At 64.4% G+C, this 55,699-nt stretch carries 55 protein-coding genes and 1 tRNA gene (2 of these 56 cut by a window edge); 33 read left to right on the top strand and 23 right to left on the bottom strand.

Annotated elements, in window-relative coordinates; all coding sequences use genetic code 11:
• From JOD97_RS18090 to JOD97_RS18045, 10 genes are all read left to right on the top strand, one after another.
• A protein-coding gene (locus JOD97_RS18090) for a prepilin peptidase (RefSeq protein ID WP_209721057.1) crosses the window boundary here: on the top strand, window positions 1–290 show its 3' portion. 241 nt of this gene lie to the left of the window's left edge; the window shows 290 of its 531 coding nt (coding positions 242–531); the start codon falls outside the window, past its left edge; the stop codon is at window positions 288–290.
• Window positions 291–389: 99 nt separating this feature from the next.
• Window positions 390–1,778 carry an ATP-binding protein gene (locus tag JOD97_RS18085; protein ID WP_209721054.1) on the top strand — a complete coding sequence of 463 codons (1,389 nt, stop codon included), beginning with the start codon at window positions 390–392 and terminating at the stop codon, window positions 1,776–1,778.
• A complete protein-coding gene (gene cpaB / locus JOD97_RS18080; protein WP_209721051.1) occupies window positions 1,775–2,608 on the top strand; it encodes a Flp pilus assembly protein CpaB in 834 nt (277 codons plus the stop codon). The genes JOD97_RS18085 and cpaB overlap by 4 nt, the downstream gene beginning before the upstream one ends.
• A gap of 7 nt (window positions 2,609–2,615) precedes the next feature.
• Window positions 2,616–4,157 (top strand): type II and III secretion system protein family protein, encoded by a 1,542-nt coding sequence (locus tag JOD97_RS18075; RefSeq protein ID WP_229264549.1) that lies wholly within the window; start codon window positions 2,616–2,618, stop codon window positions 4,155–4,157.
• Window positions 4,158–4,173: 16 nt separating this feature from the next.
• Window positions 4,174–4,449 (top strand): hypothetical protein, encoded by a 276-nt coding sequence (locus JOD97_RS18070; RefSeq protein ID WP_209721049.1) that lies wholly within the window; start codon window positions 4,174–4,176, stop codon window positions 4,447–4,449.
• Window positions 4,450–4,458: 9 nt separating this feature from the next.
• Window positions 4,459–5,631 (top strand): AAA family ATPase, encoded by a 1,173-nt coding sequence (locus JOD97_RS18065; protein ID WP_209721046.1) that lies wholly within the window; start codon window positions 4,459–4,461, stop codon window positions 5,629–5,631.
• A gap of 13 nt (window positions 5,632–5,644) precedes the next feature.
• Window positions 5,645–6,991: a CpaF family protein gene (locus JOD97_RS18060; protein WP_209721043.1), complete on the top strand. Its 1,347-nt coding sequence runs from the start codon at window positions 5,645–5,647 to the stop codon at window positions 6,989–6,991.
• A 5-nt stretch (window positions 6,992–6,996) separates the two neighbouring features.
• Window positions 6,997–7,974: a type II secretion system F family protein gene (locus JOD97_RS18055; RefSeq protein WP_209721040.1), complete on the top strand. Its 978-nt coding sequence runs from the start codon at window positions 6,997–6,999 to the stop codon at window positions 7,972–7,974.
• An 11-nt stretch (window positions 7,975–7,985) separates the two neighbouring features.
• A complete protein-coding gene (locus JOD97_RS18050; RefSeq protein ID WP_209721036.1) occupies window positions 7,986–8,921 on the top strand; it encodes a type II secretion system F family protein in 936 nt (311 codons plus the stop codon).
• 13 nt (window positions 8,922–8,934) lie between these two features.
• A complete protein-coding gene (locus JOD97_RS18045; protein WP_209721033.1) occupies window positions 8,935–9,684 on the top strand; it encodes a LytR C-terminal domain-containing protein in 750 nt (249 codons plus the stop codon).
• 105 nt (window positions 9,685–9,789) lie between these two features.
• On the opposite strand, the gene JOD97_RS18040 is transcribed toward JOD97_RS18045, so the two are convergent.
• The 4 genes from JOD97_RS18040 to JOD97_RS18025 form a co-directional block, all read right to left on the bottom strand.
• On the bottom strand, window positions 9,790–10,557 hold the full coding sequence (locus JOD97_RS18040) for a GIN domain-containing protein (RefSeq protein ID WP_209721031.1): 768 nt from the start codon (window positions 10,555–10,557) through the stop codon (window positions 9,790–9,792).
• A gap of 24 nt (window positions 10,558–10,581) precedes the next feature.
• Window positions 10,582–10,782, bottom strand: coding sequence for a hypothetical protein (locus JOD97_RS18035; protein WP_209721028.1), 201 nt, complete (start codon window positions 10,780–10,782; stop codon window positions 10,582–10,584).
• Window positions 10,783–10,912: 130 nt separating this feature from the next.
• Entirely contained in the window at window positions 10,913–11,830 is a 918-nt protein-coding gene (locus tag JOD97_RS18030; RefSeq protein ID WP_209721026.1) for a LysR family transcriptional regulator, read from the bottom strand.
• A 150-nt stretch (window positions 11,831–11,980) separates the two neighbouring features.
• Entirely contained in the window at window positions 11,981–12,490 is a 510-nt protein-coding gene (locus JOD97_RS18025) for a hypothetical protein (RefSeq protein ID WP_209721023.1), read from the bottom strand.
• 347 nt (window positions 12,491–12,837) lie between these two features.
• Between JOD97_RS18025 and JOD97_RS18020 the strand changes: the two genes are divergently transcribed.
• Complete coding sequence (locus JOD97_RS18020) at window positions 12,838–13,833, top strand: alpha/beta fold hydrolase (protein ID WP_209721020.1); 996 nt, start codon at window positions 12,838–12,840, stop codon at window positions 13,831–13,833.
• Between the two features lie 32 nt (window positions 13,834–13,865).
• Here the strand turns inward: JOD97_RS18020 and JOD97_RS18015 are convergent, their stop codons facing one another.
• Entirely contained in the window at window positions 13,866–14,792 is a 927-nt protein-coding gene (locus tag JOD97_RS18015) for an AraC family transcriptional regulator (RefSeq protein WP_209721015.1), read from the bottom strand.
• A gap of 120 nt (window positions 14,793–14,912) precedes the next feature.
• On the opposite strand from JOD97_RS18015, the gene JOD97_RS18010 reads away from it, so the two are divergent.
• Window positions 14,913–15,650 carry an SDR family oxidoreductase gene (locus tag JOD97_RS18010; RefSeq protein WP_209721012.1) on the top strand — a complete coding sequence of 246 codons (738 nt, stop codon included), beginning with the start codon at window positions 14,913–14,915 and terminating at the stop codon, window positions 15,648–15,650.
• Here the strand turns inward: JOD97_RS18010 and JOD97_RS18005 are convergent.
• On the bottom strand, window positions 15,647–16,543 hold the full coding sequence (locus tag JOD97_RS18005) for a LysR family transcriptional regulator (RefSeq protein WP_209721009.1): 897 nt from the start codon (window positions 16,541–16,543) through the stop codon (window positions 15,647–15,649). The two genes, JOD97_RS18010 and JOD97_RS18005, sit on opposite strands and share 4 nt — an antisense overlap.
• A 102-nt stretch (window positions 16,544–16,645) precedes the next feature.
• On the opposite strand from JOD97_RS18005, the gene JOD97_RS18000 reads away from it, so the two are divergent.
• The 5 genes from JOD97_RS18000 (at window position 16,646) to JOD97_RS17980 (ending at window position 20,776) form a co-directional block, all read left to right on the top strand.
• Window positions 16,646–17,467 (top strand): pirin family protein, encoded by an 822-nt coding sequence (locus JOD97_RS18000; protein WP_209721006.1) that lies wholly within the window; start codon window positions 16,646–16,648, stop codon window positions 17,465–17,467.
• 61 nt (window positions 17,468–17,528) lie between these two features.
• The gene (locus JOD97_RS17995) at window positions 17,529–17,942 is read left to right on the top strand and encodes a DoxX family protein (RefSeq protein ID WP_209721003.1); all 414 of its coding nucleotides are present in this window, start codon (window positions 17,529–17,531) and stop codon (window positions 17,940–17,942) included.
• A 58-nt stretch (window positions 17,943–18,000) separates the two neighbouring features.
• Window positions 18,001–18,855, top strand: coding sequence for a helix-turn-helix domain-containing protein (locus JOD97_RS17990; RefSeq protein ID WP_209721000.1), 855 nt, complete (start codon window positions 18,001–18,003; stop codon window positions 18,853–18,855).
• Window positions 18,856–18,988: 133 nt separating this feature from the next.
• On the top strand, window positions 18,989–19,735 hold the full coding sequence (locus JOD97_RS17985; protein ID WP_209720997.1) for an SDR family oxidoreductase: 747 nt from the start codon (window positions 18,989–18,991) through the stop codon (window positions 19,733–19,735).
• Between the two features lie 84 nt (window positions 19,736–19,819).
• The gene (locus JOD97_RS17980) at window positions 19,820–20,776 is read left to right on the top strand and encodes a LysR family transcriptional regulator (RefSeq protein WP_209720994.1); all 957 of its coding nucleotides are present in this window, start codon (window positions 19,820–19,822) and stop codon (window positions 20,774–20,776) included.
• Here JOD97_RS17980 and wrbA read toward each other — a convergent pair.
• From wrbA to JOD97_RS17960, 4 genes are read right to left on the bottom strand one after another with little or no spacing between them, the layout of a single operon-like run.
• Window positions 20,773–21,372 carry an NAD(P)H:quinone oxidoreductase gene (gene wrbA, locus JOD97_RS17975; RefSeq protein ID WP_209720991.1) on the bottom strand — a complete coding sequence of 200 codons (600 nt, stop codon included), beginning with the start codon at window positions 21,370–21,372 and terminating at the stop codon, window positions 20,773–20,775. The two genes, JOD97_RS17980 and wrbA, sit on opposite strands and share 4 nt — an antisense overlap.
• Before the next feature lie 36 nt (window positions 21,373–21,408).
• Complete coding sequence (locus JOD97_RS17970; RefSeq protein ID WP_229264548.1) at window positions 21,409–22,179, bottom strand: SDR family oxidoreductase; 771 nt, start codon at window positions 22,177–22,179, stop codon at window positions 21,409–21,411.
• 24 nt (window positions 22,180–22,203) lie between these two features.
• Window positions 22,204–22,974: an SDR family NAD(P)-dependent oxidoreductase gene (locus JOD97_RS17965; protein WP_209720988.1), complete on the bottom strand. Its 771-nt coding sequence runs from the start codon at window positions 22,972–22,974 to the stop codon at window positions 22,204–22,206.
• Window positions 22,975–22,987: 13 nt separating this feature from the next.
• Complete coding sequence (locus JOD97_RS17960) at window positions 22,988–24,379, bottom strand: ester cyclase (protein ID WP_209720986.1); 1,392 nt, start codon at window positions 24,377–24,379, stop codon at window positions 22,988–22,990.
• A 144-nt stretch (window positions 24,380–24,523) separates the two neighbouring features.
• Between JOD97_RS17960 and JOD97_RS17955 the strand changes: the two genes are divergently transcribed.
• Window positions 24,524–25,159, top strand: coding sequence for a response regulator transcription factor (locus JOD97_RS17955; protein ID WP_209720984.1), 636 nt, complete (start codon window positions 24,524–24,526; stop codon window positions 25,157–25,159).
• A 52-nt stretch (window positions 25,160–25,211) separates the two neighbouring features.
• On the opposite strand, the gene JOD97_RS17950 is transcribed toward JOD97_RS17955, so the two are convergent.
• Window positions 25,212–28,208: a sensor histidine kinase gene (locus JOD97_RS17950; protein WP_209720982.1), complete on the bottom strand. Its 2,997-nt coding sequence runs from the start codon at window positions 28,206–28,208 to the stop codon at window positions 25,212–25,214.
• Between the two features lie 296 nt (window positions 28,209–28,504).
• On the opposite strand from JOD97_RS17950, the gene JOD97_RS17945 reads away from it, so the two are divergent.
• Together JOD97_RS17945 and JOD97_RS17940 are read left to right on the top strand one after the other, a co-directional pair.
• Complete coding sequence (locus JOD97_RS17945) at window positions 28,505–29,500, top strand: alpha/beta fold hydrolase (protein ID WP_209720980.1); 996 nt, start codon at window positions 28,505–28,507, stop codon at window positions 29,498–29,500.
• 86 nt (window positions 29,501–29,586) lie between these two features.
• Window positions 29,587–30,372 carry a hypothetical protein gene (locus tag JOD97_RS17940; protein ID WP_209720978.1) on the top strand — a complete coding sequence of 262 codons (786 nt, stop codon included), beginning with the start codon at window positions 29,587–29,589 and terminating at the stop codon, window positions 30,370–30,372.
• A 33-nt stretch (window positions 30,373–30,405) separates the two neighbouring features.
• On the opposite strand, the gene JOD97_RS17935 is transcribed toward JOD97_RS17940, so the two are convergent.
• The 3 genes from JOD97_RS17935 to JOD97_RS17925 form a co-directional block, all read right to left on the bottom strand.
• Entirely contained in the window at window positions 30,406–30,780 is a 375-nt protein-coding gene (locus JOD97_RS17935; protein WP_209720976.1) for a DUF4902 domain-containing protein, read from the bottom strand.
• Between the two features lie 77 nt (window positions 30,781–30,857).
• Window positions 30,858–31,235, bottom strand: coding sequence for a DUF4902 domain-containing protein (locus JOD97_RS17930; RefSeq protein ID WP_255585612.1), 378 nt, complete (start codon window positions 31,233–31,235; stop codon window positions 30,858–30,860).
• A 56-nt stretch (window positions 31,236–31,291) separates the two neighbouring features.
• The gene (locus tag JOD97_RS17925) at window positions 31,292–31,858 is read right to left on the bottom strand and encodes an acyl-homoserine-lactone synthase (RefSeq protein WP_209720972.1); all 567 of its coding nucleotides are present in this window, start codon (window positions 31,856–31,858) and stop codon (window positions 31,292–31,294) included.
• Between the two features lie 378 nt (window positions 31,859–32,236).
• Here JOD97_RS17925 and JOD97_RS17920 point away from each other — a divergent pair, with 378 nt between their 5' ends.
• From JOD97_RS17920 to JOD97_RS17900, 5 genes are all read left to right on the top strand, one after another.
• Window positions 32,237–32,971, top strand: coding sequence for an autoinducer binding domain-containing protein (locus tag JOD97_RS17920; RefSeq protein WP_209720970.1), 735 nt, complete (start codon window positions 32,237–32,239; stop codon window positions 32,969–32,971).
• Window positions 32,972–33,023: 52 nt separating this feature from the next.
• Complete coding sequence (locus tag JOD97_RS17915) at window positions 33,024–33,614, top strand: DUF4337 domain-containing protein (RefSeq protein WP_209720968.1); 591 nt, start codon at window positions 33,024–33,026, stop codon at window positions 33,612–33,614.
• A gap of 149 nt (window positions 33,615–33,763) precedes the next feature.
• Window positions 33,764–36,646: a non-ribosomal peptide synthetase gene (locus tag JOD97_RS17910; RefSeq protein ID WP_209720966.1), complete on the top strand. Its 2,883-nt coding sequence runs from the start codon at window positions 33,764–33,766 to the stop codon at window positions 36,644–36,646.
• A 187-nt stretch (window positions 36,647–36,833) separates the two neighbouring features.
• A complete protein-coding gene (locus JOD97_RS17905; RefSeq protein WP_209720964.1) occupies window positions 36,834–39,890 on the top strand; it encodes a sensor histidine kinase in 3,057 nt (1,018 codons plus the stop codon).
• Window positions 39,891–40,006: 116 nt separating this feature from the next.
• On the top strand, window positions 40,007–40,957 hold the full coding sequence (locus tag JOD97_RS17900) for an alpha/beta fold hydrolase (RefSeq protein ID WP_209720962.1): 951 nt from the start codon (window positions 40,007–40,009) through the stop codon (window positions 40,955–40,957).
• A 1-nt stretch (window position 40,958) separates the two neighbouring features.
• Here JOD97_RS17900 and JOD97_RS33270 read toward each other — a convergent pair whose 3' ends face one another.
• The gene (locus tag JOD97_RS33270) at window positions 40,959–41,609 is read right to left on the bottom strand and encodes a response regulator (protein WP_373999888.1); all 651 of its coding nucleotides are present in this window, start codon (window positions 41,607–41,609) and stop codon (window positions 40,959–40,961) included.
• A gap of 139 nt (window positions 41,610–41,748) precedes the next feature.
• Here JOD97_RS33270 and JOD97_RS17890 point away from each other — a divergent pair, with 139 nt between their 5' ends.
• The gene (locus JOD97_RS17890; protein ID WP_209720960.1) at window positions 41,749–42,177 is read left to right on the top strand and encodes a cupin domain-containing protein; all 429 of its coding nucleotides are present in this window, start codon (window positions 41,749–41,751) and stop codon (window positions 42,175–42,177) included.
• A gap of 98 nt (window positions 42,178–42,275) precedes the next feature.
• Complete coding sequence (locus JOD97_RS17885; RefSeq protein WP_209720958.1) at window positions 42,276–44,573, top strand: ATP-binding protein; 2,298 nt, start codon at window positions 42,276–42,278, stop codon at window positions 44,571–44,573.
• A gap of 14 nt (window positions 44,574–44,587) precedes the next feature.
• On the opposite strand, the gene JOD97_RS17880 is transcribed toward JOD97_RS17885, so the two are convergent.
• On the bottom strand, window positions 44,588–44,818 hold the full coding sequence (locus JOD97_RS17880) for a hypothetical protein (RefSeq protein WP_209720956.1): 231 nt from the start codon (window positions 44,816–44,818) through the stop codon (window positions 44,588–44,590).
• Between the two features lie 240 nt (window positions 44,819–45,058).
• Here JOD97_RS17880 and JOD97_RS17875 point away from each other — a divergent pair, with 240 nt between their 5' ends.
• From JOD97_RS17875 to JOD97_RS17860, 4 genes are all read left to right on the top strand, one after another.
• The gene (locus JOD97_RS17875) at window positions 45,059–45,712 is read left to right on the top strand and encodes an NUDIX domain-containing protein (protein WP_209720953.1); all 654 of its coding nucleotides are present in this window, start codon (window positions 45,059–45,061) and stop codon (window positions 45,710–45,712) included.
• A 149-nt stretch (window positions 45,713–45,861) separates the two neighbouring features.
• Window positions 45,862–46,719, top strand: a complete 858-nt coding sequence (gene prs, locus JOD97_RS17870) for a ribose-phosphate diphosphokinase (protein ID WP_209720950.1) — start codon at window positions 45,862–45,864, stop codon at window positions 46,717–46,719.
• Window positions 46,716–48,413, top strand: coding sequence for a nicotinate phosphoribosyltransferase (locus JOD97_RS17865; protein ID WP_209720947.1), 1,698 nt, complete (start codon window positions 46,716–46,718; stop codon window positions 48,411–48,413). Before prs ends, JOD97_RS17865 begins: the two co-directional genes overlap by 4 nt.
• A gap of 66 nt (window positions 48,414–48,479) precedes the next feature.
• Window positions 48,480–48,671 (top strand): hypothetical protein, encoded by a 192-nt coding sequence (locus JOD97_RS17860; protein WP_209720944.1) that lies wholly within the window; start codon window positions 48,480–48,482, stop codon window positions 48,669–48,671.
• Between the two features lie 20 nt (window positions 48,672–48,691).
• On the opposite strand, the gene JOD97_RS17855 is transcribed toward JOD97_RS17860, so the two are convergent.
• Window positions 48,692–50,602 (bottom strand): carotenoid 1,2-hydratase, encoded by a 1,911-nt coding sequence (locus JOD97_RS17855; RefSeq protein WP_209720941.1) that lies wholly within the window; start codon window positions 50,600–50,602, stop codon window positions 48,692–48,694.
• A 27-nt stretch (window positions 50,603–50,629) separates the two neighbouring features.
• On the opposite strand from JOD97_RS17855, the gene JOD97_RS17850 reads away from it, so the two are divergent.
• Window positions 50,630–50,998: a hypothetical protein gene (locus JOD97_RS17850; protein ID WP_209720938.1), complete on the top strand. Its 369-nt coding sequence runs from the start codon at window positions 50,630–50,632 to the stop codon at window positions 50,996–50,998.
• A 26-nt stretch (window positions 50,999–51,024) separates the two neighbouring features.
• Here JOD97_RS17850 and JOD97_RS17845 read toward each other — a convergent pair whose 3' ends face one another.
• The 4 genes from JOD97_RS17845 to JOD97_RS17830 all read right to left on the bottom strand — a co-directional run bounded on the left by JOD97_RS17845 (window position 51,025) and on the right by JOD97_RS17830 (window position 54,658).
• Window positions 51,025–52,371 carry a type II toxin-antitoxin system HipA family toxin gene (locus JOD97_RS17845; RefSeq protein ID WP_209720936.1) on the bottom strand — a complete coding sequence of 449 codons (1,347 nt, stop codon included), beginning with the start codon at window positions 52,369–52,371 and terminating at the stop codon, window positions 51,025–51,027.
• Window positions 52,372–52,373: 2 nt separating this feature from the next.
• A complete protein-coding gene (locus JOD97_RS17840) occupies window positions 52,374–52,637 on the bottom strand; it encodes a helix-turn-helix domain-containing protein (RefSeq protein WP_209720933.1) in 264 nt (87 codons plus the stop codon).
• Between the two features lie 463 nt (window positions 52,638–53,100).
• Complete coding sequence (locus JOD97_RS17835) at window positions 53,101–53,979, bottom strand: alpha/beta fold hydrolase (protein WP_209722626.1); 879 nt, start codon at window positions 53,977–53,979, stop codon at window positions 53,101–53,103.
• A 382-nt stretch (window positions 53,980–54,361) separates the two neighbouring features.
• A complete protein-coding gene (locus JOD97_RS17830) occupies window positions 54,362–54,658 on the bottom strand; it encodes a hypothetical protein (RefSeq protein ID WP_209720930.1) in 297 nt (98 codons plus the stop codon).
• 103 nt (window positions 54,659–54,761) lie between these two features.
• Between JOD97_RS17830 and JOD97_RS17825 the strand changes: the two genes are divergently transcribed.
• Complete coding sequence (locus JOD97_RS17825) at window positions 54,762–54,941, top strand: hypothetical protein (protein ID WP_209720927.1); 180 nt, start codon at window positions 54,762–54,764, stop codon at window positions 54,939–54,941.
• Window positions 54,942–55,121: 180 nt separating this feature from the next.
• On the opposite strand, the gene JOD97_RS17820 is transcribed toward JOD97_RS17825, so the two are convergent.
• Window positions 55,122–55,197, bottom strand: a tRNA-Thr gene (locus JOD97_RS17820).
• A 26-nt stretch (window positions 55,198–55,223) separates the two neighbouring features.
• Window positions 55,224–55,699 carry the 3' portion of a ClpXP protease specificity-enhancing factor gene (locus JOD97_RS17815; protein WP_209720923.1) on the bottom strand. 7 nt of this gene lie beyond the right edge of the window, so the window shows 476 of its 483 coding nt (coding positions 8–483); its start codon lies off the right edge, out of view; its stop codon occupies window positions 55,224–55,226.

Below are 55,699 nucleotides of genomic sequence, written 5' to 3'. Positions count from 1 at the left end.
AGCTCATGGCCATGGTCGGCGCCTTCGTCGGCCCGCTGGCGGCGCTGCAGATCGGCGTGCTGGCCTACCTGATCGGCGGCGTCATGGCGGTGCTGATGCTGCTCTGCAGCGGCCGCTGGCGCGAGAGCTGGCGCAATGTCGTGCTGATCTGCAAACCGCTGATGTGGCGCCTGCTCGGCCTGCCGCTGGCGCCGGTGCCGCTGACCTCCATCGCCAGCGTCGGCGGCATCCCCTACGGCGTGGCCATCGCGCTGGGCACGGGCGGCTTTGTGGCGTGGGCGCATCGCTGAACGCAGGGTCCGTCCCCCGTTTGCTGCGCGTCAATGCCCGCCGGGCACCGCCCGATAAAATAAATTCCTGAATGAAACAACCCTGCCGCGGAGACGTCCATGCTCAGCCTCGACCCCTCACCCTATGCATCCACCGCGGAGACGGAGCCGGGCGGCGCGCTGCCGCCGCAGCCCAAGACCTTGCGCGACACCGGCCTGCCGCAGCAGTTGATCGTCGAGCTGATCGCCAAGGTCTTGTACGTCGGCGGCAGGACCCATCTGCCGCTGCTCACCACCAAGCTGCACCTGTCGATCAACGTGCTGCGCGAGGCGCTCGACTTCCTGGTGGCCGAGCATGTGGCCGAGGTGGCGTGGCGCGGCGAGTCCGACATCGACGTCCAGTACCAGCTGACGGCCGCCGGCAAGCAGCGCGCCAGCGGGTGGATGGAGCGCTGCCGCTATGTCGGCCCGGCGCCGGTGACGCTGGACGCGTACCGGGCGATGGTCGAGCGCCAGGCCGGCCAGGCGCCGCAACTGTGCGCCGACGATCTGGCGGCCGAATTCGCCGACGATTTCTTCCCGCGCGCGGTGCAGCAGATGCTCGGCGCGGCCATGTACTCGGGCCGCTCGATGCTGCTGTACGGCCCTTCCGGCGGCGGCAAGTCGACCTTGGCGCGGCGCCTCGGCGCCATGCAGCAGGGACTGGTCGCGGTGCCGCACGCGCTGATGGTGGGGCAGGACATCATCCAGCTCTACGATCCGGCGCTGCACCGCGCGCCGTTGCCGCGCCAGGTGCGCCAGGCGGCGGAGCGGCGCAGCGCCGATCCGCGCTGGGTGCTGTGCCAGCGGCCCGTGGTGGCGCTCGACGGCGACTTGAGCGAGGACATGCTCGACCCGCGGCCGGACACGCCCAACGGCTGCTACCGCGCGCCGCCGCAGCTGATGGCCAACAACGGCCTGCTGATCGTCGACGACCTGGGACGCCAGCGCATGTCGGCCACCGATTTGTTCAACCGCTTCTCGCAGGCGCAGGAGCTGCAGCGCAGCCATTTGTCGCTGGCCGGCGGCTACCATTTCAGCGCGCCGTGCCGCATGCGGCTGCTGTTCGCCACCAGCCAGGCGCCCGAGGCGCTGCTCGACACGTCGGCGTTGCGGCGGGTCGGCTACAAGATCGGCATCGGCGCGCTGAGCGCGGCCAACTACCGCACGCTGTTCCGCCAGCAGTGCCTGGGCGCCGGCGTGCTGTATGACGAGCCGTCGCTGCGCTACCTGATCGACGAGCTGCACGCGGGCAGCGGCCTGCCGCTGCTGGCCAGCTGCCCGCGCGAGATCATCAGCCGCATCGCCGATTTCGCCGGCTTCAACGGCGAGCCGCCGCGGCTGACCATCGCCACGCTGGACCAGGCCTGGTCGAGCATGTTCGCCGGCGGCGCGCCGCCGGCCGCCGCCGCCCGGACAGACCACGACCATGACCACACGCTCGATCAACCGGCCCAGCACATCCTATGAAGAACCGCCGCGCATTATTGATGATGGCGTTGGCCGTCATATTCGGACTGGGGGCGGTGCTGATGGCGTCGCGCTGGCTGCTGCGGCAAACGCCGACGACGGCCAACCGCATCGTGGTGGCCGCCGTCGACGTCAGCCTCGGCCAGCGCCTGACGCCGGAGATGATGAAATCGCTGGACTGGCCGGCCGACAACCTGCCCAACGGCGCGCTGCGCGACCCCTCCAAGCTGGTCGGGCGGGTGCTGAAGACGAGCGTGCTGCGCGACGAGCCCCTGAGCGAATTGAAGCTGGCGCCGGCCGGCACCGTCGGCGGCCTGTCGGCGCTGATCACCGAGGGCAAGCGCGCCATCACGGTGCGCGTCAACGACGTCGTGGGCGTCGCCGGCTTCGCGTTGCCGGGCAATTTCGTCGACATCCTGGTCAACACGCAGTCGGCCGGCAACGGCCATGAGAACGCCATCTCCAAGATCGTGCTGGAACGGATACTGGTGCTGGCCGTCGCGCAGGAGGTGGGGCGCGACGAGACCAAGCCGCGCGTGGTCAACGCCGTCACGCTGGAGGTGACGCCGTCGCAGGCCGAGAACCTCGATCTGGCGCGCAGCGTCGGCACGCTGTCGCTGGTGCTGCGCAACCAGGTCGATCCACGTCCGGGCGTGACCGGCGGCGCCACCAAGTCGTCGCTGCTCGGCGTGGCCGACAAGCCGGCCGAGGCGGCGTCCGAGGCGCCGCCGCCCGCGGCCAAGCCGCGCGTCCAGGTGGCGGCCGCGCCGCGCGCGCGTCCATGCGTCGGTGTCATCGTCGGCTTGCAGCGCACGCAGGAATGTCTTTGAGGACGCCATGAAAAATTCAACCCGCATCTCCACGCTGCTGATCCTGGCGGCGGCCACCGTGCCGGCCGGCGCGGTGACGCCGGCCTCCTTCGCGCCGCCGCCGGCGAATCCGCCCGCGAGCCAGCCGGCGGCCGCGCTGAAAGCCGCCGGCGCTGGTGCCGTCGCCAAGCCGGCCCAGGACCCGGCCGGCGATGGCAAGGGGCTGCGCTGCGCCGGCCAGGCGGCCGCGCCGGGCAGCATGACGCTGCAGTTGGGGAAGTCGACCTTGATGCGCATGCCCGAGGCGGTGCAGGCGCGCAGCGTCGGCAACCCGGCCGTGCTGCAGGCGATGCTGGTGGCGCCGGACACCTTGTACGTGGTCGGCGTCGACATCGGCACCAGCAATATGATCGTGCAGGGCCGCAGCGGCGTGTGCAACGTGGTCGAGGTGGTGGTCGGCATCGATCCGTCGGCGTTGCAAGCGTCGCTCGCCGCGCTGATGCCCGAGCAGAAGGACATCCATATCAGCGCCGCCGGCGACACGCTGGTCATCAGCGGCATGGTCGACGACGCGCAGACCGCCGCGCGCGTGCTGGACCTGGCGGCGGCGTTCGTGCGGCGGCCGGTCCATTCGCTGTCGAGCGCGCCCGCCACCGGCGACAAGGCGGCGGCCGCGCCGGCGTCGTCGCATTCGACCACCGCCGCCCCCACCGTGGCGGGCAACACGCGCATCGTCAACTTCCTCAACATCAGCGCGCCGCAGCAGGTGATGTTGGAGGTGAAGATCGCCGAGGTGTCGAAGACGCTGCTCGACAAGCTGGAGGCCGGACTGCTGGTGAGCATGGGCGGCGGCAGCTGGCAGACCACGCTGGCGTCGAGCTTCATCACCGGCACGCTGAAAGGGATGCTGGGCATCGGCCGCCAGGACGGCAACCACGCGGGCATCGAAGCGGACAAGAAGGAGGGCATGATACGCATCCTGGCCGAGCCGACCGTGATGGCCATCAGCGGCCAGGAAGGCAGTTTTCTGGCCGGCGGCAAGATCTTCGTCCCGGTCGCGCAGGACAACAACAAGGTGACCCTGGAGGAGAAGGAGTTCGGCGTCGGCCTGCGCTTCACGCCGACCGTGCTGGCCGGCGGCCGCATCAACCTGCGCGTGGCGCCGGAGGTGTCGGAGATATCGCGCGAGGGCATCGGCATCACGGCCTCCGGTTTCAACGGCGCCGCCATCCTGCCGCTGATCACCACGCGGCGCGCCGCCACCACGGTGGAACTGTTCGACGGCCAGAGCTTCGCCATCGGTGGCCTGATCAAGAACAACCGCACCACCAACATCCACGGCCTGCCGGTGCTGGGCGAGCTGCCGGTGCTCGGCGCGCTGTTCCGCAGCACCGACTTCCAGCAGGACCGCACCGAATTGCTGTTCGTGGTCACCCCGCACCTGGTCAAGCCGCTGCCGGCCGATTACAAGCTGCCGACCGACGGCGTGACGGCGCCGAGCCGCGCCCAGCTTTTCCTCGGGGGCCAAATGGAAGGCACGCCGCCGATGGATACGGAAAAACGTCAATAACCACTTGGGGATCATTATGCGACTTCTTCTCGGCATGCTGGCGGCGTGCACGCTGGCCGCCTGCGCCAACATCAACCCGGTGTCGACCACGCCGCGCTGGGACAACCAGTTCGGCAGCAACGCCCGCGCCACGCTGGCGCGGCAGGTCATCGATCCGCAGGCGGGGCGCAACCCCGATTCCGTCGCCGGCATGGACGGCCGGGCCGCGCACGCCGGCTACGAGCGCTATCAGCGCACCTTCAGCGGCGCCACCCCGGCGCCTACCTTCATGATCAGCGGCGACGCTAAATAAGGGCCGACGATGAAAGCATTGATGATCAGCAGGGACAGCCTGCTACACGCGGAAATCGCCGCGCAAGGGTCGGCGCGCATGCCGGCGGTGCAGCTGGTGGCGTCGCGCAACGGTCTGCGCGACGCCGTCGAACGCCCGTTGCCGGACGCGCCGGAGCTGGTGATCTTCGACGCCAGCGACGTCGAGCCGGCCGAGGCGGACCTGGTCGAACGCCTGGGCAAAACCTATCCGACGGCGTCGTTCATGCTGCTCACGCGCGAGCCGCAGCAGGATTTGCTGATCCGCGCGATGCGGGCCGGCATGCGCGAGGTGCTGCAGCTGCCGCTGGTGCACAAGGCCTTCCACGAGGCGATGGACCGGATCGAGGTGTCGGCCGGCGTCAGCCAGAATCGCGACGGCAAGGTGCTGGCCTTCATCTCCTGCAAGGGCGGCAGCGGCGCCACGTTCTTGTCGACCAATTTCGGCTACGCGCTGGCCGCGCTGGCCGACAAGAAGGTGCTGCTGATCGACCTGCACGGCCAGTTCGGCGACGCCACGCTGTACGTGTCGGACCAGAAGCCGGCGATGACGCTGTCCGACATCTGCGGGCAGATCAGCCGCATGGACGGCTCCTTCCTCGATTCCTGCCTGGTGCACGTGGCGTCGAACTTCGGCGTGCTGGCGGCGGCCGACGATCCCAACCACCTGGTCGACATGAAGCCGGAGCACATGGACGCCATCCTGCGCGTGGCGCGCCAGCACTACGACTACATCGTGCTCGACGTCGGCCGGCAGATCGACGCCATCTCGCTGCGCGCGCTCGACCAGGCCGACGCCATCTACCCGGTGCTGCAACTGGCGCTGCCGGACATCCGCGACGGCCGCCGCCTGCTCGACATCTTCCGCTCGCTGGGCTATCCGAGCGACCGTACGCGCCTGATCGTCAACCGCTACGAAAAGGGCGGCAAGCTGCGCCTGATGGACCTGGAGCAGGCGCTGGGCGCGGACGTGATGCACACGGTGCCGAACGACTACATGTCGGCCACCGACTCGGTCAACCAGGGCATCCCGGTGCTGCAGCTGTCGCGCAGCAGCGCGGTGGCGCGCAGCCTGGCCGACCTGGTCGAGCTGGTGACGGCGCGCCGGGTTTCCGAGAGCAAGGGCCTGTTCGACCGCCTGTTCGGGCGCGCCGACAACGATTAGACTGGAGCGGCACATGAGCTTACGCGAGCGTTTGGCCAGCGGCGACGACGGCCGGCAGGGCAGCAGCGGTCCCCCGGGACTGGCGGCGGCGGCCTATCAGGAGCTGAAAAAGAGCATGCACCAGACGATCATGGACCGCATCGATCTGGAGCGGCTGCAGCGGCTCACGCCGGAGCAGTTCAAGCACGAGCTGGCGCTGCTGGTCCAGCGCATCATCGAGGAGGAGCGCATCGTGCTGAACCAGCACGAGCGCCACAACCTGGTGCTCGACATCCAGCACGAGATGCTCGGCTTCGGCCCGCTCGAGCCGCTGCTGGCCGATCCCGGCGTGTCCGACATCCTGGTCAACACCCATTCGATGGTGTACGTCGAGCGCGCCGGCCGGCTGGAACTGACCAGCGTCACCTTCAACGACAACGCCCACCTGATGAAGATCATCGAGAAGATCGTCTCGCGCGTGGGCCGGCGGGTCGACGAATCGAGCCCGATGGTCGACGCCCGCCTGCCGGACGGCTCGCGCGTGAACGCCATCATTCCGCCGCTGGCGATCGACGGTCCGATTCTGTCGATCCGGCGCTTCTCGGTCAATCCGCTGACGATCGAGAACCTGCTCGACAACCGCAGCCTGACGCCGCCGATGGTGCAGGTGCTCAAGGCGCTCGGCCACGCCAAGGTCAACATCCTGATCTCGGGCGGCACCGGCAGCGGCAAGACCACCTTGCTCAACGTGCTGTCCGGGTTCATTCCCGCGAGCGAGCGCATCGTCACCATCGAGGACGCCGCCGAGCTGCAGATGCGCCAGCCGCACGTGGTCCGGCTCGAGACGCGCCCGCCCAACATCGAAGGCAAGGGCGAGGTCAATCAGCGCTCGCTGGTGCGCAACGCGCTGCGGATGCGGCCCGACCGCATCATCCTCGGCGAGGTGCGCGGCGCCGAGGCGCTGGACATGCTGCAGGCGATGAACACCGGCCACGAGGGCTCGCTCGCCACGGTCCACTCGAACACCCCGCGCGACGCCCTGGCGCGGCTGGAGAACATGGTCAGCATGGCCGGCGTGAACCTGACCTCGCGCGCCACGCGCCAGCAGATCTGCGCCGCCGTCACGGTGGTGATGCAGGTCTCGCGCCTGACCGACGGCACGCGCAAGCTGGTCAGCCTGCAGGAGGTGACCGGCATGGAGGGCGAGGTGATCGCCATGCACGAGATCTTCCGCTACGAGCAAAAGGGCGTGGACGCCAACGGCAAGGTGCAGGGCGCCTTTTCCGCCACCGGCGTGCGGCCGCGCTTCGCCGAACGCCTGCGCATGTTCGGCATGCCGGTGCCCGATTCGGTGTTCGACCCCGACCGCATTTACGAGTAGCCGCCATGGACGCCGTCTTCTCCACCTTCGTGGTGCTGCTGTTCGCGGCCGTGATCCTGATGATCGAGGGCGCCTGGCTGTGGTGGTCCGGCGCCCACGGCGGCGGCGCGCGGCGCATCGCCAAACGTCTGCGCCTGATGGCCGAACGCGGCGAGGGCGGCGTCGAACGGGTCGACATCCTCAAGCGGCGCACCTACAGCCGCTCGCCGGCGCTGGAAAAGCTGCTGCGCCGCGTCGCCCGCCTGGCGGTGCTCGACAACCTGCTGCTGCAGGCCGGCGTGCAGTGGTCGGTGTCGCAGTTCCTCGGCTTCTCGCTGGCGATGCTGACGGCGGGCCTGGCGTTGGTGTGCATGGTGAGGATGCCGGCGCTGCCGGCGTGCGCGCTGCTGGCGTTGGCGCTGGCGGTGCCGTGGATATTGTTGATGCGCACCCGGCGCGCGCGCCTGTCCAAGCTGGAGGAGCAATTGCCGGAGGCGGCCGACTTCCTCGGCCGCGCGCTGCGGGCGGGCCACTCCTTCGCCAACGTGATGCAGATGGTGGGCGAGGAAATGCCCGAGCCGATCGCCGGCGAGTTCAAGTTCGCCTACGAGGAGATCAACTACGGCGTGCCGATGAACGAGGCGCTGCACAACCTGGCGCTGCGCGTGCCGTTGACCGACTTGCGCTATCTGATCATCGCGGTGCTGATACAGCGCGAATCGGGTGGCAACCTGGCCGAGGTGCTGGGCAACATCAGCCGCCTGATACGCGCCCGCCTGAAGCTGTTGGGGCAAGTGCGCGTGATGTCCGCCGAGGGGCGGATGTCGGCCTGGATCCTGGGCATTTTGCCGGTGGTGGTGCTGTTGCTGATGTCGATATCGAATCCGGCCTACATCCGGATTCTCTGGACCGATCCGATCGGCGTGCGGTTGATGTGGTACTCGGGCGCGGTGGCGGTGGGCGGTGTCTTCTGGATGCGCAAGCTGATACGCATCCGGATCTGAAGGAGCGCGGCATGGACGGACAGCAGTTACTCTTCCTGGCGATAGTGTTCATCGTCGTCGTCGGCCTGGCGCTGCTGGCGATGAAGATCTTCTCGCCGGTGCAGGTGCGCGAGCGTCTGAACGACGTCGTCGAGCCGGAACTGGCCATGCCGGAGGTGAACGGCGGCTGGGTCGAGCGGGTCGCGCATGTGGCGCAGCCGTTTTCGCGCCTGTCGTTGCCGGAGGAGGGGTGGGAGCGTTCGCCGCTGCGCACCCGCTTCATGAACGCCGGCTGGCGCAGCGCGTCGGCGCCGTCGTTGTACTTCGCCGCCAAGACGGTGCTGGCGCTGGGATTGCCCGGCCTGACCGCGCTGCTGACGATCACCATGATGAGCGCCGTGCCGCAAAAGAGCTTCCTGTTCCTGCTCCTGCTGGCGGCCAGCATCGGCTACTACCTGCCGAACGCGGTGTTGTCGCGCAAGGCGTCCGACCGCCGCCGCGAGATCTTCGAGACCTTCCCCGACGCGCTGGACCTGCTGACGGTGTGCGTCGAGGCGGGCCTGAGCCTGGAGCGCGCGCTGGCCAAGGTGGCCGGCGAGATCCACATCAAGAGCGTGTCGCTGGCGCAGGAGCTGCAACTGGTGCTGATGGAGATGCGGGCCGGCTTCAGCAAGGAGAGGGCGCTGCGCAACCTGGCCCTGCGCAGCGGCGTCGAGGACGTCGACACGCTGGTGGCGATGCTGATCCAGTCGGAGCGCTTCGGCACCAGCATGGGCGATTCGCTGCGCGTGCACTCGGACAACCTGCGCGGCAAGCGCAGCGTGCAGGCCGAGGAGGCGGCCGCGAAGATCGCGTTGAAGTTGTTGTTCCCTCTGATCTTCTGCATCTTCCCGACGTTGATGCTGGTGTTGATCGGCCCCGCGGGGATACAGATTTATCGTTCGGTGTTGCCAGGCATGGCGCATTAATGGGAGGTCCGAGATGAAGAACCCACTGCTGGCGACAGCCGCCGGCCTGTTGCTGCTGGCCTGCGGCGGCATGCAGAAGCCGGCGCCGTCGATCCAACCGGCTCCGGCGCAGGCCCCGCCCGGCCAGTTCATCACGTCGTTGGAGCGGGCCTGCCTGTCCGATCCGATGGACGCGGCCAAATGGGAGGCGCTGGCCGCCGCGCTGGAGGAGGACGGCCAGCGCGAGCGCGCCGCCAGGATGAATGAACAGGCGGCCACGCTGCGCGCGCACGATGTGCGGCGCGACTACGCGCTGCTGCGGAACACGGCCGCCGTGCCGCGCGCGGCGGCGCCGGACCCGCTATCGTCGATGCCGCGCACGCAGGTGCGGCAGATCGGCGCGGCGCTGGTGGAGGTGCTGCGGGTCGCTCCGACGGTGGCGGCAGCGCCGCCAGTCGCTGCGGCCGCGCCACCGGCGCCGGTGCGGCCCATGCAGGAGCTGGTGCGCCTTGAAATCAGCAACGGCAACGGCGTCACCGGCGCCGCCGCGCGTCTGGCGCGCTCGTTGAGCGTGGAAGGGTACAAGACCGTGCGGCTGACGAACGTGAAGAACTTCGGCGTGCCCCTGAGCCGCATCGAATATCAGCGCGGGCAACAACCGATGGCGCAGTCGCTGTCGGAGCGTTTGGGCTTGCCGCTCAAGGCGCAAGGCGGGGATGCGCCCGCCGCCGACATGCGCATCGTGCTCGGACACGATGCCATCGACGCCGGCCGGATCAAATAAAAAAAACCGTCCGGGTGGAGATCATCCTCCCGGACGGAAAAAAACACACCCATGTGTTTCCTGCTGCCGCCGGCCTTCGCCGGCGCATTCCTTATCGCCAGCCGCTTACTGCCAGCTCACCCCGCCCAGGCCGCGCGCGCTGGACTTGCGGTTGACCGGGTTGCCATACACGGTGGCCGAACCGAGCCCGGTCAAGGTGAGGTTGGCGGTGTTCCTGGCGTAGACCGAGGCGCTGCCGAGGCCCGTCATGTTGACGTCCACCGATTCGGCGCGCAGCTGCTGCGCATCGAGGCTGCCGACGCCACCGAGGCTGGCGTTCAATTGCTTGGTCTGGCCGATCATCTCTATGCGGCCAGCACCGTTAAGATGCAGTTCGACGTTGTCGCTGCTGCCGGTGTTGACGGTCATGCCGCCCACTCCGCCCAGCTTGACGTCGACATTGCGGTATTGCGCGTTGACCTTGACCGCGCCGGCGCCTTCGAGCGCCAGGCGCAGGCTGTCGCCGCTGAACCCCGTCACTTCGGTGGCACCCACGCCGCCCGAGACCAGTGCGCGCAGGTTCGGCAAGGTCAGTTCGGCGCGCAGATCCTGCTTGCCGCCGATGCTGATGTTGTTGCTCTTGACGGTGCCGATGCGCAGCGTGTCGCCGCTCTGGCTCACCGTGACTTTTTTCAGCGCCTCCGGCTCGCCGTACAGCGTCAGCGAGGCGACCGCGCCCTGTTTGATCTTCAGGCTGATGACGCCATCGAGATCGACGTTGACGGCGCGCGCATCGACACCGCGGCTCTCGCTGATGACGTCCGCGGCCAGCGCGGCGCCGGCGCCGCTGCACAACACCGTGGCCAGCATCGCGGCCTTCAGATATTTTTTCATGATGCGCTCCGTCGTCGTCGGGATTTACAGCGCGGCTTTTTCGGCGGCGGTCAGGCGCTTGGCGGTGATCGTCACCACTTGCATGGCGCCGGTGTCGGCTTTCGCGACGACGGCGGCTGGCGCGGCGGCGCGCGTGGCCGGCACGGCGGCGGTGGCGAAGCTGGTGGCGCCGGCGATGACGACGGCGGCGACGAAGATGGCTTCCATGTTTTTTGCGATGTTCATTTTGAGCTCCTTGGGTTGAATAGTTCGTTGCGTTGAGTGAACTATAGACAAGGGCCATCCGTACATCCACCCGGATGTGACGAACTGCAAAAAACAGGGGCCAGACTGCGTTTTAGCGGCGGTATCGCGCTTAGGCGGGTAGTAATTGGGGGCCGAGGGCGGCCCCGCACAGCAAGTCCTGGTTGCTGGCGTAGAGCTGCGTCAGCCAGGCGGAGACGGCCTTGAAGCGGGCGATCGAGCCGGCGTCGCGATGGCTCAGCAGCCAGATGTCGCGCTGCAGCTCGACGCCGGCGCCGATGCGCCGCAGGCCCTCCGGTTCGCCCATGATGCACGGCAGCAGCGCCATGCCGACGCCGGCGCGGCAGGCGCGCACCATCGTGCTCAGGCTGTTGACCTTGAGCACGCGGCGCGGCTGCGGCGCCATCGCCGCCAGCCATTGCATTTCGCCGGTGCCGGCCAGCGCGTCGTCGTAGGCGATCCACGGCTGCGTGCCCCAGCAGGCGCGCGGCGTGTCGGCGAAGCGGGCGTGGCCATAGACGGCGAAGCCCAGGTCGCCCAGCTTGCGCATCACCAGCGCCGCGTCCGCGCCGGGTTTTCCCATGCGCAGCGCGAAATCGGCCTCGCGGCGGGTGAACGACAGGTTCTGGTTTTCCGCCTGCAAGGTCAGCTGCAGGTGCGGATGCTGCGCGTGCAGCCCCGGCACATGGTCGAGCAGCCAATAGTCGAACAGGAAATCGATGGACGTGATGTTGACCGGGCCGGCCGTCGCGTCGGCCTCTTGCGACGACGCCTGCAACATGCTCTGGACGTTGCCGTAGACGGCTTCGCCGTGCTGGACGAACACGCGGCCGGCGTCGGTCAGCTGGTAGCCGGTGTTGTCGCGGATGAACAGGCGCAGTTTGAGGGCCTTCTCGGCGGCGGCGATGCGGCGGCTGATGGTCGACGCGTCCACGCCCAGCTGGCGGCCGGTGGCGCTCATGCTGCCGCCGCGGGCCAGCGCCAGGATCAGCGGGATGTCGTTCCAGTCGAAGTCATTACCAATTGGCATCTTTATATCCGTTTTCGTGGCGCTGTCCGCCAACGCGCGGCCACACTCGCGGAGGATCGTAGCACAGCCGGATATATCTCTACATCAACTAAAAGGGAGAAGGATGGCGCGGACCGCCGCCGCGCCATCCTCGTCCTGTCGCGCGCAAGCTTACGGGGCGGGGCATGCGCCGCGGTCGATCGACAGCATCGACGGGGTGGCCGTCGCGCTGGGGCCGTTATCACCGACGGTGACTTTCAACCCGTTATAGCTGACGCTCGACAACACGACTTGCTGGTTGCCTGGGCAGGTAAAGCCGCCCGCGCTTGGCGGAGTCAGTGTGATGCACGCTTCCACTTGGCCGTTTTGGTCCGAAGTAAATTGTTGCGTCGCGGTGACCGGACCGGTGACCGTTTTTTTATTCGCGGCGTTGGGACAATTTCCGCCCGCGTTTCTGCAGACATAGGTCGCCGAGGCGGTGGCGGAGGCGGAAATATTGATGCTTTCATTATTGCCCAGGCCCGCCACCTTGAAGCAGAGCTGCGCCGTGCCGGTCGTGTTATCGATGGTTGCGGTTACCCTGCCGACAAAGTGCGGGTTGGCGGCATACGCCGCTCCTATCGTGCCCATGAGCATGCCGCAGACCGCCACCTTTGTGCCCCATTGCTTAATCGCATTCATGATATTGCTCCTGAATAAAAAGTTTGCGTGGATAGCTTGCCTATCGCTGATCGGAACGCTTGACGACACGGTGAAATGCGGTCGGTGACTTGCACGTTCTGTAGTCAGTCTAGGTCGCTGGCTCGCGGGCGGTTTGTTGAATATCACGGGGTGTGCCTAAAATTTAATCAGCAATTTTGGCGGAGTGACGGGTGTTTTGTGACACGCCGCCGCATTTTTGCAAAGTCACCTTGCAAGGCTGTCTGTTCCGCAAAAGCGATGGCGCGCCTAAGATTCAACCCATCGCAACGCCGGCTTGCACAGAAGCCAGTCCGGATGCCCATACATCAACTAAGAGGAAGATCATCATGAACAACGCCGCTCAAAACACCGCCGTCAACCTGTCCCGCCGCAGTGCCCTGTTCAACAGCGCCGGCGCCGCTGCCGCAGCCATCGCCGTGCCGCTGGCCGCGCTGGGCGGCGCCGCCGAAGCCGCTCCCGTCGCCAAGGCCGGCGGCCCGGCCGCCCACTCGGCCAGCACCTTCACCACCCGCGACGGCGTCGAGATCTACTACAAGGATTGGGGTCCGCGCAGCGGCCAACCGGTCGTGCTCAGCCACGGCTGGCCGCTGAACGCCGACAGCTGGGAATCGGCCGCCTTCCACCTGGCCAACAACGGCTTCCGCGTCATCACCCATGACCGTCGCGGCCACGGCCGGTCGAGCCAGCCTTGGGACGGCAACGACATGGACCACTACGCCGACGACCTGGCGCAGCTGATCGAAAAGCTGGACTTGCACAACATCATCCTGGCCGGCTTCTCGACCGGCGGCGGCGAGGTGGCGCGTTACGTCGGCCGCCACGGCACCAAGCGCGTCGCCAAGCTGGGCCTGATCTCGGCGGTGCCGCCGCTGATGCTCAAGACCGCCACCAACCCGGGCGGCCTGCCGATCGAAGTGTTCGACGGCATCCGCGCCGGCTCGGTCGCCAACCGCGCGCAGCTGTATATCGACATCGCCTCGGGTCCGTTCTTCGGCTTCAACCGTCCGGGCGCCAAGGTGTCGCAGGGATTGATCAACTCGTGGACCGCGCAGGGCATGCAGGCCGGCCACAAGAACACCTACGACTCGATCAAGGCGTTCTCGGAGACCGACTTCCGCGACGACCTGAAAAAGTTCGACAAGCCGACCCTGGTCATCCACGGCGACGACGACCAGATCGTGCCGATCGACGCGGCGGGCCGGGCCTCGGCGGCCATCGTCAAAGGCGCCAAGCTGATCGTTTACCCGGGCGCGCCGCACGGCCTGACCGACACCCACAAGGACAAGTTCAACGCCGATTTCCTGGCGTTCGCCAAATCCTGATGACGCATGGCGACCAGCGCCGTTGATTTGGGCTACATGGCGTAATCGGCGGGGCGCTCTGCTTGCATCAGCATCAGAGCGCTCTTCATTTCAACCGCCTCTTGCAGGGGCGTGCGGCCGAAGAAGCGCTTGAACTCGCGGCTAAACTGCGAATTGCTCTCGTAGCCCACCATATTTGAAGCGGTCGCCGCGCTCACCCCATCCTGGACCATCAGCAGGCGCGCCTTATGCAGCCTGGTGCTCTTCAAATATTGTATCGGCGTGGTATTGGTCACCGCCTTGAAATTGGCATGAAACGCCGCCACGCTCATTCCAGCTTCGCTTGCCAGCGTACCCACATCGATCTCGCGGTTGTAATGCTCGTGAATTTTGCGCAGCGCTTTGCCGATTTTTCCGAACTGGCTTTGCTGCGTCAATGATGCCAGGACCGCTCCACCCTGCGGTCCCGTTAACACCCGGTACAGCAGTTCCTTGACGATCGCGGGCCCCAGGATCGCGGCGTCGTCCGGCACTGTCAACGCAGTCAACAAGCGTAGCAGCGCGTCGCTCATGTCATCACTCATCGGAGTCGAGTAGATACCCGCCGGGGCCGACATCTTGTCCTTGCGTGATTTCCCCAACGCCAGCACCAGGTCCGCCGCGACCTGCAAGTCGATACGCAGCGCCACCGCCAGCATCGGCTCTTGTTCGCTCGCCTCGGTTTCAGATTCAAACGGCAATGGCACCGACAGCACCAGATAGTGGTTGGCGTCGTAGACATACGATTCGTCCGCCAGATAGCCGCGCTTGCGTCCCTGGCACACGATGACGATAGACGGCTCGTACATCACTGGAATGCGCGGCAACGGGCAGTTGGCGCGCATGAACCGCACCCCCTCCAACGCGGACAGCGTGTATCCCTCGAAAGGCGCCAATTTGTTTAACAAAGCAACCAAGCGGTGTTGATGTTCGTTGTTCATGAGCGTTGAGCGTCGATTTAGAGGATCAGGCAATGCGGCAATATTATCCGATATTTCGTGCATTTCGCTCGAGCCGCATACTGGCTACATCGCAGTTCAACTTAGTGAAGGAGCCAAGCAATGAGCAACGAAAACAGCAAAAAAGTCGTCCTGATCACCGGCGCAAGCAGCGGCATCGGCGAAGCCACCGCACAGCACCTCGCGCGGCAAATGCATGTGGTGCTCGGCGCGCGCCGCACCGACCGCCTGGAGCGGTTGGCCGCCGCCATCAACGCCGAAGGGGGATCGGCGTCGGTATTTCCGCTCGACGTCACAAGCGAAGACAGCATGAGAGAATTCGTCGGCTTCGCGGTCGAAAAACATGGCCGGGTGGACGTCCTGATCAACAACGCCGGTGTGATGCCGCTGTCCAAGCTGGAAGCGCTCAAGGTCGCTGAATGGAACCAGATGATCGATGTGAATATTCGCGGCGTACTGCACGGCATCGCCGCGGCGCTGCCTTTGATGCAGGCGCAGCGTAGCGGCCAGATCATCAACATGGCATCGATAGGCGCCTATACCGTCAGTCCCACGGCCGCGGTCTACTGCGCCACGAAGTTCGCCGTGGCCGCGATCACCGAAGGCTTGCGCCAGGAAGTGGGCGCCGACATCCGCGTAACGCTGGTGTCGCCCGGTGTCGTCGAATCCGAACTGGCCGAATCGATTTCCGACCCGGCAGGCCGCGAGGAGATGCGCAGCTTCCGCCAGATCTCCATCAAGCCGGACGCCATCGCGCGCGCCATCGAGTTCGCCATCCAGCAGCCGGCCGATGTCGATGTCAGCGAGATCATCGTGCGTCCGACCGCCAGTCCGTATTAAGTCGCTTGCGCCTTCAACCGGTCGACGAACCAGCGGCCGGCCGGGCCGGGGGGATGCTCCATCAAATGCACGGCATGCATGGAGAACCCCGGCCCGACGTTGGGCTGAACCTCCAGGTCCAGCACGACCAGCTTGCCGTTGCGCAGATCTTCCTCGATCATCGGCAAGGGCATATAACCCCAACCCAAGCCGGCGCGCAAGAACGCATGTTTTGCGCCCATGTCGCCCAGCCGCCAGGTCTTGGCCGACATGACGCCGAAGTTGCGGCCCGCCGTCAGCGAGGAGCGATCGGCCAACACCAGTTGGACATATTCGGCAGCGACCGAACGCCGTATCGGTCCCGTCATCGCGGCCAGGGGGTGGCCGGGCGCCACCACCGCGGCGGCGCCCACGCTGAGCAGGAATTCTGACGCACATCCGGCGGGAATTTCCGGCAGCGAGCCGATGATCGCCACCCGGCAATCTCCCGACAGCAAAGGCTGGAGCACCGCGCCCAGCGCCTCCACGTACAAGCGCAACGGGGTAGTGGGGAACTGCTGCTGAAACGCCTGCACCGCGGCGGTCAAGTCGTCGATGGGGAACATGACATCGACCGCCACCACCAGTTCGGGCTCCAGCCCTTCGGCCAGGGTACGCGCCCTGGCCTTGAAAGCGTCCATGCCGGCGGCGGCGAACCGGGCCTGCTCCAACAGCGCGCGGCCCGCCTCCGTCAATTGCGGATAGCGGCCGGTGCGCTCGAACAAGGGAAAGCCCACCTGCGCCTCCAGGTTCGCGAGCGTCGCGCTCACCACCGATTGGGCGCGCCGCAGCTTGCGTCCAGCGGCGGAAAAGCTGCCCTCATCGGCGGCGGCAATAAACGTGCGCAGTTGGTCCATCGACATCCCGTCAAGCATGTATCGCTCCATTAGATATAAGCCATCCAATTATATAGGCTATTCAGATGGCTCCTTGGCCAATAAGATTCACTCATGCACTTAAACAACGGAGCCAACATCATGCAAGCAACGGAACAACGCAATATCGTTTATCGCAGCACAGGCACTACTCGTGGCGGCGTGAATCGCCTTGTCAGCCCTGGCGATCTCGGCCAACTGATCAAGCCTTTCGTCTTCCTCGACCTGTTCCACCTGGAGACGCCAGCCAGCAAGATGGGGATGCACCCGCACTCGGGCATCGCCACCGTCACCGTCGTGATGGATGGGGCGCTGGAATACCGGGAAACCACCGGCCACCAAGGTCAATTGCCCACTGGTGGCGTCGAATGGATGAGCGCTGGCGGCGGCGTCTGGCACGAAGGCGGCGCGGCGCCGGGCCGGCACGTCACCGGCTTCCAGCTGTGGCTGGCCCTGCCGGCGGAAGACGAGAATGGCCCGGCAAGCAGCCAGTACGTGGCGCCGGCCAACGTGCCAGCTTTCGGTCCGGCACGGGTCATTATCGGCAGCTACGGCGGCGTCGGCAGCCCGATCCGCCCCCGTGCGCCGATCAATTACCTGCACGTGAAGCTGCGCGATGGCGAGCGCTGGACTTATACGCCGCCCGACGGGCACGACGTCAGCTGGGTGGCGGTCGCCAGCGGCGCCTTGCAGACCAGCGACACGACGCTGCAGCGCGAAGTGGCGATCTTTGCGGAAGGTGGCGGCGCCCTCGATTTTGTCGCCCAAGGACCGGCCGAGTTCGTGCTGGGCTCCGCGGCCAAACACCCGTACGAGCTGGTCACAGGCTACTACTCCGTCCACACCAGCGCGGCCGCACTCGAACAAGGCGAGCGGGAGATCCGCCGCATCGGCAGCCAATTACGTGCCGCCAATCTGATGTAAGCAAGCGAGCAAGCGCTGTTTTTACGAAGTTTTTAAACCACTCAAATCGAAAGGAATCACCATGAACACCACCAACACCAACACCGTCGTTCCAGCCATTGGCCGTATCCTGCTGGCCACCATTTTCATCTTCAGCGGCATCGGCAAATTGATGGCGCCTGCCGCCACGATAGGCTACATCGCATCTTCCGGCCTGCCGTTTGCGCCGCTGGCACTGGCAGGGGCGATCGCCGTGGAACTGGGGGGCGGACTGATGCTGGCACTGGGCATCCAAACCCGGTTGGTCGCCGCCTTGCTGGCCGGCTTCTCGATCGTCACCGGCCTGGCCTTCCATAACGCCATCGGCGATCAGAACCAGCTGATCCACCTGCTGAAAAACATCGCCATGGCGGGCGGCCTGCTGCAAGTCGTTGCATTCGGTGCCGGCGCTTTCAGTATCGATAATCGTGCCAACGTCGTTCGTAAGCTGGCCTGAAATCAGGGGGAGCCTGCCAGCTGGTAATCTAGTGAAATTGGGATAACTGAAGGTGACAATGAACTCCACTCCGCGTACATCCGCCGAGGCGTTCGAAGAATACATCCCCGGCGAGCTGCTCACAGAACATCGTGCGCAGTCTTCCGGGGATGTATTCGTTCAAGTCCTGGCACGTCGCCAGATACAGGACAACATCATCATCCCGGCGGTGCCGGAGCCACTCATCGTCTGGATATTGTCAGGCGTCGCGGTGGTGGAAGAGCGCCCTCCTGGCGGGGAATGGTTGGCCAACCGCGTCACCGCCGGCGATTTCTTTCTGACCACCGCCACCTCCCCCACCGAAATGAGATGGCATGCCGAGCCCGGCTCGCCATTTACTGTCATGCACGTCTATATCGGTGTCGCCATGATGCGCAATATCGCGCTGCGCGAGGTGTCCGGCGAACGCGACGAAACGCTGTCGTCACTGCTCAACCATATCCACGCCGAGCTGACCGGCCAGCATTCGCCGAGCCGGCCGTTCATCCAGGGTATCGCGCAGGCGCTGGCGGTACACCTGGCCCGCACCTACCGCATCGATGCGGAACGCCAGCGCGGCGGCCTGCAAGCGTATAAATTGCACCGCGTGTTCAACGCGATGCGCGCCCAGCTCGCCCAGCCATTTGAGCTCGCCCGGATGGCGGCCCTCGCCGAGCTGAGCGAGTTTCATTTCAGCCGCGTCTTTAAGCAATCCACCGGGCTGTCGCCTTCCCATTATTTCATCCGGATGCGCATGGAAGAGGCGCGCCGCCTGCTGTCGGAAACCGGCGATCCGATTATCCAGATCGCCCTCGCCGTCGGTTACGGCAGCCCCAGCCACTTCGCCGCCGTGTTTCGCAAACATACCGGCGTATCGCCGTCGACATACCGCTGACGGCACGCACAGCAAAATCGCGATAGTTCGAGCAAGCCGCCACGCGACGCCCAGGCCGCGCGGCGGCATCATGAATCCGTGCTTCAGGCAATTCGTTTTGAAGCGCTGACACTCACTCTCGAAAGGAACTATCATGGAACTCAACGGTAAAGTAGCCCTGGTGACCGGCGCGTCGAGCGGCATTGGCGCCGCCACCGCGAAAAAGTTGGCCGCCCACGGCGTCAAAGTCGGCCTCGCGGCGCGCCGCCTGGATCGGCTGCAGGCGCTGGTTTCGGAAATCACGGCGGCCGGCGGCGACGCCATGGCGCTGCCAATGGATGTGACCGACCAGGCTGCCGTGTCCGAAGGCGTCGCCACGCTGCACGAGACTTACGGCCGTATCGATATCGCCTTTAATAACGCGGGCCTGATGCCGATTTCGGACATCGCCAGCCTCAAGCTGGAAGAATGGCACCGGATGGTGGACGTCAACGTGAAAGGCTTGTTCAATACCGTCGCCGCCGTGCTGCCGATCATGCAAGAGCAAAAGTCCGGCCACATGATCAATACTTCGTCGATTGCTGGCCGCAAGACTTTCCCCGGCCTGGGCGTGTATTGCGCGACGAAACATGCGGTCGCCGCCTTCTCGGATATTTTGCGCATGGAGCTCGCGCCGAAATACAATATCCGTGTCACCTCGCTGCAGCCCGGTGCGGTGGAAAGCGAGTTGTTCGAGCACATCACCGACGAGAATTACCGCGCGCAGATGGAGCAGCTTAAAGAACAGATGAAATTCCTGAAGTCGGAAGACATCGCCGATTCCATCCTCTACGCGCTGCAAGCGCCGGATCATGTGGACGTGGCAGAGCTCTTTATCATGCCTAGCGGGCAGCCGTGGTAAGCACCTGATACTGGCCGGGCGGTATGCCCGGCCAGCATTGAAATTTTTGACCGCTGCTGTTGAGCGAACCTGGAAATCACTATCGTGGATTATTTCACTGCTGTACGCACTTTTGTCCGAGTCGTCGAAACAGGCAGCTTTGCCAAAGCGGCCGACTCGCTGGAACTGCCGCGCAATACCGTCACCAAGCTGGTGCAGTGGCTGGAAGCGCACTTGCGCGTCAAGTTGCTGCACCGGACCACCCGGAAAGTGTCGACCACCAACGATGGCGCGCTGTATTTCGACCGCATGGCGAACTTGCTCGAGGAATGGCACGAGGTGGAGTCTGAATTGTCGAGCGGTCAAAAGAAGCCGCATGGCCGCCTGCGCGTCGACATGGGCGCCAGCATGGCATCGCAACTGGTGATACCCAAGCTGGCGGATTTTCGCCGCCGTTATCCCGACATGCAACTGGACGTCGGCGTCAGCGACCGGCCGCTGGACCTGGTGAGCGACCGGATCGACTGTGTGATTCGCGCCGGCGAGATCAAGGACCCGTCGCTGATCGCGCGCCACCTTGGCGACTTGAAGTTTGTGCTGTGCGCGGCGCCCGGCTACCTTGCCGGCCATCCGACGCCCTCGCATCCCGATGACCTGGAGGACGGGCACAGCATGGTACGCTACTTCTATGCCGGCTCGACACGGCAATTGCCGCTCCTGTTGGCATCGCAGGGCGAGCGTGTCAGCGTCAAGGGAAGTTATTTTATCTCGGTCAACGAGAGCAACGCGCTATTGGCCGCCGCCCTGGCCGGCCTTGGCATCGTTGCCGGTCCCGCCTTCATGCTGCAGCCGCGGATCGATAGCGGTGAACTGACGCCGTTGCTGCCTGATTGGTCGCCACCGGCGGTGCCGTTGCATGTGGTGTATCCCGCCAACCGCCACATGAACACCCGCACCCGGGTTTTTGTGGACTGGATGATGGAACTGAGCCAAAACAATCCGCATATCCTGCCCCCGCGCGCCAGCCTTGCGCTGGGGCACGGGGATGCCGGTCGGGATTAGTCGAACAGCTTGTTGGCGGTTTTGGCGACCAGTTCACCTTGGTGGCGCGCACCGCCCAGATCGATTTCGCTCGGTTGGCGCTGGCCCTGGCCGCCAGCGATGGTGGTCGCGCCGTATGGACTGCCGCCCACCACCTCGTCAATCGACATCTGGCCCGCGTAGCTATACGGCAGGCCGACAATGGTCATGCCGAAATGCAGCAGGTTGGTGATGATGGAGAACAACGTCGCCTCCTGGCCGCCGTGCTGGGTGGCAGTCGAGGTGAAGGCCGCACCGACTTTGCCGTTCAATGCGCCACGCGCCCACAAGCCGCCCGCCTGGTCGAGGAAGGCCGCCATTTGCGATGGCATGCGGCCGAAGCGCGTCGGCGCGCCGACAATAATCGCGTCGTAATTGGCCAGGTCTTCCACCTTGGCGACGGGGGCGCCCTGTTGCAGCTTGAAGTGCGCGCCTTTGGCGATGTCCTCCGGCACGGTTTCGGGGACGCGCTTGACGTCGACGGTAGCGCCCGTGCTGCGCGCGCCACTGGCCACCGCTTCGGCCATGGCTTCGATGTGACCATACGAGGAATAATACAGAACCAAAACTTTAGACATGAATTTCTCCAAAAATTAACAACGCGAAAAAACTTTTTAAATCACGGACAGCAGGCCACCGTCCACCAGCAATGCAATGCCGGTGACGTAGCTGGACATATCCGATCCCAACCACACCACCGCATCGCCGATTTCCGACGGTTTGCCCAGGCGGCGCAGCGGCGTCCGCTGGCGGAAGCCTTCCGCCGCTTCGGCAATGCCGGGACTGTTGCGCAACAGGTGGGTGTCGATCGTGCCGGGCGCGACCGCGTTGACCCGGATGCCATCGGGGCCGAGCGCATCGGCAAGCGCCTTGGCCATCAAGACCACGCCGCCTTTGCTGGTCGAGTAAGCCACCGTCATGCCGGCGCCGGCGATACCGCCCATGCTGGCCATGAGGACGATGCTGCCCTGTTTCTTGCCCGCCTGCATCTGCTTCGCCGCCGCCTGCGCACTGAACAGCGTACCGTCCAGGTTGATGGCCATCAGACGGCGATACTGTTCTTCATCGACATCGGCGCCATCGGCCCGCAGCGTGATGCCGGCATTGGCCACCATGACATCGACGCCGCCGAACTCCGCTGCAGCCGCGACCAGGGCATCGACCTCGGCGCGCTTGCTGACGTCTGCTTTGACGAAACGGGCGATCACGCCCAGCTCGGCGATTTCAGCGGTGGTCGGCGCGCCGCCTTCGCGTGGTTCTTCGGTAATGTCCGACACGATGACGGCGCGCGCGCCATGTTTGGCCGCCGAAATGGCAATCGCGCGGCCGATTCCGCTGGCGGCGCCGGTGACGATCACGATTTTGTTGCTCAGCAAATTACTCATGATGCTCTCCTGTAAAGGGTTGGACTACAGTTCAAAACCGCCTATCGTCATGCCGCCATCGATCACCAGCATCTGGCCATGCAGATAGCTCGCGGCCCCCGACGACAACCACACCGCCGTCTCGGCAATTTCGGCGGGATGGGCGCCGCGCTTTGCCGGAATGCTCTTTTTCGCCAGCTCCGCAAAGGCCGGGTTTTGCGCGCTGTTGGCCACCACCATCGGCGTCTCGGTCCAACCCGGCGCGATGGCGTTCACGCGCACGCCATGCGCGGCATTTTCCATGGCGGCCACGCGCGTCAGTCCCAACACCCCGTGCTTGGAAGCGGCGTAGGCGCTCATGCCGCCAGGGCCGGTGACGGCAGCCACCGATGCGGTGTTGACGATGGTGCCGCCAGTGCGCTTGATCAGCGGCAGCTGGTACTTCATGCCAAGGAACACGCTACGGAGGTTCACCGCGATCACTTGGTCGAAATCGCCCGACGGGTAGTCCTCGATGCGGTGCGCGCCGCCGGTGATGCCGGCGTTATTCAGCGCCGCATCAAGCCGCCCCACCTCGCTGTCGATACGCTGTAGCAAAGACGCCACCTCCGCTTCCTGCGCCACATTCAGGCGCGCCAGGCGTACCTGGCCGCCGGCCGCTTCGATGACTTGCCGGGTGCCGTCCAGCCCATTCGGGTTCAGATCGGCGGCGTAGACCAGCGCGCCCCTGGCCGCGAACAGCCGGGCTGCTTCCCGTCCGATGCCGGAACCGGCGCCCGTTACCAGCACCACTTTGTTGTTGAAGTCGTTTTCCATGTCAGGCTCCGTCTTATTGCGCGATAGCGCCCAGTTGTTGCATCAACGAATAGAGGTGCGCCACGCCCCAGTGCTCGGCGATCCGGCCGTTCCGCACGCGCATGACGTCCACGGTATCGAAGTGGATCTTGCGTCCGGTGGCAGCGACGCCGAGGAAATCACCCTGGTGGGTGCCGTGGTAGGTCTTGTAAGTCGTCACCCGGTCGCCATCGGCGGTCTGCCAATGGATCACGGCGTGGAAATCAGGAAAAGCTTCACGCAGCTTTTGGTACAGCGCGCGCGCGCCGGCCTTGTCCGGCGTGCAGTTCGGTTGTGGCGTGTGATCGACGAAGTCGTCGGCGAACAGCTGATCGAACAACGCGAAATTGCCGCCGCCCTGCACTTCGTCGGTATTGCGGCGCACGACCGATTTGGCGATATCGCTGGGGGTCGGTTGGTGCGGGCGGAGGATGGCGGCGCCGAGAATCTTGCGATCGGCCAAATCCTGGTGCGCGCGGGCGGCCTCCTCCAGGGGATAAACCACGGGCGCCTCCTGGCCAAAGATGCCTTGCTCGATTGCCCGGAACAGATCCGCGCTGGCACGCTCCAGCGCTGCGCGTTCCCCCACATATTGTCCGGTGCTCGGCTGCACGTAGCGGAGACGGCGCTCGGCAATCAAGGACTGGTCGACATGCGGAGCGCCGGAGGCATTGCCGACATGGATCAGATCGCCGCCGGCGCTGAGGGCGGCCAACGATTGGGCGAAAGTCTGCTTGCCGATCAGTTCGTACACCACGTCGACGCCGCGGCCCTCGGTCAAAGCGAGAACGCGCTTGGCCAATTCAGGATCGTTCGCGTCGAGCACGTGTTCGATGCCATAATCTTTAACGGTCGCCGCTTTTGAGGCAGATCCCACGGTAGCAATCACCGTGGCGCCGAGTGCCTTGGCCCAGCGTGCCACGATGGAACCAACGCCGCCGGCGGCCCCGTGGACCAGCACCACTTCGCCCGGGTGCAGTTGGTGGGCGCCGTACAGCATCATCCACGCGGTCAGCCCTTTGGTGAACGTCGCTGCCGCGGTGTCCGACGAAATGTGGCGCGGCAGCTTGATCAGGTGCTTGGCTTCGATCAGACGCTCGTCGGCGTAGGCGCCGAACGCGAAGAAGTAGGCCACGCGGTCGCCCACCGTGAAACCGGTGACGCCCGGCCCGACCTGTTCGATAACGCCCGCGGCTTCCACCCCCATGTCCAGCGGAAGTTGCGCACGGAACGCGCCGGAACGGAACATCGTGTCGACAAAATTGACGCCTATGGCTTCGTGGCGCAGGCGGACTTCGCCGGCCGCTGGCGTGGCCAGCGCGGGGAGGTCTTCGTAGACCATGGCGGTGGCCGGTCCGGGTTGGTAGATACGCACTCGCTTGTTCATGACAGCTCCTGATCGGTTCGTTGAGAGCTTCATGGTAGGTGCGCGGTCATCGCGGGTAAACGCCCGACCGGGGGATACACTGTTCCCCTGGTGAGGACAATGCCGTCCTTGATTTTCAGATTGATATTTTGTTATGCTGAATGGATGAACCCATCCACCCCCAGCATTTCCATTCTGGCTGTAGACGATCATCCGCTGATGTTGGAAGGCATTTGCTCTATGGCCGCGGCGCAACCAGGCTTCAAGGTGGGTGGACGCGCGCTCGACGGCAAGAGCGCCCTGGCGCTGCTGGAAGACGGTTGGAAGCCGGACGTGGCGGTGCTGGACCTCTTTCTACCTGATATGTCGGGGATTGAACTGATGGGAGAAATTAGGCGTATTTCTCCCAAGACTAGAACGCTTATCCTGTCGACGTTTGATGGCGATGCGCAGGTCATGAAAGCCTTCAAAGCAGGAGCTTTGGGCTATTTGCTGAAGTCGATGATTGGATACGACATCGCGCATGCGATCCGTGCGGTCCACGATGGGCGACGCCACATCCCGGTCGAGGTCGCAACTAGGCTGGCCGAATATGTCGGAGACTGTGAATTGACGGAACGAGAGCTGGCGGTTCTCAAGCTTGTCGCCGACGGTCACAGCAATACGAAAATTGGCGCGCGACTGGGAATCACGATGGAGACAGCAAAGAGTCACGTCGCCAACATTCTTTCCAAGCTGCGCGTCACCGACCGCATCTTGGCGGTCCAGATCGCACAGCGCAGAGGAATTTTGACAGACTAGCCGTACCCATCACGCATCGCCCATGTTGCTACGAGTTGCCGGCTTGCTCAACTCAGCTTCGCTTGTAGGCGAGACGCGCCGGCACCCGCAGCGAAACACCGGTTCCATTCTGCACCTGAACCTCCAGCCTGCCACCGATACGCTCTGCGCGCTCGCGCATCCCCGGAAGCCCCCAATGACCTTCACAGCCGCCGGCCGCGAGCACCTCAGGCGATATCCCGCGGCCATCGTCGCGCACGTGCACCGCAAGGTTGCGGCGCCCAAAGTCCACAATCAAAGTAATGGTGGAGGCGTGCGCGTGCTGGACCGCATTCCAGATAGCTTCGCGCGCGATGCCACGACACTCTTCCGCCACCTGGGTTTCCACCGATCGCGCCTTCCCTGGCACCATCAATGCAAACCGCGTTTGACTACCGTCGGTTAGCTCCAATCCGAGGATCCCCAATTCATCAATCAGCGCTTCGCCAGCTTCGACATTCACGCGCAGCCGGGCTACACGCTCCCGGCCTTCGGCTATTACGGTTTCGGCCTGTTTTAAACCGTTCGCCAGGTATGGCACTACCGGATGTTCACGATCCACCTTGTTGATCGCGGTGTGCACCATCAATGACAGACTTCCCACCCCCTGTAACAGGGTGTCGTGCAACTCGCGCGCAATTCGCACACGTTCCATTTGTTGGGATTGCAGCCGCGCCGAGATGCGGCGTGTCAGCGCTTGCATGCGTATATGATGCGCCAGCCACAGTCCAAGACACAACAGCAGCAGCAACGTGCCACGAAACCACCAGGTTTGGTAATACGCTGGGCGCACTGTGAAACGCAATTGAGCGGGGGAATCGCTCCACATACCGTCATTATTTGATGCCATAACTTCAAATAAATAATCGCCGGGAGGCAAATTTGTATATGAAATACTTTGTCGGGAAACGATGGTCGTCCAGTTTTTGTCGATGCCGGCGGAGAGCCGATACCGGTAACGATTGCGTTCAGGGATGGCCAGGCTCAATCCCGCGAAGCTGATGTCGATGCGCTGTGCCTGCGAAGGCATTTCAATTGGTTTTTCACTTCGCGTGATCACGCCGTCGATAGCCACGTGCGTGATGCTTACGGGGGGAGGTAAGAGGTTCGACAGCTTTTCGGCAGGATCGACGACCATCACATGCTCGCCAGTGGTGAACCACAATCGACCATCATCTGCCTCGACAGCTGTGGGCAATGGTCTTGCGTGTGCTGGCTTGCCCACGACTCCGTCCAGCGCATCCAGTACCTCATAGGACACTGCGGCGCCAGGATCGGACCGCCAGCTTGACAGTGCGGCAGCTGTCACGTGCACAATGCCTTCGTCAGCGTTGAGCCACAAGTCACCGCTTGCGGTGACGATGATGCCCGAAACGCCTTTAAACGCATGGCCACCTCGGCCATACATTCGTCGAAACATCTTGCCATCGTAGTGCATCACCGCATTACTGCCGCCTAACCAAAGCTCGTTTTGCGAAGGCAGTAACGTGAGCACCTTACCCAATTCAAGCGATGCAGCATCGAATTTTTCACGTTTCCCATTTTGAATGCGATATACCGTGTCGTTTCCATACCCGATCCACACAGCACCAGCCAAGTCGCGAGCCAAGGTAAAAGCAGTCGTGTTTCCGCCATCGAAAATAGACGTTTTTTCTTCCCAAACACCCTTGTATAGTCGATAAACACCGTCAAACGCAAAAGATATCCAGAGCCCGCCATCCCCGTCCTCCACCGCCGCTTGCGGAGTTATCCGGGGAGATTGTATCGGCCAACTGATGCGGTTCAATTTTCCCTGCTCGCGTACCCACAGTGCTTTTTCGTTACCCAGCCAAAGCCTCCCCGACGGTGCGCGATACGCCATCGTCACCGTTGTCAGCGTACGGTCCACCGATTGAATACTCTCATCAGCGGAGTACAACCCGGTAGCCGAATCGGCCAACCATATTCTTCCGTTCGCATCAGGTGCTAATGCGAGAGAAACCGCACGTTTGCCGTCGGGCAACTGGAGTCGCTTCACCCGACCGACGCGGAATTGATCAAGTCCACCGCTGGTGCCTACCCAAATGGTTCCCTCCCGGTCTTGCAAGACTGCGCCCGCGACGCCCCCGGACAGACCATCGGGTTGCGTCATTGATTCCAGACCTGAGTCCGCAGCCGTGTGGGCTATTCCACCAACTACCGCGTTATGGGACAGCCGATAAACCGCAGCCTCCAAGCTTGCAGACCACAAATTCCCTTCTTGATCAAAGATGATTTTGCCACCGGTAAGTAGGTTTTCGACACCTCGGGGAGGATTTAGCTGCTTTCCGCTAACAGGGTCAAATCTCGCGAAGCCGGCTTTGTAAGTGAGCGCCCAAACCATGCCGTCGGGCGCCTGCGCAAAGAAAGTTAGCGCCGCGCGGTCGCTCACTTTTTGAAATGCCGGGGCTCCGCGCTTCTTCCAATACACTCCATCGCCTAAGCCTGCCCAGATGCCCCCATCCCGGTCGACTAGCAGTCCTGAGGTATTGCTTCGAGGAAGGGTCTTGTCAGCAGCTTCCCACTTGCCATTCCTGAAAACGCTCAGCATGCTGGCGGTCGCCCAAATCACGCCGTCCCGGTCCTCGACGATCGCTCTGGTCGAGCCGTTACCAGGGAATAAATTGCCGTCTTTTCGATTTCTTTGATAATGGGTGATCTTGCCTGCACGGATATAACTGACTCCGCCAAACCGGTAACCTACCCAAAGTCCACCATCACTGCTGGCGAGCAGGGCGCAAACATCGTCGGACAGCAGCGAGATGTTCATAGCCTGTTCTAACGACTCAAATCGAACGCCGTCGAAACGGTGTAATCCGGAACTGGTCCCCAACCAGAGGTAACCGTCTTTTGTCTGCGCGAGCGCGGTGATTTCGGCTGGCGCACCCTCTCGAGCGCGCCAGCTCTGGTGCTGGAATTGATCCAGTGTTATCGCGTCACTCCGGCAGGGGACACAGACAGCACTCAAGACGATGATCGTGAAGAAAAAACGCGTGAAAGAATTGGTGAACATGCAGCCTCATGGAAACGAGCCATTTATTGTAAACCAACGAATACCTAACTCAATCCCTCCAATATCGCCACTTGGTCATACGCTGCGACATGGTCTTGACGGAACGGCCGCAGGACGGCCCTGCCTGGAATTAACAGGGAGCCTCCTGCGGGCGGTTCAAAAATATCGGCAAAAATAGCTTGCGATCAAATAGTGTACGATGTATATTCTCTACATCGGCGGTTCACTAGCAAAGCAAGCAGCAAAAGCATAGTGAGCGACCAAATCGTAAACTACATAACCCAAGGAGCCAGATCATGAGCAAAGACATCCAAAACCCAGCAGTCAGCCTCTCCCGCCGCAGCGCCCTGTTCAACAGCGCCGGCGCCGCCGCCGCCGCCATCGCCGTGCCGCTGGCCGCGCTGGGTGGCGCCGCCGAAGCCGCTCCCGTCGCCAAGGCCGGCGGCCCGGCCGCCCATTCGGCCAGCACCTTCACCACCCGCGACGGCGTCGAGATCTACTACAAGGATTGGGGTCCGCGCAGCGGCCAACCGGTCGTGCTCAGCCACGGCTGGCCGCTGAACGCCGACAGCTGGGAATCGGCCGCCTTCCACCTGGCCAACAACGGCTTCCGCGTCATCACCCACGACCGTCGCGGCCATGGCCGCTCGAGCCAGCCTTGGGACGGCAACGACATGGACCACTACGCCGACGACCTGGCGCAGCTGATCGAAAAGCTGGACTTGCACAACATCATCCTGGCCGGCTTCTCGACCGGCGGCGGCGAGGTGGCGCGTTACGTCGGCCGCCACGGCACCAAGCGCGTCGCCAAGCTGGGCCTGATCTCGGCGGTGCCGCCGCTGATGCTCAAGACCGCCACCAACCCGGGCGGCCTGCCGATCGAAGTGTTCGACGGCATCCGCGCCGGCTCGGTCGCCAACCGCGCCCAGCTGTATATCGACATCGCCTCGGGTCCGTTCTTCGGCTTCAACCGTCCGGGCGCCAAGGTCTCGCAGGGATTGATCAACTCGTGGACCGCGCAGGGCATGCAGGCCGGCCACAAGAACACCTACGATTCGATCAAGGCGTTCTCGGAGACCGACTTCCGTGACGACCTGAAAAAATTCGACAAGCCGACCCTGGTCATCCACGGCGACGACGACCAGATCGTGCCGATCGACGCGGCGGGCCGGGCTTCGGCGGCGCTCGTCAAAGGCGCCAAGCTGATCGTCTACCCGGGCGCGCCGCACGGCCTGACCGACACCCACAAGGACAAGTTCAACGCCGATTTCCTGGCGTTCGCCAAATCCTGATTGTTGCAAATCGGAGTAGGGCGGGCTTCGAATGATCGAAGTCCGCGCGGTGACGCTATACTCGGCCTAGTCAACCGGAGTTGTGCATGAAGGTCATCGCGTTCGCCGCTACCCTGCTGCTGCTTTGTGGACAGACATATGCCCGCGAATGCGTGATCCGCGTCGCCTATCCCGATCGCGAGCGCCCGCCTTATTACTTCGGTAACGGCGCGGCGGTGCCCGCGGTGGCCGGCGCCGGCGTCGACTTGCTGCGGGAGGCCGTGCGCAGTGTCGGCTGCACGGCGCAGCTGGTCCGCCTGCCGGCGGCCAGGATCAAGCTTGCGCTCATCAGCGGCGCCGTCGACCTGGCGCCCGTCGATCTGCGCGACGGCGAGCAACCGTACTCCGCCCTGCCCATGAAAGCGGGCCGGCCCGACACGCGGCGCGGCATGCGCGTCACCGCGGTCGTCTATGCGCGCGCCGCCGACGGCCTGCCTGCCGACACCAACCCGCGCCACCACTTCAAGCACCGCACGCTGGCGACCAACCAGGGCTCGCCGCTGGGCGAGCAATTGCGCGATGAGGGCTACAAGGTCGACGACGGCGCGCCGGACGCCTACAGCAATATGGACAAGGTGGCGATGGGGCGCGCCGACGGCTTCGCCATTTCGATCGCCAACGTCGACGTGATGGATGCCACCGTCGCCGCGCGCCACGGCGACGCGCTGACGCGGCTGGCCACGCCGATGCGGACCTCGACCTTGTGGCTATCGGCCAGCAACGCCTACTTCGCGGGCCATGGCGCGCAGGTCGAGTCGGTGTGGAACTGGTGGGGCGGGAACGCGGCGCGCAAGCTGGTCGAATTGCTCAAAAACTACCCGCCGCCGAAATGAACCCCGCCCGGCGAACATCCGGGTGTGGCCGGCTCAGGCCGGATGGCGGGCGCTGACGTCGTCCCAGGCGGTGCGTTGCCAGTCCATGCGGTCGACCAGGCGCGCCAGCGCGGCGTGCGTGGCCGCCGGTCCGAGGTCGGCGCCGGTGGCGTCGACCAGCATGACGTTGCCGCGCGGAAGTCCGAGGCGGCGCAGGGCGCCGTCGTGCGGCGCCAGTTCCCAGTCCCAGCCGAGCGAGACGCGCGGCGCCCCGGCGCTGGCCCACTCGGTGTAGCCGCTGATGGCGGTGGCCTCGCCGCCGGCGGACGGACGGTCGGCGTCGAGGTCGGAGATCAGATGCTCCAGGCGCACGGCCTGCAATTGCTCGAGCGATAGTCGGATATAGGAGTCGGCGGAAATCGATGGCATATGGTTACCGGCGGCACATGGCGAACAGCCGCCGGTCCATGACGGAGCGGGCGGCCGGCGGAGGCACAATCGATCAGTTAATTGCTGTAGCGAATGCTTATATATTGTAGCGCTTCTGGTTGCCAACTGAAGTTATCGATAAAAGTTTCCAGCAACAGCGCCGTCTTGCGGGGCCCGAGGTCGTCCCCGGCGGGGTCTTGCAGCATCAGGTTGCTCGACGGCGGGCTGGCGCGCGCCAACGCGCATCCGCGCTGGGGCAGCATTTGCCAATCCCAGCCGACGGTGATCATCAGGCCGCCCTGGCTGACCCATTCGGTGTAGCCGCCGATGGCGGTGCTGGTGGCGTGGCCGGCGCCGTCGGCCGGCTCGTCCTGGTCCACCCCGGACACCAGGTGGACCAGCCGGACGCGCTGCAACTGGGCGTAGGACATGCGAATGTAGCCTGTATCACACATGACGATGCGCTTTCTGTCCGATACGGACACCTGGCGTGGGCCCGGGGCCGGCGGCCTCAGGCGGCTGGCGGATCGATTTCGATCCAGCAGGCGAAGATCGGATGGCCGTCGATGATCATCGGCGGGCCGGCCCGGTGGCAGTGCACGCCGAGCCGGCGCAGCAGCCGTTCGATGCCCAGCGGCGAGACCGTGATCAGGCGCTTGGCGCCGTGGGCGGCGGCGAAGGCGATCGATTCCTTGAGCAGGTTGACGGTGATCTCCGACGAGAACTGCGCCAGCGCCGAGCTCGAGCGTTGATTGAAGTCGACCGCCGCGAAACGGGACAACTCCCACACGTCCGGGCTGCACGGCACCGGCAGCCCGTTCATCAGCTGCGGGAACACTTCGCCGAGCAGGTAGGGGCCGGTGGTCGGCAGCAGGCGGGCGCAGCCGTTGACATGGCCGTCGACATCCTGCGATACCACATACAACGTCTCGGGGTGGTCGAACTGGTCCAGTTCCTCGCCATTGCGGGTTTGCAGCTCCCATCCCAGGGTCTCGATGAACACCTGGTAACGGTAATGGGCCACTTTGGTGAAGAGGGCGGGGGACAGTGTGTTCGTTTTGCCTGAGGTAAGTCGCATGGTGGCTCCGGGAGAGTGGATCGGTTGTCAATGTGACCATTGAACCCTTTTCCAACGCACGCGGTAACTGTCAGAAATGACAGAGGGCGCGCGACGGGACGGCCGGTCGGGGCGGATTTTGCGCCGGCGCCCAGCGCCGATACCGCTCGTTTTTTGTGTAGCTGATGCTGATCAAAAGAACATCATGCGTTACCCAGCATTTCTCTTTGACCGCGCCCGATGGTGCTGATATGGTGACACTTGCTACCTACAACCAACGCGTGTCCGGCCGGCGCGGCACTGGCGCCGGCGGCCGCGCTGCGCCCGGTTAGCATGGACCGCCGGTGTGGTTTCCGACACTGTCAAGTCGTCAGGCGGCCGCCGTCGATGCGGGGAGGGATGGCAGTGGATGAGGACTTTGCGAACTGGCAGGACCGGCACACGCTGGCGCTGACGACGGCGACCACCGAGGCCGCCTTTTTCGCGGCGCTGTCGGGCGCCGCGCGCGAACTGGGCTTCGACCATTGCGCCTACGGCATGCGCGCGCGGCTGCCGTTGTCCAATCCCAAGGTCGTCCTGCTCAACAACTATTCGCAGGCATGGCAGCGGCGCTACCACGACCAGCACTACCTGGCGGTCGATCCGACCGTGGCGCACGGCATCCGCTCGGTGCTGCCGCTGGTGTGGAGCGAGGAGCTGTTCCGCAACGCCCGGCCGCTGTGGGAGGACGCCCGCGCGCACGGCCTGAAGGTCGGCTGGGCGCAGTCGTCCTACAACGCCCAGGGCGCGGTCGGCATGCTGACGCTGGCGCGCTCGGACGAGCTGATCACGCCGGCCGAGCTGCGCAAGAACTCGCTGCAGATGACGGTGCTGGCGCAGCTGGCGCACGCCGGCATGAGCGAGCTGATCAACAACCGCCGCGGCACCGACCAGGCCGGCGCCGCCACGCTGACCTCGCGCGAGATCGAGGTGTTGCGCTGGACCGCCGACGGCAAGACCTCCGGCGAGGTCGGCCAGATCATGAGCATCTCCGAGCGCACCGTCAACTTCCACATCAACAACTCGCTGGGGAAACTGGGCGCGGTCAACAAGACCGCCGCCGTTATCAAGGCGGCCCTGCTCGGTCTGCTGTAGCGGCGCCGGGAAGATCGGGTATGCTGGCGGTTTTCCACTACTTACTTGCATCATGGAACCATTGGAACTTGTCGACACCGAAACCCAGCCCGCGCCGTCCGACCGCAAGCTCAACGCCACCGTCGCCATCACGGTCGCGCTGCTGGCCACCTTCATGGGCATCTGCAAGGTCAAGGACGACAACATCAACCAGAGCATGCAGCAGGCGCAGGCCAACCGGGTCGACCACTGGGCCTTCTACCAGGCGCGCAACGTGCGCGAGGAGGTCGCCAAGGCCACCGTGGTGCAACTGAAGCTGGCGGCGGCCGGCCGGTCGGGCGCCGAGCAGGCGAACTACCAGGATGCCATCAAGCAGTACGAGGCGCTGGCGCAGGAGCAGGGCCGCAAGAAAGCCGAGTCCAGGGTGGACGCCGAGAACGATCAGAAGACCTACGACGCCGCCAACTTCCGGGACGACCAGTTCGACCTGTCGGACGCCCTGCTGGCGATCGCCATCTCGTTGCTGGCCGTGACGGCGCTGACGCAGTTGTGGGCGCTGTATTTCGTCGGCCTGGTGCCGACCGCGTTCGGCGTGCTGATGGGCTTGTCGGGGCTGGCGGGATGGGCTATCCATCCGAGCGCGCTGATCGCGCTGCTGTCCTGACATTTTTGCCCTGTCAGACCTGACAGTGGTGTTTCGCCGTCGCACGGCGTTTAATATCCCCATGGATGGGCTACGTGCCTGTCGCTCGCCACGTCCGCCAGCCGGCGGGCGGTCGCCAGCGATCCTTTACCCATCGAACGGGACAGCAAATGAACGCCCTGCACAACTTGAAGCATCTGGCGGCCGTGGTGCGCGCCCACGCCGCGCACCTGCCTGAACGCATCGCCTTCAACGACGACGCGGCGCCGGCGCTGAAGGCGCAGCATACTGCCACCGACGGCTGGTCGCTGGAGAGCCTGCGCCGGGAGTTCTGGCAGCAGTACGCGCCGCTCTCGCGCGCAGAGCCGGGCCCGTTGCCGCCGCTGGCGGTGCAGTTCGCCGGCTACGCGCAGTGGCAGCGAAACTGTCCGCAAGGCGAGGTGCCGGACCGGCAGCTGGCTTATTGGGAGCGGCAACTGGCGGACCTGCCGGCGCTGCACAACCTGCCGCTCGACCACGCCCGGCCGGCGGTGCTGTCGTTCGACGGCGCCGTTCACGGCATCGCGCTCGACGCCCCGGCGCTCGACGGCTTGAGGAAGCTGGCTGCCGGGCGGCAGGCGAGCTTGTTCATGCTGCTGCACGCGGCCTTTTCGCTGCTGCTGGCGCGCCATTCCGGCAGCGACGACATCGTCGTCGGCATCCCGGTGACGGCGCGCCGGAACAAGCCGGTCGAGGGATCGAGCGACTATTTCGCCAACACACTGGTGCTGCGCACCGATTGCGGCGGCAACGTGCCGTTCATCGACTACCTGGGCCACGTCAAGGCGCGCCACCTGGACGCGCGCTCATACCAGCAGGTGCCGTTCGAACTGCTGGTGGAGCGCCTGCAACCGGCGCGCGACGCCAGCCACGCGCCGCTGGTCCAGATCATGCTCGCCATGGCCGACGCCCCCGGCGCGGAAGCGGCCGGCACCAAATGCGACCTGACCTTGGCGGCGGCCACTTCGGCCGACGGCTTGCAACTGAACTTCGCGTACAACGCGGCGCTGTTCAAGCCGGCGACGGTGGCGCGCATGGCGCGTCATCTGGCGCACCTGCTGCGCGCCATCGTGGCCGATCCGGCCTGTCCGATCCACGCGCTGCCGATGCTCGACGACGAAGAACGGCGGCAGATGCTGGAACGCTTCCAAGGCCGGGTGGCGGATTATCCGCGCGAGGCGACCATCCACGGTTTGTTCGAGGCGCAGGCGGCGCGCACGCCGGCGGCGCTGGCCCTGGTCCACGCGCGCACCACGCTGAGCTACGTCGAGCTGAACCGCCGCGCCAACCAGCTGGCGCATTATCTGCGCGCGCAGGGCGTGGGCGGCGGCAGCCTGGTGGGCGTGTGCCTGCGCCGTTCGGCGGCGATGGTGGTGGCGCTGATGGCCATCCTCAAGGCCGGCGGCGCCTACGTGCCGCTCGACCCGAACTACCCGGACCAGCGGCTGGCCGACATGGTCGACGACAGCGACATCGCCTGGCTGCTGACGCAGCGCGACCTGGCGCAACGCCTGGCCGGCCATCCGGTGCTGGGGCGCGAGCGCACCGCGCTGCTGGCGCTGGACGTTCTAGACGAGACGCTGGCGCTGCAACCGTACACCGATCCCGAGCCGGCCGCCGCTGCCGGCGACCTGGCATACCTGATCTACACGTCCGGTTCGGGTGGCCGGCCGCGCGCGGTGCGCATCTGCCACCGCAACGCCGTCGCCATGATCGCCTGGGGCGGGCGCGAATACAGTGGCGAGGAATTGCGCCGGGTGTTGTGCTGCAATTCGCTCAATGTCGACCTGTCGGTGTTCGAGCTGTTCGTGCCGCTCAGCCATGGCGGCGCCGTGGTGGTGGTGGAGAACGCCATGGCGCTGCTGGACGGCTCGCCGGACATCACCCTGCTCAACACGGTGCCGTCGGCGTGCCGCGCGCTGGTCGACAGCGGCGCCATCCCGATCGGCGTGCGGGTGGTGAACCTGTCCGGCGAGGCGCTGCCGCCGGTGCTGGTGGACGAGTTGATCGAGCTGCCGCAGGTGCGGCGCGTGTGCAACCTGTACCGCGCGGCGGAGGACGCCACCTATTCGTCCTGGATCAGCTATGCGGACCGGCCGGGGGAGTCGGTCAGCATCGGCCGTCCGCTCGACAACCGCCGGTTCTACATCCTCGACGCCCGTGGCCAGCCGGTGCCGCTGGGCGTGGCCGGCGAGATTTATATCGGCGGCGCCGGCGTGGCGCTCGGGTATTTGAACCGCCCGCAGCTGACGGCCGAACACTTCCTCGACGACCCGTTCCGCCCCGGGGGGCGCATGGTCCGCACCGGCGACCTTGGGTGTTGGCGCGAGGACGGCACGGTCGATTACCTGGGCCGCGAAGACGCCCAGGCCACGCTGCGCGGTTGCCGCGTCGACTTGGCGCGGATCGAGGCGCGCCTGGCGGCCTGCGCCGGCGTGAGCGCGGCAGTGGTGACAGCGATGGTGACGGCGCCGGACCGGCAGCGGCTGGTGGCGTATCTGACGCCGGCCGCCGCCACCGGCCCGACGGGCCGGGCCGGCGCCGACCTGGTGGCCGGCGCGCGCGCCGCGCTGCAATCGGCGCTGCCCGATTTTATGCAGCCGGCGGCCTGGGTGGTGCTGCCGGCGTTGCCGCTGACGGCCAGCGGCAAGGTCGATCGCAAGGCGCTGCCGGCGCCGCGCGACACCGCGACCGGGCTTGCCTATGTGACGCCGGCCACGCGCCTGGAGGAACTGGTCGCCACGCTCTGGGAGCGGCAGCTGGGGGTGCCGACGGTGGGCGTGGAGGACGACTTTTTCGCGCTGGGCGGGGATACGCCGCTGGCGCTGGGGATCTTGGCGAAGCTGTCGCTCATCATGGGCGTGGCGTTGCCCTCGCCGGAGTTCTTCGCGGCGCCGACGGTGCGCGGCGTGGCGCAGGCGTTCGAGCGTCTGTGCGGCGGCGCCGGCATCGCCAACGATATCGTGGCGGTGCACCGCATCGCCACCTGCCGCAACCCCAGATGGCCGCCCTGACCGCCGGGTCATCGCGCCGGGTCATCGCGCCGGGTCATCGGAATAAGCCCGCCGGCACCGGCGCCGGCCGGCTTTACCCGCGCCGCATCTCCTCTTATAATCGGAGCAACACCGCGGCGCGCCCGCGGCGCATCTCGGACACCGCGGTGTCCCATCCCCCGATGAACCCTATGAAAACGGAAACTCGTTGAAGAGCGCGACCTCCCTTGCGCGTCGCATCGCCGCTGCGCGATGCCTGGCCGCCTGGCTGTGCCGCGCGATCCTGCTGGCGGCGCTCGTGCCGTCCCAGGCCGCGGCCGCCGCCGCCATGCCCGCGCTGGTCAATTACGCCCATACCGCCTGGAACGGGCAGCGCGGCGCGCCCGTCGATGTCCTGCAGTTCACGCAAACCCTGGACGGCTGGTTGTGGATCAGCTCGTCCACCGGCCTGTTCCGCTTCGACGGCGTCAACTTCGAGCGGGTCGACACCGTGCAAGGGCAGCGCCCGCACACCGACAACACGCTTGGACTGCTGACCACGCGCGACGGGCGCCTGTGGGTGGGCGGGCGTTTCGGCGGCATCAGCGTGTTCGGCGGTGGCCGCATGCGCCTGTTCACCGAGGCCGACGGCCTGCCCAAGGGCGCGGTGCTGACCATGACCGAGGCGCCCGACGGCGGCGTGTGGGTGGCCACCAGCACCGGGCTGGGGCATCTGGCGCCGGGCGCGGCGCGCTTCCGGCGCGTCGGCGCGGCCGAGGGACTGCCGGAAAAAGTCACCCGGCAGACACTGTATGGCCGCGACGGCCGCCAGTGGGTGGCGCTCGAGGGCGGGATTTATTTCCGCGATCCCGGCCAGGCGCGCTACCGCCGCGCGTGGCCATATGTCGACCTGATGGCGATGGCCGAGGCGCCGGACGGCACGCTGTGGGGCTCGGACGGCGTCAACAAACATTACCGCGTGCTGGCCGCGCCGCCGCCCGGCAATCCGCCGCCGCGCGCGGAACTGGGCGGCAACGGCGCGCTGTTCGACCGCGATGGCAACATGTGGATCCTGAAGGTCAACGCGATCGAACGCCGCCAGGCGCCCTACGTGGGCCAGGCCGCCGACGCGCGCCAGCTGACCAAGGAACACGGCATGAGCGGTCCGCTGCCGCAAACGGTGTTCGAGGACCGCGAGGGCAATCTGTGGATTGGCACCTCGGCCGGGTTGGACCGCTTGCGGCGCACGCGGCTGCGGGCGGCGCCGGTCGCCACCGCGTTCGACGGTCCGGGCGTGGTCGCCGACGAGCGCGGCGGCGTCATCATCGGCGACTGGCGCCACCCGCTGCGCCGCTACGACGCCAGCGGCGCGCGCGAGGTGATCGGGCGCTTCAAGCTCTCCAGCGCCTACCGCGCCGCCGACGGCGACCTGTGGCTGGCCAACTCCACCGAGCGCTGGCACCGCGGCGCGTCGGGCGCGCTCACGCGCTTGCCGCACCCGCCGCACCTGGTCGGTTACGACACCCAGGCCATGACCATCGACGCCGGCGCGCGCATGTGGATCTCGATGTCGCGCCAGGGCTTGTTCCGCATCGAGGACGGCGCCTGGCGCAAGGACGGCGGCCTGCCCGGCCTGCCCGACGGGCTGGCGCTGGCGCTGGTGACCGACCGTGGCGGGCACGTGTGGGCGGGCTATCAGGGCAACCGCATCGCCCTGATCGACGGCGCGCGCACGCGGGTGTTCGGCGCGGCCGACGGCCTGCGGCTGGGCGACGTGCAATCGCTGCTGGTGGACGGCCCGCGCCTGTGGGCGGGCGGACGCAAAGGGCTGGCGTGGTACGACGGCCGGCGCTGGCACGGCGCGACCCCGGCCGGCGCGCAGCCCCTGCGCGGCATCTCCGGCATGGTGCGCACCGGCGCCGGCGAGTTGTGGTTGTGCGGTTCCGACGGCATCAGCCGGGTCGCCGCCGCCGACGTCGAGCGTCTGCTGCGCGAGCCGGATTGGCCGCTGCCGTACGAGCGTTTCGACGCGCTCGACGGCCTGGTCGGCGGCGCCGGGCAATTGCGGCCCTTGCCATCGATGATACAGAGCGGCGACGGCCGGCTGTGGTTCGCCACCGCCAGCGAGGTGGCCAGCCTCGATCCGGCCACCATCGCGCGCAGTCCGCTGGCGCCGCCGGTGCAAGTGCTGTCGCTGCGCTCGGGCGACGTCACGTATCCGGCGCAAGCGCGCCTGCGCCTGCCGACCGGGCGGCGCGACCTGCGCATCGCCTACACGGCGCTGGCGCTGGCGGTCCCCGAGCGGGTGCGCTTCCGCTACAAGCTCGAAGGCTTCGACGAGCGCTGGCAGGACGCCGGCACCCGCCGCGAGGCGGTCTACACCAACCTGGGCCCGGGCTCCTACCGGTTCCGCGTGATCGCCGCCAACGAGGACGGCGTGTGGAACGAGACCGGCGCCGCGCTGGACGTGACGCTGCCGCCGCGCTTCGTCGAGACCGGGTGGTTCATCGCCCTGATGGCGCTGCTGGCGGCGCTGGCGCTGGGCGCGCTGTATCTGCTGCGCGTGCGGCATTTGACGGCGCGCCTGCGCGAGCGCATGCAGGAGCGCCTGGCCGAGCGCGAGCGCATCGCCCGCGGCCTGCACGACACCGTGCTGCAAAGCGTGCAGGGGCTGATCATGCTGTTCCACCAGCAGGCGCGCAGCCTGCCGATCAGCGCCGGCGAGCGCGGCAAGCTGGAACAAACCCTGGACCTGGCCGACGAGCTGATGGGCGAGGGGCGCGACTGCATCGCCGACCTGCGCAGCGCCGGCGAGCCCGCGGAGCTGGGCCAGGCGCTGGCGCGCTATGGCCACGTGCTGCTGCGGGAGCGGTTCACGGCCAGCATCCAGGGCGCGCCGCGCCCCCTGTGTCCACGGGTGCGCGACGAGCTGCAGGCGATCGCGCGCGAAGCGTTGTTCAACGCCTCGCGCCACGCCGCGGCGGACCAGGTGGAACTGGTGATCGACTACCGCGCCGACGGCCTGTCGCTGCTGGTGCGCGACGACGGCCGCGGCATGCCGGCGGCGATGTCGGCCGGCGGCGGGCGGCCCGGGCACTTCGGCATCGTCGGCATGTGCGAACGGGCCAAGGCCGCCGGCGCGCGCTACCGCCTCGATTCGGCGCCCGGGCGGGGCACCGCGATGCGTCTGGACATTCCGGCCGAGCATGCGTACCCGGGAGGCCGCTCGGCGGCCTTGTTCGCGCGGCTGCGCCAGCGCGGCCGTCCGCGGTCGGACCCGGCGTAGCTCGAAAGAGCTAGTGCGGCGGCGCTCTTGGTGGCGATGGCGGCGGCGGCGCGCCACGGTACGCTGTGGCTGGCATGTTCGACGTGCCAGCCATTCAACACCCCAGAGAGGAAAGCATGACCAACCATACCAATCCCGACCAGCGCCGCCGCAATGTGCTGATGAGCGCCGCCACGGCCGCCGCCGGTGTTTCGCTGAACGCGTCCGCCGCCACGCCGTCCAAACAGACCCGCCAGACCGCCACGCTGACCACCCGCGATGGCGTCACGCTGTATTACAAGGATTGGGGGCCGAAGAACGGCCAGCCGGTCGTCTTCAGCCACGGCTGGCCGCTGAACTCGGACAGCTGGGAATCGCAAATGCTGTTCCTGGCCGACCACGGCTACCGCTGCATCGCCCACGACCGCCGCGGCCACGGCCGCTCGAGCCAGCCGTGGGACGGCAACGACATGGACCACTACGCCGACGACCTGGCCCAGGTGATCGAGGCGCTGGATCTGAAGAACGCGGTGCTGGTCGGGTTTTCCACCGGTGGCGGCGAGGTGGCGCGCTATGTCGGCCGCCACGGCACCAAACGCGTCGCCGGCCTGGCGCTGGTGTCGGCGGTGCCGCCGATGATGGTCAAGACCGCCGACTATCCGGGCGGCCTGCCGATCGAGGTGTTCGACGGCATCCGCGCCGGCGCCATCGCCAACCGCGCCCAGCTCTACATCGACATCGCCTCGGGTCCGTTCTTCGGCTTCAACCGTCCGGGCGCCAAGGTGTCGCAGGGGCTGATCAACTCGTGGACCGCGCAGGGCATGCAGGCCGGCCACAAGAACACCTACGACTCGATCAAGGCGTTCTCGGAGACCGACTTCCGCGCCGACCTGAAAAAGTTCGACAAGCCGACCCTGATCATCCATGGCGACGACGACCAGATCGTGCCGATCGACGCCTCGGGCAAGGCCGCCGCCGCGATCGTCAAGCACGCCAAGCTGCTGGTCTATCCAGGCGCGCCGCACGGCTTGACCGACACCCACAAGGACCGCGTTAACAACGACCTGCTGGCGTTCATCAAGGGCTAGGCTAGAGCGAGATGATGCCGCGCTTGAGCGCGATGGCGACCGCGTGGGTGCGGTCGTTGGCGCCGAGTTTGCCGAGGATGGTGCGGATGTGCGCCTTGACGGTGTCCTCGGCGATGCCCAGGCGCACGCCGATCTGCTTGTTGCCGTTGCCGGCGGCGGCGCTGCGCAGCACGTCCATCTCGCGCTCGCTCAGGTTGGGCTGGCCCAGGTGTTCGACCAGCGTGCGCGCCACGTCGTCGGGCACCCAGCGCCGGCCCGCGTGCACCGCCCGGATCGCGGCGATCAAGTCCTTGCGCAGCGTGTGCTTCATCAGGAAGCCGGCCGCGCCCAATTCGAGCGCGCGGCGCATCTGATGGTCGCCGCGCAGCGTCGTCAACATGATCACGCGCGCCTGGGCGTGCCGCGCGCGCAGCGCTTCGAGCGCCTGCAGGCCGTCCAGCCCGGGCATGGCGATGTCCATGATGGTGAGGTCCGGGCGCAGCTTCTCGAACGCCTCGAGCACGGGGGCGCCGTCGTCGAGCTCGCCCACCACGCGCAGGTCGGCCTCGTTGGCGATGGTGTCGGCCAGCCCCGCCAGGATCATCGGATGATCGTCGACGAGGAGGATGCGGACTGGCCGGGAAGTGCTGGATGGTTCGGTACTGCTCGACACGTGTGCTCCGTGGACTGGGCGGGGTGAAAGAGGCGGTTAGTTTAATACAACTCAAATATGCGCGGCAATCGTTGACTGGCGATTGCCGCCGGATCAGCAGAACAATTTTCGGCGACACGCCGTTCAACCAGGAAAAACCATGAATTCAATCATCAAAACCGCCATCGCCGCCGCGTCGCTGGCGTTGATCTGCCAACAGGCCCAGGCACAATCGGCCGCCGCCGCGCCGTTGCCGGCGCCTAAGTTCGATGCGAAAGGCATCGCCCGCACCGAGACGGTGCGCGACACCTTCGATGCCACGCGGGAGGCGATCCAGGTGCGCGTCGACTTCGCCAGCGGCGCCTCGTTCCCGAAACATTCGCATCCGGGCGTCGAGATCGCCTACGTGCTGAACGGCGTCATCGAATACGAACTGAACGGCAAGACCGTCCGCCTGCAGGCCGGCGAGTCGATCTACATCCCGGCCGGCGCCGTGCACTCGGCCAAGAACGTCGGTGCCGGCACCACGTCGGAGCTGGCCACCTACGTGGTGGAAAAGGGCAAGCCGATCGTCATTCTCGACAAGTGACCACAGGGGGCGGGCGCCGCCGCTTCTCATATCGAAATATTATCAAGTGCCGGATAGGAGTAAAATCGGGAGCCTTTTTCGACTACTGAAAGTCTCCCTTGATAGACAGCCAACCGGTACGCGCCCTGCGCGCGGCCTTGTACCGGCGCATGGAACGGCCGGAGCATGGCGACCAGGACCTGCAGGGCTGGCGCAACCGTTTGCTGAATGGTTTGTGCGGCGTCGCCTTCTGGCTGGGCCTGTTGGTCCTGGCGCCCAGCATGTGGGCCGGCGCGCAACAAGGCCGCCTGCTGATGGTGGCGACGGACGTCATCGCGCTGGCGGGGGTAGGCTGCCTGCATTACCGGCGTGACATCGCCTACCAGTGGCGCGCCGGCCTGCTGCTGGGCATCGTGTACCTGATCGCCGTGGTGCTGCTGTTCTCGCTGGGACCGTTGTCGCAGATTTACCTGATGGCGGTCCCGGTGCTGTGCACGGTGCTGATCGGCAGCCGCGCCGCCCTCCTGACGCTGCTGTGGTGCGGCGCCACTTTGTTCCTGGCCGGCTATCTGGGCGGCATAGAGCCGGGCCTGGCCGTGGTAAAGGTCGGCCTGCCGGCGCACTGGTTCATCCTGAGCATCAATTTCCTGCTGGTGTCCTCGGTGCTGACGGTATCGTGCACCTATCTGCTGCACGGGCTCGACGGCGCGCTGGCGCGCCAACGCGTCATCCACGCCCGCAGCCATGACAATGAAATCCGCTACCGTCAAACCTTGGAGGCGCAGATCGCCACGCTGCACGCGCGCGAGGCGGATCTGAGCGCGTCGCAGGCGCGCCAGGCCGAGTCGCTGGCGGCGCAGCGGGCGGCGGAAGTGTCGAACCAGCTCAAGAGCGACTTCCTGGCGATGATCAGCCACGAGGTGCGCACCCCGCTGGGCGGCGTGATCGGCATGCTGCGCTCGGCGCTGAAGGACACCGGCGTGCCGCATGGCACCCGCGACAAGTTGCGCCTGAGCCTGGGCAACGCCGACGTCCTGCTGCAAATCATCAACGACATCCTCGACTTCTCCCGGCTGGAGGCGGGCAAGATGCCGCTCGAGGTGCTGGATTTCGACCTCGCCGGCCTGCTGAACGACGTGGTCGGCCTGCTGGACGAGCGCGCCGAAGCCAAGGGCATCGCGCTGATCGCCGAAGTGGAAGCGGGGATGCCGGCCTGGTGGCGCGGCGATCCCACGCGGCTGCGGCAGGTGGTGGTGAACCTGGTGGGCAACGGCGTCAAGTTCACCGAGCGCGGCGAGGTGCGCGTGAGCGTGGCGCAAGATCGCGGGCAGGGCATCGTCCTCACTGTGCGCGACACCGGCATCGGCATCGAGGCCGAAGCGCTCGGCCGGCTGTTCCAGAAGTTCGAGCAGGCCGACGCCGCCACCTCCCGCAAGTACGGCGGCGCCGGCCTGGGCCTGGCCATTTGCAAGAATATCGCCGCCGCGATGGGCGGGCGCATCGAGGCGCTCAGCGAACCGGGCGTGGGCAGTGTGTTCCGCGTGTTCGTGCCGCTGGAGCGCGGCGCGCCGGTGCCGGCGCCGGTGGAGCAACAGCGCCGCCCGCACGCCGCCCGCCTGGCCGTGTTGTGCGCGGAGGACGGCAGCACCAATCAGGTGATACTGCGCGAGCTGCTGGGCGAGATGGGCCACACCGTCACCATCGCCGAGGATGGCCTGGCGGCGCTGGAGGAACTGGCCGCGCGCGACTACGACCTGGTGATCATGGACGGCCGCATGCCGCGCATGGACGGCATGGCCGCGCTGCTACGCCTGCGCGCCGGGCTGGACGGGGTGCGCGACGCCGCCGTGCCGGTTATCGCGCTGACGGCCAACGCCACGGCCGAGGAGCGGCAACGCTTCCTGGCGGCCGGCGCCAGCGGCTTCCTGGCCAAGCCCGTCGATGAAGCCGCGCTGCACGCCGAGATCGCGCGCCAGCTGGACGCGTTGCTGGCGCGCGGCAAGCCGTTGATCGGCGAGCAGCGCGCCATGGCGGCGGGCGCGCCGGCGCTGACGGAGCTCGACGCCATGTTCGGGGTGGCGCAGCTGCCGGCGGCCGGCGCGCGGCGGCCCGACGGCGACGACAAGCTGCACCGCGCGATGCGGTCGGCCTTCGCGATCGAGGGGCCGCGCCTGCTGGCGGCGGCATGGAAGGGGCTGGAGGAGGGCGACGCCTTGGCGGTCGCGCTTGCCGCGCACAGTCTGCTGGGCGGCGCGGCCTTTCTCGGCGCGGACGCGTTGCAGGCGCGTTGCGGCCAGATCGAGCAACTGGCCGATGCCGGCCAGCTGGACGCGGTGAGGCCGCAGCTGGCCACGCTCACCCTGGAGCTGGCGCAAACGGTGGCGGACATGTCGTCCGGGACTGCATTGCGCGCGTGATGCGCCCGGATCGATTATGAGTTCGCGGCTTGAAGACTACTCTTCCGAGCCGCTACGATCCCCTCGATGGCGTTAGCGTCCTGTATCCAACACGCATACTCCTGCTTGCTCATGCCGAGCAACTCGCGTAATTCCATGTCACGGCCGATGACGCCCTCGTGCCACCGTTCGACGTAATCATCAATCTCGTCCACGGTAGCTGCCCCGGCAAGGCAATCATCAATGAATGTAACGATATTAGACACGTAGTTTCCTCCCTCTAACGGCTTCTTTTGTTTGCAAGCCAGAGACCGCGTCCAAAGTAGATTATCGATTTCGGTCTGAGAAGTGGTGTCATGGCGAGCCCGAATCGAAGCGAATGCATTTCCACGATTTTATGACATTCGTCGGCGGCGCATGCGGAACTGTGCGTCCGAAATGATTCGTTCCACTTGACACCTCCCATTGTTAGTTGCAATATACCACTAACATAGCGAGCGATATCCATGAAATTTGCCTTACCTCTTGTCACAGTTGATGCCGTTTTACTGACGCTCCGTCAAGGTGAGCTGCAGGTCGCCCTGCATCGTCGTGACAAGGCACCGGACGACGGCATGTTGGCGTTGCCTGGCGGCGTAGTGCACGTGGATGAGGATGACTCCACCGAAGCCACGGTCGCGCGCGTGCTCAATGATAAAACGGGTTTTCAGCCGCGTTACCTCGAGCAGTTACAGTGGTTCTCCGGCAAGCACCGGGATGCGCGCAGTTGGTCCATCTCACTGGCCTATCTGGCGCTGGTGCCGGTGGAGGAGCTGGAAGCGGTAAGCCCCAACTCGTTTCATTTCTACGGCGTCGATCATCTGCCCCAATTGGCATTCGACCACGCCGATATCATCGCCGCCGCGGTGAACCGGGTGCGCAACAAATCCAGCTATTCGACCTTGCCATGCTGCCTGCTGCCGGAGAAGTTCACCTTGTCCCAGTTGCAAGCGACGTATGAAGCGATTTTGATGACGACGCTGGAGAAGTCCAACTTCCGACGCAAGATCGAAGCGTGGGATGTCGTCGAACCCACGGAGGAATTTTTGACCGGCGCCCAGCGTCCGGCCAGACTGTACAAACTCAAAGACTTCATGTTGTTCGGGAAATCTTTCGGATAGCGCAGCCAAAGCGAGAATTCGCTTGCCTTTGGGATTGATTGCGTTATACTTAATTGTGTTTCGCCACTAAGTCACTGAAAGTGGTGCAACTTCGGGTCTGATCAGGTTTTACTTAGTTGTATTTTGACTTTAAATAAAAGGCCATTGCCATGCTCACCATTACATCGATGCACAACGAGGGAAGCCGCCGCGAGGTCACGCTGGAGCCGCGCGTCTTTACGTTCGCCGGCGGCGAAAGCCAGGTGGTGCTGCCGGATGCCTTCATTGCGGAGGCCGGGTCCGTCGCCAGCGTCCGTATCAACGCTTGGCTGAGGACGGCCGACGCGGTCATGCAGCTGCTGCTGCTGACCGATGCCGTGCGCCGCGTGATGCCGAATGTACCGCTGCACCTGAATATGCCTTACGTGCCCTATGCACGCCAGGATCGCGTCTGTAATCCCGGCGAAGCGCTCAGCGCCAAGGTGTTCTGCAACCTGATCAATGCGCAAGCTTATGCGAGCGTGGTGATTGCCGATCCCCACAGCGACGTGGTGCCGGCCCTGCTTGATCGCGTCAGCGTGGTCGACGCCGCGGTCATGTTGGCGGAAGTATTGCGGCAGCCGGCCTTTGCACGCGGCGTCACCTTGCTGGCCCCGGATGCCGGCGCCAGAAAGCGTGTGCAGCAGCTGGCCAAGAAACTCGACGTCGAACACATCGCCTTCGCCGACAAAGTGCGCGACACCAAGACCGGGCGTATCTCCGGCACGTCCGTGTCGAGCGACTTGCCCCATCTCCCCATCCTGGTCGTCGACGATATTTGCGATGGCGGCCGTACCTTTGTCGAGTTGGGCAAGGCGCTGGCGGAAGTCTCGTCACAGCCGCGCTACCTGTACGTGACGCACGGAATTTTCAGCAAAGGTTTTGAAGAACTCAATCTTTACTACCAACGCATCTTCACCGCATACAACTGGAACCAATCCAGCCTCAACGACAAGTTGACCACCATTACTCAAGGAGCCCTGGTATGAACGCCCCGGAACGCACCAAAACTGAAAAGAACAACCTGATCCCGTTCAATCTCGCGGATTTTTACAAGACGGGCCATCCACCGATGTATCCGCGCGAGACCAAAAAACTGGTCGCCAACTTTACGCCGCGCTCCGACAAGTACGCGCCGGTATTGCCCGGGCTGTTCGATCACAAGGTTGTCTGGTTCGGTCTGCAGGGCTTCATCCAGGAATACCTGATCGATGTGTTCAACAACGAATTCTTTAACAAGCCGCAGCAACTGGCCGTGCGCAAATACCAGCGCCGCATGGACACCGCTCTCGGCCCGAATGTGGTGCCGGTCGGCAGCCTCGAAGCGTTGCACACGCTGGGATACCTACCGCTGGAGATCCGTTCGTTGCCGGAGGGCTCGCGGGTGGACATCAAAGTCCCGCCGGTTTTGTTCATCAGCACGCACGAGCAATTTCCGTGGATCGCCACGTATTTCGAAACGCTGTTCAGCTGCGAAAACTGGAAGCCGTCCACCGTCGCCACCATCGCCTTCGAGTTCCGCAAACTGCTGACCTACTTCGCCAGGATGACCGGCGCGCCGGAAGACTTCGTCGCTTGGCAGGGACACGACTTCTCGATGCGCGGCATGAGCGGCGTCCACGACGCGATGCGTTGTGGCGCGGGACACTTACTGTCCTTCACCGGCACCGACACGATTCCAGCGATCGACTACCTGGAAGACTTCTACGGCGCCGATGCGGAAAAAGAACTGGTCGGCGGCTCCATTCCGGCCTCCGAGCACAGCGTGATGGCCTTGCGGATTCTGTTGACGCAACAACGTCTGGCGCAGGATCCCGCCAACGCGGATATGGACGAGAAAGCGCTGCGCCGCCTGGCCGAGCTGGAAATCATGCGCGAGTTCGTCAGCAAGGATTATCCGGCTGGCATGGTGTCGATCGTCAGCGACACCTTCGATTTCTGGAACGTCATCACCGTCATCGCGAAAGCGCTCAAGCCGGAAATTCTGGCCCGCAAACAAGATGCGCTGGGCAACGCCAAAGTGGTGTTCCGTCCCGACTCCGGCGATCCGGTGCTGATACTGACCGGCTACACCGACGACGAGGTAACGCGGCAGGACGATGGCTCGTACATTGTGCGCGCAAGCGGCGAGCGCATTACCGAGGCCGAGCGCAAAGGAGCTGTCGAATGTCTGTGGGATATCTTTGGCGGCACTACCACCAGCAAGGGTTTCAAGGTGCTTGATTCGCACGTCGGCCTGATCTACGGCGATTCGATCACCCTGCAACGCGCGCTGAGTATCCTGCAACGCCTCGCGGCCAAAGAATTCGCGTCGTGCAATGTGGTATTCGGTATCGGCTCGTTCACCTACAACATGCTTACCCGCGACAATTTCGGTTGGGCGATGAAGGCCATCTACGCGCAGGTTGGTGACGAGTCGGTGGAGATTTACAAGGACCCCGCGACCGACAACGGCACCAAGAAATCTGCACGTGGTTTGCTGCGGGTGGAAAAGGAAGGCGACAAGTTCGTGCTCTACGAGCGCCAGACGGAAGAAAAGGCCAACGGCGGCGCGCTGGTGCCGGTGTTCCGCGATAGCAAGATGCTGGTCAACCAAAGCCTTGCGGAGATCCGGCAGCGTTTGCAGGACTCGTGGATTTGTCCTGAGCCGGGCAGCGTCGTTTGGAATAGCGCTGTCGAGTAATAAACCAAGTTCTCAAAACATGTCCGCTGCGGGAAATTTTCGCCATACTTGCTACCTGTAGATAGCGTGAAAATTTCCGGCTGCGGAGCCCATCGTCGCGCCTCGCTCTGCCAAAAAGTGGCAGATAAGGCGGCAAAAAAAGCGGCAGAAAACCTCAAGAAAAATTCGCTTTCAGCGAAAAAAAGGTTGTACTATCAAATGGTTGCAATCATCGATAAGCGGCAGGCAAAGCGGCAAAATGTTCGACTCTTCGTCTAAGGTTTTGACGCCGCGCGGTTTCAATGCGGCGTCGTCGGTGTATCGGTCACCAATCCTTTGATTTCCTTTTTCAGCTGCGCCAGTTTGGCCGAATTGAGCCAGCAGTAGACGGCGCTGAGAAATTTCAGCCATGGTGATACCGTGATAGGTGCCAGCAAGGCACGCGTCTGTGCATTGAGCGGCAGTCCGGCGAGGCTAATGATGTTGTCGTCGGCGTGCGCCCAGTTGGTCGCCTCCGCAAAGCCCCGGCCCACCTCCTTGCCCTGCAGGTCGTGCAGCACGGCGCCACCTTCGGCATATTGCGGCCCGTGGCCGAAGAAGCCGGTCTGGCCGGTGCGCGTCAGCGGCGTGAGTGTGAACTCGCGCAACGGCGCTGGCAATTCCTGATCCAGTTTGAAGTAATAGCCAGCCGGATACCAGACGTCGGTTGCAGGATAGACCGCCGGATTGGGCGTGGCGGTCACGTTCACCCACTCCGTCACGGTCATCCGACCTGTGATGGTGGAAGCCTGACCGCGAACGTCGATGAATTTGCCATGGAAGGTACTGCCCATCTTGGCCGGCGGCGTCGCGCCGGTCTGCCAGTAAAAGGGGCTGTTGCCGGCCGAGTGCAGGGCCGAGAGCGTCATCTGCACCTCTTCCTGAATACCCTCTGCCACGTTGGTGTTGAACTGCATTTCAAACCAGTCCCAGCCGCCAGGTCCGGTCGGCCCCAAATTGCTGGCGGCGCGTAGCACCGGCGCTTGGGTGCCGCCTTGCGGCATGAAGCCGGACGTCCATTGGTGGTCGTACCACAGGCTGCCCCCGGTCAACACGACGCGCTTGCCGGCGATGGTGATGGCGCTTTCCACTCCCTCGCGTAGTTTGAGCAGTGGGGCCGAATAATACAGCGTGCCGAGGCCGTCGACGCTGGGCGAAAGGCCCTGATCGCCCTGCAGGAAATAGCCGCGATGGTTGTCCAGTGTGATGTCGACTTCGAATTCCACGTTGGGCGACTTGCCCAGGTCGTAGCCGCGGCCTTGCAGGCGCGCGGGGAACAGATCGCCGTTGTCGCTGAGTCCTTCGATGCCATTGCGCCCGAGTTTGTACTTGAACGGCTTAGCCTGTACTTCGATGAGACCGGTGGTGCCGGCGACCACGATGGTGTCGGAGCGGTATTGCTCGCCGCTTTGGGGATCGCAGATGGCCAGGTGCATCTCCAGCGACTGGTTCTCGATGTCGCTCAGGCCCAGCGCGGCGGCCAAGGGTGGCGGCAGTAAGGCATACTGCCAGAACATTAGCTCGACGCTGTAGTGCTTGCCCTCCGCGTCGTGGAAATTACCGACGAAGAAATGCCAGCCAAGTTGATACCTCAGTTGCGGCAGGTCGATTTCCGGCCATTTGAAGTCGGCCTTCGACGGCACGAGGTCGTAGCCGGTGATCGATTCCGGCCCGAGGAACAGGCAGCTCGCATAAAACTCGCGCGGGCTCATACTCATCTTCATTGTATTCTTGACGTGCTCGCGTAGGAGCGCGTAACTGTCCTTGCGCGGCGGCGCGAAGCTCAACGGATTGGCTTCGAGCTGATCGAGCCGCTTGAGAAAGCGCTCGGCATAGGCGCGCTCGCTGTTTTTCTCGCTCTCGATGCGTTCGAGGATAGGCAACGGAATTTTGCTGGCGTCGTATTCCTTCATCCAGAGCGCGTGCGCGATGCCTTGCAGGGTCAGCGGATTCATCACTTTCTCCGTCGTGAAGTTGTCTTTATTGTAGGGGTGAAAGTTTGACGGAAACGCAAATATTTTATTCGTTGGAAATTGTAGACATTGTCGGGGCCCAAGCGTCTCTCGATCCTCCACATGTTCGAGCACCGCTGGCAGGGGGCGGGCGACCGCTTTAACGATCCGAAGATCCATCGTGTCGCGCGACGTTTTAGGCATGACAATCACTTTCATGTCACCATCGTTGAATAGGAGGCTAGCGTGAAATTTCTCGTTGGGGCACTCGCAATGGCCGGGGCTTTTATCGCGGTAGCGCATGGCGCGCAGGTATGGGAATGGGCGCTACGCCCCGCTGAAGTGAAATATGCGATTTACGGAGGGGATCTTGGTGACACCTATGCACCCACCCCCAAAAACGTGCGGGTCGCCTTCTACGTCCGTGGCCGCGCAGCAAAGGAGATGTTTGAAGCAATGGGGCCGGACAGAAAGAGTGAGTGCGGTATCGAGAAGGGCGGCCGGGTCCGTGAAAAAGAACATGTGGCCTGTAGGTACCGTCCTTCCGACGGCTACGAATGTGACTTCGGTTTCGATCTTCGTTCAGGCAGGAGCATTGGCGGCTCAATTTGCTGATTGGTCGAAGCGCAGCAAGTGTTCGATTAGACGGGGGGCCTCCCTTCCAAGGCGCGCGCCGCCGCGAGTATGCCATCGAGTATCCGGTCGGCGACCTTTTCCGAAAACCCGGCTGGCAGCTCGGCGCGGACCTTGTCGACAATTGCAGGTGTGCGGACAATGAAATCCTGAATGAGCGGTTCCGCGCTGTCGGCGTAACCTACCTTCCTCGCAGTGCTATTGAAGTGTCGTCGCATGATTTGATGCGCCGTGTAGTGCCTGTTCTTGCCGAGGAGCGCCATGGCCATCTTGATGTCCTGCTCCGCCCACCGGTTCGGCCCGTTGCCTATGGCGGGGTAGGCGGACATCACGTCATAGATAGGCGTCATCTTGAAGCGCTGTTCGCCGGCGAGCAGCTGAATGCTGAAGTTCTTGGCGTGACCATCCGGCGCCCGCAGCATCCAGAACAGAAGCTGCGTGGCCATCAGCGTGCGCATGTCCGCGACCGGCTGTTGCGACTGTTGCAGCAGCGTGAATATCTGCTGCAGGCCCGGGCCGCCTTCGTTTTCGTACTTAATCAACGGTGAGGTCCCCGTCGCTTGGCAAAAATCCTCCTGAATCAGCCGGAACAGCTGCTTTCCGTCGTGCGACAGCGTCCGGTCGAAACGCTCGACGACGAGCACCCGTTGTGAGCCGAATGTCGCAATCTGCGCATTCGCCGTTGGCAAGCCATATTCTTTGAACAGCCGCAGGCATAACCACTCGTTGTCGACCGACGTGGAGAAGTCCGCCTTTTTTCCGCCAACCAGCCCGATGGGCAGTTTGAAGATGTGAGTGGTCGGCGTCGCGCCGCGCGGCTTCAGCCATTTTCCATCCCACCACAGGAACGCGTCTTTCTCTTGCGCGCCGGCCAGCGAAATCCTGAAATCGTCATCGGGGGCGGGCATGGCGCCGTAATGGCCCGGATTAACCACGTCCAGCAGGTGCCGCTCGATGGCCTCATCATCGACCACGATGCCGTCTACTTGGCCCAGTCCCTCCGGTTCGACACCCTCGGGCAGAAGCTGCAAAGCCCCAACGCAGTCCCGTCCAATGGCCGTAAGAAGATCGAATGCGCCGGCGGAGCCAGTCTTGAATCGGGCTGCGATGCGTTTGCGGATGGTGTCGCTGTCCGGCAGCAGTCCGTCGAAGTAGTGGGAGACGCGGTCTCCCTTTAGCGGCTCGTTATGAAGATTGAACGGCAGCGATAGCGAGACCGGGCGCCCACGTGGGGAGTTGCGCCAGGCTGCGTCGTATTGCAGTTCGGAGTTTCCTGAGGCTTTGACCGTCCAGCGTCCGACGTAGTCCCCGTTGGCCCAGAGGTGGAGTGTTTGGCTATGCGCGCGACGGCCCATGATTACCACTCCGTAGAGCTGCTCGGCCCGCCCTCGATGCGCTCGCCGAGCCGCAGCTCCAGCCCGATTGCCGAACACCAACTGAGCAGTTGCTTGACGCTGATTTCATCGGGATGTTGTTCCAAGTGTGATATGCGATTCTGGCTCAAGCCAAGACGATGCGCCACAGCGGTCTGCGTGAGCCCGCGCCGCTTGCGCGTAGACAAGAGCAGCTGACCTAACTGTGGCGAGGTGATGAGGAGCCGAGATACGGGTGTGGTTGACATGGGAATATCCGTCATTCAGATAAGTTAAATTTTAGCTGAATATCAGATAATATCAATATATCCGGATATCAGATAAATATAAATTATCTTAGTCGCGAATAACCTTGGGAACGCCGGGCCAAGGTGCCGGACAATTCGTTCACCCCAAGCTTCTTCCTGTCCTCCATATGGTCGAGCACCGTTGGCAGGGCATGGACGATCGTAAAATGGGGATCGGGGACATCAGTCTAGCCTGCAGCGAAAAATTCGAACCCACGAAGGCCATCAAAGTGGCCTGGACGTAGACATCCGTGCGATTCGAAAGGACGGGCGGAAGCTGCCGGTAAGTTGGACCGATGCCCAGTATGATCGCGAGGCCACGACCAAGAGTACGATTCGGCACGCCGCTTTGAACCGCTTTTGCTGAACGAGTGGCAACTGCAGGTGGTTGCCCCATCAAGTGAGAGCAGTGTCATGGGATCGGTCAAGCGCTGCGGAAAAACTGCATGAACTCGTTCAATGTTTTTTCCGGAGCCTCCTCGGGGAGGTAATGACCGCACGGCAGGCCGCCACCGCGAACAGCCCCAGCGACTGATTTGTCCCGCCAGGTTTGCAGCACGTCGTAGGTATTACCGACAACACCTTTATCTCCCCACAAAACAAGCAATGGCGACTGAATCTTGTTCTGCGCATCAGCCGCATCATGCTCAAGGTCGATGGAAGCCGCGGCACGATAATCCTCGCACACCGCATGCAGGGTCTCGGGCGTATAGCAGCGGCGGTACTCAGCGTACGCAGCGGGCGTAATGGCGCCGGGAGTCTTGTTCTGTTTGTCGATATGATGTTTGAGGTAATACTCCAGATTCGCGCTAATTAGTGTTTCGGGCAAGGGCGCGGGTTGGATCAGGAAGAACCACCAAACGTAGCGTGTGGCGAACGCCATGTCGGTGCTCGCATACATCGTGGCTGTCGGGGCGATATCGAGAAGGGCAGCGCGCTCGACCACTTGCGGATGGTCCAGCAACATGCGATGAGCAACGCGCGCACCACGATCGTGGCCTGCAACCTGAAAGCGCGAAAAGCCAAGTTGCCGCATGACTTCGACCTGGTCGAGCGCCATCAGGCGCTTGGAATAACCGATGTGATTAGCACCGCCATCCGGCTTGCCTGAGTCACCGTAGCCGCGAAGATCAGTAAGAACGACCGTAAAATGCCGCGCAAGAGCTGGTGCGACTTTATGCCAGCATGCCATCGTTTGGGGATGTCCATGTAATAGCAAGAGCGCTGGTCCTTGTCCCCCAACCAAAGTGTTGATCGAGGTTCCGCTAGTTGTAATCATGGCCCTCTTGAAACCCGGAAACATTAGTTCGCTGGGGTGTGAGACTTGGGATGCCTTGTCCGGGCGTTGCTCAGTTGCTTTGTCCACATAGAGTCCTTTGCTAGATGCCCAGGGACGGCGACAATAGGTGACTTATGATGAAGGCACCGCACGCCGTCAGCAAGCCGCGTGATGCCCACCCCGTCAATCCTAGATCTGGATTCACGAAGGCGAGCTCTGAGCGTTCCTGATTGCAGACACAAGCATTATTGTTATCGCACCCCGCCGTGAGATGAGCACGCGCCCTGCTTGTCTTTGGAGTGCGATACCCAGCCGTCCTTGCAAACTACGGTATCACCGTCGTCACCACCGCCGCATCCGCTTAGAGCACAGCAGGCAGCCATCGTCAAAACCAGGACGATATTCCTCATTTGGTTCCAGCCTTGCCAGTTTCTGGATTGACGTTGCCCTTGGTTGACCAGTTATTCGATTTGGTGTTGTCTTTGGTGGAGCGATTATGTGTAGCTACATGCGTTCCGTCCTTCTTGGTATAGGTGGAAACGTGCTCCCTAGACGACTTTGCTCCAGTGCCAGAAGCTGCGTTACTCGAATGGTGCGACCCGCTAGATGCGTGACTGCCAGAGTGGCCGCCTCCATGGCCGCCGCGCGCGGACGCCAGCGGTGATATCGCAAACACGCAAAGCAAAATTAGTATTTTTTTCATGCTTGTCTCCAAATCGGCAAAGCGTGCCGCCCGCTCATTGATTATAGGAAAATTAATAGATGGCAATCTATCCAATAGTCACTATCTAATCGATGCTTGACGAATGGAGTACACCCACGCCGGATTGGCGCACGCCAAGAGCGAAGGCAAGACGCTGGGCCGCCTGTCGAAGACCAGTGGCGAGCAGCGCGCGGACATCCTTGTCAAGGGCGCCGCCGGCGAGAGCACCAGCGCTCTAGCGCGAATGTATGAAGTTTCGCGTGCCAACTTCCTTGGCAGTTAGAAATCAGGACAAGCTATCTTCACCCAATGGCCTATCAGCCTAGGCGCGCATGGTAGGGCTCGCCCCACACGTCGCCACCGGCGTTGAGCAAATCGGGGTACAAGCGGTTACACGACGCATATTCGATGCAGAAAACAAAAAGCCCAGCCGGTGAGGGCTGGGCTAAGTGCTTGATTTTGCTGGTGCCGACTGCCGGTTTCGAACTGGCCACCTGATGATTACAAATCAACTGCTCTACCAAATGAGCTAAGTCGGCGAAACTTGTACGGGGCAAATTATACGCTATTTGATCCGCGTGAGGGTGGGTCGCCCGCCCTTTTTGGGTGGGTCGTTGTCGTCCTGCGGGGCGCCTGGCGCCTCGTTTTTGCCCGCCGGCGCCGGGGTCGGCACGGCCGCCAGCGACGGTCCCGGCACGCTGGTTTCCTCCACCGGCGGCGGCGCTTCGGCACCGCCCGCTTGCGGCTCGAACGCCATGCCCTGGCCGTTTTCGTTGGCGTAGATCGCCATGACGTTGTTGACCGGGACGTAGATTTCGCGCGAGACGCCGCCGAAGCGGGCGTGGAAGCGGATGCTGTCGTTGTCCATCTTCAGCCCCGAGGTGGCGCCGAAACTGATGTTGAGGACGATTTCGCCTTTTTTCACATACTCCATCGGCACCGTGGTCGAGGCGTCGACCTTGACGGCCAGGTAGGGCGTGTAGCCGCTGTCGGTGCACCACTCATAAATGGCGCGCAGCATGTAGGGCTTGGTAGAGATTT

The sequence above is a fragment of the Duganella sp. 1411 genome, assembly GCF_017833525.1.
Taxonomy (GTDB): Bacteria; Pseudomonadota; Gammaproteobacteria; order Burkholderiales; family Burkholderiaceae_D; genus Rugamonas.
The sequence above is the reverse complement of the archived record's forward strand: the minus strand, read 5'-3'. Positions and strand labels throughout refer to the sequence as shown.

What these genes read in the sequence shown, in the direction of transcription:
- JOD97_RS18085 (WP_209721054.1), top strand. Translation starts at nt 390, where the DNA reads ATGCTCAGCCTCGACCCCTCACCCTATGCATCCACCGCGGAGACGGAG.
- cpaB (WP_209721051.1), top strand. Translation starts at nt 1,775, where the DNA reads ATGAAGAACCGCCGCGCATTATTGATGATGGCGTTGGCCGTCATATTC.
- JOD97_RS18075 (WP_229264549.1), top strand. Translation starts at nt 2,616, where the DNA reads ATGAAAAATTCAACCCGCATCTCCACGCTGCTGATCCTGGCGGCGGCC.
- JOD97_RS18070 (WP_209721049.1), top strand. Translation starts at nt 4,174, where the DNA reads ATGCGACTTCTTCTCGGCATGCTGGCGGCGTGCACGCTGGCCGCCTGC.
- JOD97_RS18065 (WP_209721046.1), top strand. Translation starts at nt 4,459, where the DNA reads ATGAAAGCATTGATGATCAGCAGGGACAGCCTGCTACACGCGGAAATC.
- JOD97_RS18060 (WP_209721043.1), top strand. Translation starts at nt 5,645, where the DNA reads ATGAGCTTACGCGAGCGTTTGGCCAGCGGCGACGACGGCCGGCAGGGC.
- JOD97_RS18055 (WP_209721040.1), top strand. Translation starts at nt 6,997, where the DNA reads ATGGACGCCGTCTTCTCCACCTTCGTGGTGCTGCTGTTCGCGGCCGTG.
- JOD97_RS18050 (WP_209721036.1), top strand. Translation starts at nt 7,986, where the DNA reads ATGGACGGACAGCAGTTACTCTTCCTGGCGATAGTGTTCATCGTCGTC.
- JOD97_RS18045 (WP_209721033.1), top strand. Translation starts at nt 8,935, where the DNA reads ATGAAGAACCCACTGCTGGCGACAGCCGCCGGCCTGTTGCTGCTGGCC.
- JOD97_RS18040 (WP_209721031.1), bottom strand. Translation starts at nt 10,557, where the DNA reads ATGAAAAAATATCTGAAGGCCGCGATGCTGGCCACGGTGTTGTGCAGC.
- JOD97_RS18035 (WP_209721028.1), bottom strand. Translation starts at nt 10,782, where the DNA reads ATGAACATCGCAAAAAACATGGAAGCCATCTTCGTCGCCGCCGTCGTC.
- JOD97_RS18030 (WP_209721026.1), bottom strand. Translation starts at nt 11,830, where the DNA reads ATGCCAATTGGTAATGACTTCGACTGGAACGACATCCCGCTGATCCTG.
- JOD97_RS18025 (WP_209721023.1), bottom strand. Translation starts at nt 12,490, where the DNA reads ATGAATGCGATTAAGCAATGGGGCACAAAGGTGGCGGTCTGCGGCATG.
- JOD97_RS18020 (WP_209721020.1), top strand. Translation starts at nt 12,838, where the DNA reads ATGAACAACGCCGCTCAAAACACCGCCGTCAACCTGTCCCGCCGCAGT.
- JOD97_RS18015 (WP_209721015.1), bottom strand. Translation starts at nt 14,792, where the DNA reads ATGAACAACGAACATCAACACCGCTTGGTTGCTTTGTTAAACAAATTG.
- JOD97_RS18010 (WP_209721012.1), top strand. Translation starts at nt 14,913, where the DNA reads ATGAGCAACGAAAACAGCAAAAAAGTCGTCCTGATCACCGGCGCAAGC.
- JOD97_RS18005 (WP_209721009.1), bottom strand. Translation starts at nt 16,543, where the DNA reads ATGCTTGACGGGATGTCGATGGACCAACTGCGCACGTTTATTGCCGCC.
- JOD97_RS18000 (WP_209721006.1), top strand. Translation starts at nt 16,646, where the DNA reads ATGCAAGCAACGGAACAACGCAATATCGTTTATCGCAGCACAGGCACT.
- JOD97_RS17995 (WP_209721003.1), top strand. Translation starts at nt 17,529, where the DNA reads ATGAACACCACCAACACCAACACCGTCGTTCCAGCCATTGGCCGTATC.
- JOD97_RS17990 (WP_209721000.1), top strand. Translation starts at nt 18,001, where the DNA reads ATGAACTCCACTCCGCGTACATCCGCCGAGGCGTTCGAAGAATACATC.
- JOD97_RS17985 (WP_209720997.1), top strand. Translation starts at nt 18,989, where the DNA reads ATGGAACTCAACGGTAAAGTAGCCCTGGTGACCGGCGCGTCGAGCGGC.
- wrbA (WP_209720991.1), bottom strand. Translation starts at nt 21,372, where the DNA reads ATGTCTAAAGTTTTGGTTCTGTATTATTCCTCGTATGGTCACATCGAA.
- JOD97_RS17970 (WP_229264548.1), bottom strand. Translation starts at nt 22,179, where the DNA reads ATGAGTAATTTGCTGAGCAACAAAATCGTGATCGTCACCGGCGCCGCC.
- JOD97_RS17965 (WP_209720988.1), bottom strand. Translation starts at nt 22,974, where the DNA reads ATGGAAAACGACTTCAACAACAAAGTGGTGCTGGTAACGGGCGCCGGT.
- JOD97_RS17960 (WP_209720986.1), bottom strand. Translation starts at nt 24,379, where the DNA reads ATGAACAAGCGAGTGCGTATCTACCAACCCGGACCGGCCACCGCCATG.
- JOD97_RS17955 (WP_209720984.1), top strand. Translation starts at nt 24,524, where the DNA reads ATGAACCCATCCACCCCCAGCATTTCCATTCTGGCTGTAGACGATCAT.
- JOD97_RS17950 (WP_209720982.1), bottom strand. Translation starts at nt 28,208, where the DNA reads ATGTTCACCAATTCTTTCACGCGTTTTTTCTTCACGATCATCGTCTTG.
- JOD97_RS17945 (WP_209720980.1), top strand. Translation starts at nt 28,505, where the DNA reads ATGAGCAAAGACATCCAAAACCCAGCAGTCAGCCTCTCCCGCCGCAGC.
- JOD97_RS17940 (WP_209720978.1), top strand. Translation starts at nt 29,587, where the DNA reads ATGAAGGTCATCGCGTTCGCCGCTACCCTGCTGCTGCTTTGTGGACAG.
- JOD97_RS17935 (WP_209720976.1), bottom strand. Translation starts at nt 30,780, where the DNA reads ATGCCATCGATTTCCGCCGACTCCTATATCCGACTATCGCTCGAGCAA.
- JOD97_RS17930 (WP_255585612.1), bottom strand. Translation starts at nt 31,235, where the DNA reads ATGTGTGATACAGGCTACATTCGCATGTCCTACGCCCAGTTGCAGCGC.
- JOD97_RS17925 (WP_209720972.1), bottom strand. Translation starts at nt 31,858, where the DNA reads ATGCGACTTACCTCAGGCAAAACGAACACACTGTCCCCCGCCCTCTTC.
- JOD97_RS17920 (WP_209720970.1), top strand. Translation starts at nt 32,237, where the DNA reads ATGGCAGTGGATGAGGACTTTGCGAACTGGCAGGACCGGCACACGCTG.
- JOD97_RS17915 (WP_209720968.1), top strand. Translation starts at nt 33,024, where the DNA reads ATGGAACCATTGGAACTTGTCGACACCGAAACCCAGCCCGCGCCGTCC.
- JOD97_RS17910 (WP_209720966.1), top strand. Translation starts at nt 33,764, where the DNA reads ATGAACGCCCTGCACAACTTGAAGCATCTGGCGGCCGTGGTGCGCGCC.
- JOD97_RS17900 (WP_209720962.1), top strand. Translation starts at nt 40,007, where the DNA reads ATGACCAACCATACCAATCCCGACCAGCGCCGCCGCAATGTGCTGATG.
- JOD97_RS17890 (WP_209720960.1), top strand. Translation starts at nt 41,749, where the DNA reads ATGAATTCAATCATCAAAACCGCCATCGCCGCCGCGTCGCTGGCGTTG.
- JOD97_RS17875 (WP_209720953.1), top strand. Translation starts at nt 45,059, where the DNA reads ATGAAATTTGCCTTACCTCTTGTCACAGTTGATGCCGTTTTACTGACG.
- prs (WP_209720950.1), top strand. Translation starts at nt 45,862, where the DNA reads ATGCTCACCATTACATCGATGCACAACGAGGGAAGCCGCCGCGAGGTC.
- JOD97_RS17865 (WP_209720947.1), top strand. Translation starts at nt 46,716, where the DNA reads ATGAACGCCCCGGAACGCACCAAAACTGAAAAGAACAACCTGATCCCG.
- JOD97_RS17855 (WP_209720941.1), bottom strand. Translation starts at nt 50,602, where the DNA reads ATGAAAGTGATTGTCATGCCTAAAACGTCGCGCGACACGATGGATCTT.
- JOD97_RS17845 (WP_209720936.1), bottom strand. Translation starts at nt 52,371, where the DNA reads ATGGGCCGTCGCGCGCATAGCCAAACACTCCACCTCTGGGCCAACGGG.
- JOD97_RS17840 (WP_209720933.1), bottom strand. Translation starts at nt 52,637, where the DNA reads ATGTCAACCACACCCGTATCTCGGCTCCTCATCACCTCGCCACAGTTA.
- JOD97_RS17835 (WP_209722626.1), bottom strand. Translation starts at nt 53,979, where the DNA reads ATGTTTCCGGGTTTCAAGAGGGCCATGATTACAACTAGCGGAACCTCG.
- JOD97_RS17830 (WP_209720930.1), bottom strand. Translation starts at nt 54,658, where the DNA reads ATGAAAAAAATACTAATTTTGCTTTGCGTGTTTGCGATATCACCGCTG.
- JOD97_RS17825 (WP_209720927.1), top strand. Translation starts at nt 54,762, where the DNA reads ATGGAGTACACCCACGCCGGATTGGCGCACGCCAAGAGCGAAGGCAAG.